The sequence below is a fragment of the Desulfosediminicola ganghwensis genome, from assembly GCF_005116675.2.
Taxonomy (GTDB): Bacteria; Desulfobacterota; Desulfobulbia; order Desulfobulbales; family Desulfocapsaceae; genus Desulfopila; species Desulfopila ganghwensis.
Map to the genome: position 1 here is coordinate 1591717 of NZ_CP050699.1, position 57671 is coordinate 1649387.

The following is a 57671-nucleotide window of genomic DNA, read 5'->3' on the forward strand; positions in this document are numbered from 1 at the left end:
ACTATTTTTCGTCCAGGGCATGAGCATAGGACGAAACGGTTCAGGTGACATTTCACGTTCGACAACGAATTCATCCCGACGCTGTTCTTCAAGCAACCGCAGTTCTTCTACTTCATCAAACAGGCAGTAAAGGGTATTCTGCTTTTCGGCAATATGTTCCTGGAGGGAGTCACGTTTTTCCAGAGTCTCACGGGTTCGGTCCTTGAATGCGGCGATACGGGATCGGAGTCGCTCACCATGTTCGTTGGCATCCGCCGCCTTCGCCAACCCATTCCAGAATATGTCCCCGGCGCCCAACTCTTCAAGTCTGTCGAGTGCATTACAGGCATCCTGTAATGTGTTGTAGCGCTCTTGATCTGTTGCGAAGGTTTCGATCTCTGCTTCTACAACCCTTAGGTAATCTTCCAGTTTGGCAATGGCTTGCTGAACCTGCGTGATCTGCGCGTTCAGTTGGTCCATTTCCTGTGATGTTATAGGGGTTTCCACGTGATTCATACTCAGCTTTGTTTCGCCTTCTGAATTACAGCAAGAGATATCTTCCCGTATCCAGAGGCAGTGCAGGTTGCCATAATCTTTTTCAAGACTCGAAAGGGTATTGTTTTATCGGCAAGAATTGTTATTTCCTGGCTTTTAGCGACAGTTTTAGTGCTTGTCCCGATAATGTTGCCTTTGAGATGATCCAACCTTTCAGTGATACCGGGAATAATTTCACCTTTTGAGTCCAGCAGGTCGATAGTTGCAACCGCTGCCTCACCCTGCACCAATACCGCCTCGGGGCTGACCATGATGACCACAGTTTCTCTCGGTTTGGTCTCAACCACCGAGTCTGGCAGTACGATCTGTTTCGGAGTGGATAAAACTTCGCTTGAAGATGAATTGGCCAGCAAAAAAAACACCAGGATTGTGAAAACATCCATGAGTGATGTAAGGTTCAATGCTGCCGGTTTTTTCCTGTTACGCGCCATGCGTTTGATGCGTCTATTGTTTTTCATGGCGCGTCTCCTATCGATATCAGTGGAAAGAGATCGACCTTCAGGAGTTCTCCACTCTCCTCATCCTCCACTTCAGTTTCACGTAGTCTGTCCATAACCTGAATTAACGTGTCATATTCGATATCCGGTTCCATCAAAACAGTGGCATCATCCTTTTTGGGATAATCTTTTTTCAGTCGAATAAGGATGTCGGTCAATTTTTCGAAATCATACACACCGTCTTTTAGCGGGAGTGCTGCGACCACTTGGGCTCCATTGGAGAGTTCGAGCCCGGCCTTTCTTACAACAACCTCAATGGTGAAGTTCGGTTTTGTTGCTGCAGCTCCCCCGGCGGCAGAAGTCGGCACACTCAACTCAAGAATTGTAATGCGCGAAAACACGGCACTGATCAGAAGAAACGGTACCAGGATCACCATCAGGTTGAGAAAGGTGGTGATATCCAGCTCAGGGTTTGCCTTTAAGCCTTGTCGCCGTAATTTATGATTTCGTCTGCTCATGATGCATCGTCCGTTTGATTCTGGCGTCTGGCAAAGCCGGAAATACAGTTCAGAACCTTGACCGATGCCATCTCTAAGCTATCCACAATCTGGCCTGTGGTCGAAGTCAACTTGGCATGGATGAGTAGCAGTGGAATAGCGGTCATCAAACCAAATGCTGTAGTGTTCATGGCAACGGAAATACTGGCTGAGAGAAGATCGGCCTTCTCTGCCGGGTTCGCATTCGCTACTGCGGTAAATGCTTCGATCAGACCCATAATTGTACCGAGTAGTCCGAGAAGGGTTGCAATGTTGGCAAGCAAACCAATATACGGTGTTCGTTTTTCCAATTGCGGAATAATCTCCATCATGCCTTCTTCCATTGCTATCTCGATATCATCCCGACGTCTGACTGCTCCCTGCCGCGCCAGACCCAGAGACAACATTTGCGCTATGGTGGATGTGTCTTTGCTGACTATTTTCCGTGCTTGGTCAAACTCACCTTTCACTACTATCGGTTGCAGCCTGTCCCACATTTTGCGATTGGCGTTTCGAATACGGCTAAGCTGTATCCCGCGCTCAAAAGCGATGGCCATCCCAATTCCGAAAACAATCAGAATCGGATACATGAAGGTTCCGCCGTTTTGAAAAAAATGAATGATTGAATAAAAGAATCCCATTACTGTTTCCTCCTGGATATGTTTGCTGTACTGACTTCATAGAAGTCGAGTTGTCTCTTCAATACTTCGCGTTCCACGGGAACGGCGTCTTTGTTCAACATCATGTTCAGGTTGGTCTCCATGCCGATCTCAGAGCTTTTCCAGGGAACGATATAGAGAGACTTTGGAGCTTCGTCATTGCCGACGATGGACATTCCAGAGAGCTCCTTGGCCTGGCTATTCTTCTGCTCCTGGCCTTCAGTCCCGGGCTTGTCAGCTGCCGCTAGAGTGGCGGGAATCAGGATGATGCAGAAAATATGCAATAATATAGATTTCATAGTTAGCTCCCAAGTCGAAGACGAATCTCTGATATCCACAACTTGACCTGTTTATCATCCGGCTTGATCTGATGATACTTCTCGTATTGGGCGAGGGCGGAGGCTGGGTCGTTCAGATAGAGATCACAGAGAATTCCGAGGTTTTTACGGGCAGGAAGATATTCCGGATATTTTTGAAGTGTTGTCTCATATACGTCTCGTGCTTCTGCAAAACGACCGCCAGCACGCAGCAACAGGCCATACTCGTTGCTTGCCACCGGATGTTTCGGGAACAGCTTTAGGGCAATTTTGAGCAGATCTTCCGCTTTTTCAGGCTTGTCGAGTTTACGGTAGGCCATTGCCAGGTTGATGTAAGGTGCTGTGACCTTGGGTGAATCTTCAATTACATTTTCCAGTAATGTTGCAGCGCTGTCATATTCCTCATTGTGCAAGAAATCGACAGCCCGGTTGAAATCGCGGCGTGCATTTATGCCCAGGTCCACTTTTTCTTTCAGTACAAACCCTTTTTGCAGGGGCTCCGGTGGTGCAGTATCCGAGGCACCCGATGCGTTTTGTGCATCTGCTGCACTTTCAACTTGCAGGCCATCTGCACTTTTATGAAGGGCGCCATCTTTACCGGCTGTACATCCATTAAACAACAGCACCATCACCAGAAGTACAAATCCAGCGTTGCCATTGTTTTTGATGGAGCAGAAAAGTTCTGAAATCTTATTCATTATCAGCTTCTTGACCGTTCTTAGACGGCACCTCCTCGACGTGTGGTTCAGCTGCTGATGTCTCTTGGGAGACATCACGTACCTCGTCTGCAGCAGGTGCATTCTGGCTTGTACCTGCTGCCTTGGCAGCCTTGGTCTTCTTTGCAGGTAGCTGTACGGTGAATTCGAATGTGTAGGAGCTGAGCGAAGTCATTACATCGCTTTGCTCTTCCGGTTTGTCATAACGGGCAGGCAGAAAGCCGGCCAATCTCTCCAAACTTTTATCGATCCATCTGTTATAGACGCCCCGTGACATTAGCTGCAGATTGCTTTCATGCACAGAGATAGCCTTTTCTTCAAAAGGGTAGGCCTGGTCTTCGATCGCAATTTCGTACTCCTCCTCTTCCATCGCGGTCAATCCTTCAGGACGCTCGGATTCCATCAGGGCTTTGCTGAAATCAGCATAAATCTCGCCAAGGTAGAAAGTCGAAGCAGCGGTCACTTCTCCTACTTCATAATCAAGAAGCGTTGAGAACTTTTTCATGGCGGTTTTCATGGCCTGCCGTTTTTTGCGGAGATTCTTCTCGAAAGGCTTGACCAATTGAATAGCCTCGAAAGCCTGATAGCTCGGTTCGGTCAGGGTCAGAGCGGCAGTTCCTGCCAGGTAACGGGTTCGATCGGTTCGATCACCTCCCGCTGCAGCGTCGATTGCGACAATTGATTTAAGTTCTGCGAAGTATTTCTTCTGTTCTGCCTGTTTCTTGAAAATCTCAGCAATTTTGGTACGCGTTTCCAGGTTGGTTTCGATCGGTTGTGGAAAGTATTGTACGTAGCGCCGGTAAACCTCCAATGTCTTGGCACTGTTGTTCACCTCTTCATACAGCTCTGCTGCAATCATCAGAACCTCACGCCTGATCAGATCGTCATCGGATTCCCTCTCTATCTGTTCGTATTCTGCTGCCGCCTGGGAAAGCTTTCCGTCCTCCCGATAGACAAAGGCGATCTTCTTCGTTATCTCAGGCTGTAGTTCATGCCCCGGGAAATTAGCACGAAAACCGGTGAGCACCGTTGCCGCCCGGTCCCAGTCCTTGAGTTTTATTAACATGGCAGCACCATCGAACTCGGCGGTTGGTCTGATTTTGGAGTTCGGAGCCATGGAACTGATCCGCAGGTAATGATCAGCAGCCGCAAGGTAATCTTCGCTGGCTTGTGCCTGCTCACCCTGCTGATAGATTGAGGCAGCGAGATTGTCCACCAACCCTGCTCGCGACTTGTCGTTTGGTTCAAGCAAGGCCAGGGTGTTGACATAGGCCGTTTCAGCCTCTTTATAGAGTTCGAGTTTGTATGAGGAATGGCCGATAACCAGCCAGGCCGAACGTTTGACCTTGACATCAGCCGCAGGAAATTCCCCGATAAGCTTTTGGGCGGCAGCCGATGCCTGCTCGTACTCGTGCATGGAATACAGATCGTCTGCTGCAGCACCAAGCACGACAGATGCCTTCTCATGCTCGGGGAAGGTGTCGACAAATTTAAGCGAGCTGCGAACAACCTCTTTTTTTACAGGAGTCGTATTTCCTTCCGGGGTGGTTTCAAGCTGCTGGCGATACGAATAGACAGCAGTGTAACCAGCTTTCGAAGATCGTTCATGGGGCTCGTAATTATATGCGGTTTTTTCATACTCTGCGGCAGCCAGGGCGTAGGATTTGTTTTCCAGCAGCAGGTCAGCCAACTGGTAGTTCATGAAAGGCGTGTTGTTTTCTTTAGGGAACGAGGCGATGAATTCGCGATACCAATGAAGCGCTTCGCTGAAATTGGATGGCTTTTCTTTTACATATTTCGGATTCTGGTACATCGCGTGATAATGATTCGCCAGATCCGTCAGGTTTGTTTTCAGAGAATCAATGACCTCTGGTCGATCATCGGGTTGAAAGTGCTGCCAGTAGTCAGCCTGCAATCCGTAATTTGTGGCATAAGATTTTTTCGATTCGATAACTAGAGTAGGGAAGCCGCCAGCGATATTGATCTCGATGACGCGGATGTGAAATATGGGTGCTTTCCTGTGAAACGGATTTCGGCTCATAAATGCGTCGTATGTAGCCACTGCATCGTTGTAGCGACGCTTGCCGAAATAATATTCGCCAAGATTGCTGTAGATACTGTCCTCATAGGGCCGCTTGCCATAGGTGGAAAAATACTCGACAACAGATTCGGCACCGCCAAGATAGGAGAAACTCAAGCTGATGACCCGGAACGTGTCATCTATTCGAGTACGTTCTGTCTCATCTTCGATGTGCTCGAAATCGTATCCCATGGACACCATGTGATCGAGCAAGGCTATGAACCTATGCAGGCCGTCTTCGTAAAGCTCTTGCTTATAGAAGGTCCAGCCGAGTTTATAGAGTGCAAGTTCGAAAAAATACGAGCCTTCACCCATATCGACAATGCTTGCGTAGGCATCTTCCGCATCGAGATATTTTTTGTGAATGAAAAAATGTTCAGCCCGGCGGAACTGGACTTCGTCGAAATGTTGGGATTCCGGGAATTCGCGGACCAGCCGTCCCATTACGGCCATTGCTTCCTCTATACGCCCAAGTTCCTCGTACGCCCTGGACATCTGGTACAGAACCTGGTCGTTACGCTGGTATAGCGGATAATTTTGGAGTAATTCCTTATATAGAGCGATCGCTTCAAGTGAACCGGCCTTTTCAAGATCATCAATAGCATGATCTTCGGCTGAACCAGCCTTTTCCTGAGTCACCACAGGCTGGGCGAGAGTTGCCCTCTGCTCGAAATCGCTTTCGGATTCTCCCTCAGCAGGAGTCATATCAGGAACCGTCGCCTGATTCGTCTGAACTGCCGCGATAGCAGGAGGCGAGGCGGTTTCCGGAGCACTCAATTGCTCCGGTGTACTCAATTTTTGTGAATCACTGAATTGCTCTGGAGCATTGAATCTCTGTTTAGTCTCAGTTTCAGTCGCTGCCGTAGTCGATACGGTATTGTCGCCTATGTCTTCGCCTTTATTTTCACCGATAAGCCCGTACTCCTTTTCCACTTTCAGATCAGCAATACGGCGAATGGCCTCGGCCGCCAGTTGGGAGGTGGGTGCTTCTGCCAGAAAGCGCTGATAACTCACTATGGCTTTATCAATCCCTCCTTCGATCTGTTCTTCACGTATTTCAACTCGCTGATGATTGAGCTGAGCAATTGTTCCCCGTTTATCCAGGGAGGTGCAGGAGACGAGTACCACCGGCAGTGCGAAAATGAAGAGTCGCAACGTTCTCATTTTTCCACCCCTATTGGTTCCTCTCTATTGGGTTCCTCTGCTCTTGCGGCACGATCGTAACTGTCGGCCATGGCAAAAAGCACCTTGACCTGGAACTGCTCCAGCCGTTTCCGATTCTCGGACAATTCATGTATCGCCATATTTTCGAGCATATGCCCCTGCCGGGCCATGAGGGTTTCAACTTTTTCAAGGCTTGCGGCTATCCGGATGCGCTGAATGCGAATCGATTCTCCGTACCCCTCGTAGCTTTGCGTGGCGGCCTGACGCTTCCTGACGAACGAGTCATATTGTTTTTGCAGTATCTCTACGTCCTGATTGAGTGCATGCAGGTTATGATACGCTTTGGTCAGGCGCCGGTCATAATCCGTATAAATGTTCCAGAGCAGTATCCCTCTCAGCCTCTGGATTCTGTGCTTGCCCTCATCCGACGGGGCAGCACTGCTGGTAGGTAATGCTTTTGACAGCTGGTCAAGTTGTTCATTCAAAATCCTCTCTTTTGCCGTTGCAAGGTAATCCGGCCGTGGAGCAACCAGCATTGCTTCAAGGCGCTTTTGGATACGATCACGTTGCTCTACGCGCAAACGCATTCGTGAATCAAGGAGTCGAAATTCTCTGTCTATCTCCGGTAAAAGCGGCTCATAGTAGGCGCGACGCTTGGCAATGATCTCTTCAAAGGCATCCAGGTCTGTTGTCCAGCTTTCGAGTTTCTTTCGTAACTGTTCCAGGTCGAGATAATTTTTCAGCGATTCCTGAAAATCATGGGAGGCCATCAAGTCGAGCAGGTAATAGGTTTCCGGTGTCTCAGGAAGATTGCGGAGTTTGACGACCCAATTACTATCCTGTTTCAGTTCTTCCCTCACCAGGGCGCGAAGGAATGCACCTTCCCGAATGCTTTTGATCGAATCGCTGAGCTTGTCGATTTCTGCTGTGAATGCGGCCAGAGCGCTGTTGTACAACAGTGCAGCCTTGCCGTGTATTCCAAGCTTTCCGTAGGCATACGGGAGAGCGAGCATAGCTTCCTGTACAGCGCGAGCGGTCACCTCGCGTTTCACCAGGATGCTCCATGGAACCAGAGCCTGTTCAAAACGTTCTGCCGAGGCATCGGCCCACCCGGAGCCGAGCAGCGCCTGATTGGAGAATGGACCTTCCAGACGAACCCTGTCCAAAACTTCCTTGGCTGTACCAAATTGTTCTGCCCCCAATAACTTGTCGCCGAGGACAAGGTTCGATTTGTCCTTGATAGCAAGCGTTAAAGGATCATCGCTCTTGATCCTGCCGCTCATATCAAGATGGGCCAACCCCTCCTTGGTATTGCCAAGCATGAGCAGGGAAATTCCCAGGTTGTAGCTGGCAAAGCCTTTGAGACTTTTCACATTCTCAAGCCTTTTAAGGATTTCTGCGGCATCTTCAAAACGCCCATTCACCATGAGAATCTGTGAACGCAGGAATGCAAGATCGTCACGGATTTTTTTGGGAACGGCTCCGTCGACACGCTCGATGGCATGCAGGGCATTTACGGGTTGATCCTTTTGAAAATAGATTTTTGCCAGGCGAAATATCGCCTCATTGCGTAACTCTTGGGAAACGTTACCGTTAATCAGGGCAGAAATGGCTCGCCCTGCACGTCGGTGCATCCTGTAGGCCAGCTCAAAATCACCTACCGCAAAATGGGCTAAGCCAATGTGGGCAAAAAGAGAGTCAAGCTCAGGCTGATCCAGGCCGTGGTGCTGGTCCAGTTCGGTATCGAGCCGTGCGATGGCCTCGAACCATTCTTCCTGGAAGGCGTAATAGAGGACTTCTCCGAAATAGAGATCCTGCAGCTTTTTCGGAGCAGTTGTAGTTGCAGCCATCGCAGCCATTGATGAAGAAGCGACCATCAACAGGCAGGTGAGTATAAGTGCCAGCCGGTACATACCTTACCTGTCTGAAAAAGTTATGCTCTGCTGAGCCAAGGTGATTGCAACGACTGCGGGGCCGACATCCTTTTGAACCTTGAAACTCTCCGCGCGATCAAGAGTGGATCCACCTTTGGATTTGCCCTTGATATTTACCTGAACCGTATGTGTTCCGGTGGTGACATTACCGGTATATATTCGCTGCACACCACCCATTCGCAGAGCTTCAAGTTCCTTGAATGTATAGATATGGTGGGCGACAGGTTGCCCATCTAAAGAGATCTCCACGGAGTCGAGCCTGAACTGCGCACCTTCCTTGAGGTTGATGAACATCGAAATCTCGGTGTTGGAAGGGTAGAGCAGTACTTCTTCGAGCTTATTCAACTCGGTGGCGATGGAGAGCACATCGCTCTTTATCTCCTGGACCTGTTCATCCAGGCCTTTGATCTGTTCCCTGGTTACTTCCTTTCCCTGGGCGACGCAGCTCAAGCCACAGAGCAAAACCGCCAAAATAAAAGTGATTATAGTTTTGATCATTTTTCCAACGTTCCCCTCGATATTTGAAACTTTGAATAAGGCATTCACAGTAGTCAACAATTCAGTGTGCTGTTTCCCGTTACATCTTCCCGATCAGATTGATGAAAAAACCTTGATGCCGGTAATCCAGCTGGGTCAGGTCGTCAGAGAAATCAGAGAAGTTATAGCCAACTCCAACCTTGATGTGGTTGCCAAAATGGCGATAGAGTGCGAGCAGAGCCCCGCTGCGGCTGTCCTGTGCATCCGGCAGATCCAGCATGCGCATTTCGACAAGCGCATCCCAGCGATGGGTGAAATGGTAGTCGGCACGCACCACATACAGATGAGCTGTACTTGGGAAAAACTCCGGATCTTCGAGATCCAGGGCGACCTGACTCTGACGATACGCGTACTTACCTCCCACCGTCCAACGGGGGGTAAGATCGTACATCACATCTAAAGCTCCGATATGGCTGCGCTGTATGTAGTCAGAGTCGCTGCCGGACTCCGTGTCAGCTGATGGCAGGTTGTTAAAATAGGTGTATTTTAACAGTACATTCAGGCGGTCGTGGTAGACCGGACGATACGCGTAACCAAGGACGGCTTCGGTATAATCGCTGTTAAACGATTCCCCCTGAGAACTCTCACTCATCGCGTAGTTGAATTTGCCGAGAAGTCTCCAGTCGGGAGTCAGTTGATATTTGAAACTGTTTTTGAATAACCAGCTGGTACGTTCAATGTAACTGAGATCCAATTGCTCGGTGTTATCGAGCCGATATTCGACACCACTGGCGAGTGACAGCTTGTCAAAACCATATCCAGCGCTGAGACCAACGGCTCTTCTTTCAGTTTTGGCAGCTGTCTCAGGATCTTTGAGGGTTCCTACATCGAGGTTGGCTCTCAGGTTGAGACGGTCGCTTGGCGTCAGCTCCACACCGGTGGAATGTGTCAGCCCTGTGGGGACATCGCCATGGCTGTACTGCTCCTCCAGGTAGACGCTGACACTGTCTGAATAACGGCTGCGAAAGCCCGAGGTCATATTACCTTTTCGTGACTGCACACCGTTATCGGTTCGTTCGTTCTCGAACGTATAGTTGACATAGGTCGTGGTCTTGTCACTGTAGAGGAACTCGGTCCCCAGGCTGGCGCCCGGTCCGAGATCACCTTCAGAAAGTTCGCCGAAAAGCTTGAAACGATCGGTGATTCGCCAACTGCCGCCGGCACCGACCCGACCGTTATCATCACGATTACCGGTCGCTTCCAGTGTTGCCTGTATGAAACCGTATGCTGTCCAGCTTGTCTGGGAGTCGTAGGCTATTCGTACCACGCCGTCGGTCCGTTCCCCTTCCTCCTGGGTCTCAACGACATCCTCCCTGTTGTCCTCCCGGCTGTCCCTTCTGATGCCGGAGCTCAGGGTCCATTGATTGCTCAGGAGGTAATCGACATTCACTTCACCGGAATCTGTTTCAAGTCCCTCGGATTGTACTTTCCGATCAAACTTTAAACGTCCGTTTATCCGTTTGGTGACAGGGAGCTCAAAAGTCCCGCCATACTGGGTCAGATCAGTGATTGTCTCTTGCCCAGGCGCAGAATATCCCCCGTCAACCTCCTGCAGGTAGAAGGTAGAACGTCCATTTAAGCTCCCGAAAAAGTCGCTGATATCTATGCTGCCTTCGATACGATAGGCAGTTGCCCCGACATTCTGGTCATCAACAGTATCTGGATCAGTGAACCCGTAGCCACCGTCGATGGAGGTCGATGGGGGTGTCCCCGGGCCTTGTGTTTGACCCACCTGCAGTTTGAGCCACGAAGCGGAAGACTTTCTCAGGGTCAGATCAGCTCCTGTCAGGGTACTGGTTTCCTCTTCGTCTTCCTCGGAACCGGCAGTTACTCCAAATTTTACGTAATCATTGAACCAGTAATGAACTTTACCGCCTGTTGCCAAGGTGTTCGGATCATCGAATCCCGGGCTATATTCGTAGCGGGCGACAAGAAAGACAGGATTGCCGCTGAGAGAACTTGAACTGACCAGTAAGTCATCACTTGCGGTTGATGGCAGGATATCAGTCAGCATTACCCGTCCCTGGATATAGTCGATATCGTAATCGAGCCCAGGTATTAAGTTCTTGACTGATTGAACTATTCCGGAATCCTTGTCCCGTACTTCAATGCGAAGGCTTTCCGATCCCTGAAGAATATCATGCCTGCGCAGGAAATAGAGAGACCCGCCCGTTCCGCGAAATTCATCGCGCCCCGCCACGGTTCCCGGATCTGCTACAAACCCGTCAAGCTGTAAACGTGACTCTCCGAAGCTGGTGGTCTTAAGCGGCTGGTAATGGATGTTTGCCCCATAGAGATCTCGATCAATTCGCGCCAGCTCATTCTCTGTATAATTAATCTTGAAATCACCCCACATTCCGTGGGACTCGTCCTTTTTCATCTTGACGTAGAAGTTCCCCCGGGTCGGTGCGTCTTCGACCACGGTGCTGTCGTCGCCAAGGGTGGGGTAGTGGCGATCCGGATCCATTCTCCGGAACTGGGCGTCAGAAGACTTGTCGAGGAAATTGGTGAAAATTTCGTCGAATGGTCCTTCCCGGGTATCGGCACTTGCTGTCAGTGACCAGCCGTTCTTGAATTTGCCGCTGGTATAAAAGGCAAAACGTCCCTGGATACTTATATCTTCGCTATAACGGGGATTGTCTGGTGAAAGAAGCTTTGCAGGCCCGTTGGTCATGTTTGCCGATATTGTCGTGTCGGCAATACCCACGGCGAACCAGTCGCTCTTGTCCAGTGCGAGATCACGCAGGTACAAATCGCCGTTGCCCGACTGATCGAGAACGGCAACTTCGACTGTATGCAGACCCTCCGGCAGGATTTCCTCGGCTACGAACGTGCCACTGCCATCCACCGGCACTGTGTAGCCGGCCAGCCACACGTCGTGACCTTGGGGAATGGCTTTACCATGTGCCTGGACTGTTCCACCGTGAATGGGGATGTTTCGAGAAGCGATGCGACTTGCGCCATAACCGGCCAATAGCTCTGTCTGGGGATTGGCAAAGGCGACAGCCGGGTTAATCCGGTCGATCAACCACAGTGGCTGGGGGATGGTTTCATCAAAGCGTCCTTCTGTATCATAAACGCGAACCAGGTATTTCAAGCTCCGTCCCGGAGCCGTATAGTCGGGAAAATCAGGCCGCCATTGTGCCTGACCTTCACCGGTCATCCTGATGATCGCAAGTGGTGTGTCACGAACCGATTGATCCTCATCGAAGATCCTGACTTCAGCCCGGTCGATAAAAGCCCGGTAATTTGTATAAAGTTTGAATTCAACCAGGTTTTCTTCAAAATCCGTCTCTTCAACATCACGGTAACGGATAGACCGGGGCCAGGCGGTAACATTGAGTCGCGGCTCAAGCTTTAAGGTGTTGTACTTGAACCTGACCTGTGTTTTGTCGAGTTCGACATCGGTACAGCGCTGGACATCAGGTATGCTCTTGCCCGGATCATCCATCGGGCTGCCGTCAACCGTTATGCGCATGAGATTGAGAGCGAAAGGGTTATGGGTTTCAACCTCACGTGTAAGTCGTGTGACTTCAACACCTTGGTAGTCGTCCATGACGACCAGTTCATCATAAACAACCTGTACTTCGACCCGGGAGGTGTCCATTTCGATGAAACCGGTGTTGATGACATCGTCTGTCTGAACGTATCCGTGGCCCTCGAACTCGGTTTGTTCCTCAGCCAGGCCCATCTTCCCGGACATGAACTCCATGGTTCGACGGGCGCGGGCCGTTGACCATCCGATGTCGTCACCATAGACTGCAGCGGTACGGCGATCCAAACGCTTGTTGCCGGTATACCCGATGAACCGAAGCCGTACATTCGCCTTGTCTGAGATCTCAGCCATTGCCTGCTGCAAGCGATATACCGTCTCGTCAGGTATGACCGGTTTACCGTTTTCGAACATGATTGGCTCGATGCTGCCATAAGGGGAGTCGTAGACCCGTGTGGCAAGTTCTGCCCCTGCGGCATCCGGACAAATCTGCGGCTCGTCGGGAAGGTTTTGTAAGGAATCATCGTGCCAGAATTCCACCTCTATACGCCGGTTGAGCGCTCGCCCTTTAGGCGTGGCGTTGGATGCCATCGGTTGCGTCGCTCCCATACCCTCGATAGCTACTGCCTCGTTGGGCAGACCCATGGAATCCTGAACGGCGAGTGCGACACGTCGGGCAATGGCTTTCGAAAGACCGAGATGGTTGCCGTAGATCCGTTCCTGCCGTCCCGCCAGGGGGGTGTTGTCTGTATAGGCGACCAGTTTGATGACAACATTGTTTTTTCCCCGCAGATTGTTCCACGCCTGCCTGACCTGCTCCAGAAAAATGGGGGAAACACTCACCATACCTTCATCGTAGTGAAGGGGGGAAATCAGGTTTTTGATCTGGGCACGGTGTGAAAGCCCTTCTTTGTAGCGCAACTTACAGACCGTTTCAGTTCGACACACCTTGATGCGATTGATTTCGCGGGGGACGATCACCTCTTTTTCAACGATTTTTTCGCTCATCTCGTCGTACCAGACTTCAACTTCCACTCGTCTGTTGCGTGCCCGTCCTTCTTCGGTACCATTGCTGGCCACCGGCTTTGTCTCCCCGGCACCTTCATAGGAGATCGAATCGGCGGGGAGATTCAGCGCGCGTTGGAAATATTCAGCGGTCGTGCCCGCCCGCTCGTGGGATAGTCCGGTGTTGTCGTTATAAAGAGCCTGTAAAGCATTGCTGAGTGGTGTGGAATCGGTGTGGCCAACAAAGTGAAGGCGGACATTGACCCGATCCTCCATGTTGGCGAGAATTTCGCGAAGGCGATTCAGATAATCCTCGGGGATTTCTGCTTGCCCCTCATGGAAAGGGATTGGTGGAACCAGATCGGTCAGCTTAATGGTTTTTACATCTGTTTCGACGACTTGACGAAGTTCCACCAGGTCTCCCTGATCTTCTTCGAAAATAGCAGGATCAAGGATCCAAGGTTGTAAAGATTGGTCTGGGGGCAGATGCATCTCGGTTGATTGGCCGTTGGATGAAGCCTCACGAACATGGATTTCGGAACCTGCACTGAAGAATGGCTTTGCGACTGCCAAAACCCTGCTTCCCATCGCAAACAACAAACTCAACAACAATATGGTGATACTCCGCCTTACCATCTAATCACTTTTAAAACTTAAAATTACCGGCTTATAGCCACTTGCCAGACTGCCTCAAACTGTTTTATACGGACGGATCTGGCGCGCCATTACTGGCGTGGACTGCCACTCCGCCAGAACACTTCTGTTTCTATGGTCAGGTTGTAATTGTCTTCATCGCCTCTCCAGCGGTTCTTGATTTCCGCTTTCAGCATCTTGATCCGGCTGCGCACCAGCGCTTCCGGCTCGATATCCGCCAGGTATGATAAACGCAGCACCGAAGGTGATTTCCTAAGCTCATTCAACAACTGGTCTATTTTGGGCTGCCACTGGAGCCGCAGCTGTGTGGTGCCAGGTTCAAATACGCCGTCAGCGACATCGATTGCCACCACCCGGTGCATGGCCGCACTGAAGTTGAAACGCATCATGTGGCCGCCGGTGGCTCTCTGCACCCGCGGGTTTTCGGAAATCACCCGGTAACCGGTGGGCAGACTGCGGTCATCCAGTTTCATGATGAAGTTGCTGCCGCGATCCTGGTCGGGTACTACCGCACAGGTGATATGGTATCGGCCGTACTGGTCGGTTGTGGCGATCAGCCCCCGTGCAGTCACCACACGAACTCCCGCCAGGCCGGTTTCGCCATCGTCCTGCCAGCCATTCATGTTGCGGTCGTCAAAGACCTTGCCGATTACATCAGTACAATCAAAGTCCGGGTCGGGGATGACACGCACCGTTGCGGCTGCTTCACCTGACACTGCTGTGCCGAGAGCGGAATTGAAAACCAGCGCGCGGTTCACATAGTCACCCTCAGAAACGCCGGACCCGACTACCAACAGCAGTTTAAGAGTAACTACCTGGTTCACCGTCAGTTCAAGCTGATCCCAGACTAATTCCAGGCCATTGATTTTCGGTTCCACTGCTTTGCCGTCCAGTCGTGCACTGCCGGCTACATATTTAAAACCGGCAGGAAAACGGTCGACGATGCTGAGTTCATTGAGCGGAAAACCAAATATATTGGTTAATTTGATGGTGTAGGGGACCAGTGCGCCTTTCGTTACATTGGTCTGTGACGCAGTCTTGGTGATGGCGACTGCCCCATTCAATGTCGGATCAACAGGGATGGAATTATTAAAGATCTGACTTTGACCGGGCACTGTTCCATTGCTGAAGGTAAGGTGCATGTAGTACATGGAATCCGGTGATCCGGCCCCAACGGATGACGGAGGTGCGCCTGGCAGAGCTGTGGCTTCGCAGTAATCAATGGTTGTCGGCACCGCATCGTCCACACTCCCCGGACAGGCGGGTACGGGAAAAGGAGCGGTGGATATATCACTGGTCGGCGGAATGATCACGGACGGGGGGGCCAGATAGTCGCTTGACGGGGCGTCGATCTGGATCAGGTATGATCCACCCGGCGGGCAGTCCACCTGGCTAAAATTCAGATCGAATTTATAGTAGCCGTTTTCAGCAGTTATCTGGTTTTGCTGAAGCGGATCATCAAAGCATTGAGTCGGCAACTCCACACCGCTCACACTGTTCAACATTGTGAGCGTGGCTCCGGTAACAGGCGTCCTGGACACCGAGTTGTATACGGTTCCGTTAGGCCAGAGCGGCAGGTTGAGATCTTGCAAATTAGCCCCCTCGGTCACGCTGATATCGGTAATCCACTGCATCCCATCGGTGAAAGGGGAATCGGTGGAGCCTAGCGATGGGGTAAGGAGGGTAGCACCAGGAGCAAAAAAGCGTATTTCATAGAGCCCGTTGACGTTTGCACTGGGCGCAAGACCTGTGAATTGGTACAGGCCATATTCATCCGTTGTCTGGGTGGCGACGAGCTGGCTGTCCAGGTAGAGTTCAACGGTCCAATCTTCCTGTGGGAGCTCAGTTAATGAATCGTATATTTTGTCGAGACTTGCGTCATGCCACACCCGGCCATTAAGAGCACCACTGCCGGGAGTACCACCCACATCGAGCGATACGGAGGCAGAAGCTGATTCTTGTGGACTGTTCCAGTGAACGGTACCAATGTTGGTGATGGTGGTCCCATATGGGAGGCCGGAATTAATCTGCACACGAAACCTGACGATGCAGCTTGCACCGGGTGCCAGATCGCCAGAAACGGAGGTATAGTCGGCGAGGAGCACATTACTCGAATAGCTCACTCCACTCGATATGCCGTTCATGGTAACGGATCCGGTTACATAGGTGACCTGCCCGCCCAGCGGCAGGGTGCCGAGATCATCTGTCACTACCACCTGGGTGGCGGGCAGGCTGCCGATATTGGTGACTCGTATCTCGTACTGCAACTCGCTCCCCGGTTCCGCACTGCCACCTGCCACGACCGAGACATCTTTGGTCACAGCGAGGAACTGGACATCGCCCACCACAATGACTGTGGGCTGGTAGCCATTGGAGGGTAAACCGTCGGCATCGGTGAGTCCGGGCGGCAATTCAGTAGAGGTGACGGTGCCCTGATTACTGATAAGTGTGCCGGTTATCACCCCGGCGTTGACCTGTACCTCGAAGGTGATGTGGGCGCTTTGACCGGGTGAATTTATCCCGGCCCCGGGATTGTCCGAGGACTGTACCAACAGGCCGGCGATAAGGGGCGATATCCCTGCGTCCGGTCCTGGTGATGTTCCGTTAAGGCGAAGGGAATTGGCTACATAAGTAGTATTGTTTGGAACATCGTCGATGAGCGTCACCGCCGTGGCTGGGACCGCCCCGGAGTTATTGATTACAATCGTATACCGAAGGGTGTCGCCGGGATCGACGATGCCGGGTGAGCCGGAATCTATCGAGATTTCGACAGTCTTCTGCGCATACAGCAGAGGCAGGTTGCCGACGATGTTACGGGTAGGATCGTTTACCGCCGGGGTAGCCGGATCATCTGAAGGTTGTTCCGGGAAATCGCCACTGCCGGCGCCTGCGCCGCTTACAAAACCCTGGTTTTCAATAATCAGACCGTTCATGGCATCCGGATCGACCAACACGTCAAAGGTCACTACGGCCACATTGTTTGCCCCCGCAGCGCTATCGGTGCGCAAATACCCCGGGGTCGTCTCTTCCGGTGCATTGATCATGATGCCGGTTTGCAGCGGACTGACGCCGGAACCGGCGTCTGGTAGGGAAACACCGTTCAAGGTGGTGCTGTTCGCCACATAGGTGGTGTTGGCCGGGGTGGAATCCTGCAAAATAACGCCTACGGCGTCCTCGTTGCCGATGTTTGTAACGGTTATGGTGTAGCGCAACCTCTCACCGGCCATCAGGACAGCGGGATCACCATCCAGGATTGTCGAAATCTTGTGCACCTCGAATGCCGGTGCCGAATTGATTACTGTTACCGTGGGGTCTTCGTCTCCCGTCAAAGAGGGATCATCGTCATCGCTCTTCGTAAACATCTGGTCTCCCGCGTGCAACTCGGCCTGGTTCAGTACCTGTGTGGTGCTGGTGATTGCAGCGGCGAGTTGCACGGTGAACTCAACACTCAAGGTGTAACCGGCAGCCACGCTCAGGTTGCTGATATCGACAATGCCGACTCCCATGGTGCCACCCGTCGGGTCGGTGCCCGTAGTATCCGCACCTGCCGGGACAGTTGCACGATCCAAGGTCAGGCTGCCGGGAACAAAAAACATCGGAGATTTCGGCTGAAGGCTCTGGATTTCATCGACTATTGCGAGATCGTCAATATCTTCGGTGCCACTGTTGACTATCTGCAACCGGTATCTCAGAAAATCTCCGGGAGAAGCGGTGGCGCCATCCCCTCCGGTGGTCTCATTGAAGACGGATTTGATATATTCAAGACTGCTGACGACCTTTACGGTCGGGTCATCAACTGCCGGGGTTGTTGGGTCATCGGACGGTTTTTCCGGGAATGGACCACTGCCGTTGCCGGAGCCGTTGACAAATCCCTGGTTTGAAATGATGGTCCCAGCCGGGGCAGTAGCATCCACCTGGACTTCGAAGGTGACGGTCGCCACATTGTCAGTGGTATTGGAGGCATCGGCACGCATCGCACCGGGGTTTAAGTCCTCGGGAGCATTGATGGACATACCGCTTTCCAGGGGGGAAATTCCCGGAGTCGGATCGGTGACGGGATTTCCGTTTAAGGTCATACTGCCCGCGATGTAGGTAGTGTTGGCCGGGATAGCATCGCGCAGGATGACATCTGTACCATTTTCAGTGCCGATGTTCTTGATCGTCAGGGTATAACGCAGCGTGTCACCAGCAAAGAGGATCGTCGACGTACCAGTCAGGTCCTCGGCCGTTTTCTCGAAAAGCCAGTCCGGGGCTGATGTAATCAGGGTCCGGGTCGCATCCTCGGTTCCACCCTGGACAGGATCGTCACTGTTGATCACGTGCAGACCGGACAACAGTAACTGTGCCTGATTCAGCACTACAGAACCGTTCGGGATAACAGGTTGCAGTTGTACGCTAAATTCTATGGTCAGCGACGCCCCGCCGTCGAGCTGGAGGTTGTCTATAGCGACCAGACCCGTTCCGGCGACGCCACCGTTTGCATCACTGGCGTCTGTGCCGGAACCGTTAGAGATAATAACCAGTGAGCCAGGAACGAAATACGCCGGATTGTTTAATCGATCCAGTTCATCGGTTATGGAAAAATATGCCGGCGCGATGCTGATATTGGTGGCCACCAGCCGGTAGCGCAAAGTGTCGCCGGGGCTGGCGGTTACGCCTGGGATTGCTCCGGTGGTTTCGTTAATGACAGATTTCTGGAATACGATTTCGGGAGAGACACCTGTAACGGTTGCGAATACCGGTCCAACGCAATAATCATTTGGTGCAGTAATCGTCGGACATCCCTCTCCGGTACGCTCATAGGGGTTTGCGTCAGCAAGGGAAGTCCAGTCACCCCAGACACCGTTTTTAATCAGACCCGAAGGATCAAGGATATTTTCAACAATGGTCCGATAGGTCAAAATCAGGGTCTCACCGGCAGGGATATCCAGGCTCCCGTCTCCATTCTCCCGTCCCCAAACCAGTGGCCCTGCCGGAGCTCCTGCAGGCATCGGTACAAAGCCGGACACCGGTATCGAATCGATTGTCGCAGTCGGGGTAAAGCCGGTATCCAGTACCAATCCTGGGGGCAGGGTGTCTACCAGATTGACATCAAAGCCGGTGGAATTGGAGCTGCCGGTATTGATCGCCGTCAGTCGGTATTCGAGAATATCCCCGGCAAACGGCGGATCGGATGCTCCTTTGCCCGGAGTCACATTGGCCAGGGTTTTGGTCAGGGTCAGATCCGGTTCGGAGACGATGACCGCAACAGTCGATGCGGTGAGCGTCTCACGCCCTCCCGTCTCGCCGTTGGTATACTGTACCTCCACCCCGTTTTGCAGCATATCGCCGGCATCGGTATCGAGGTCATTATTGACCCGGGCGTAGTAGTTAATTCGTATCAACGGATCAATGGCAGAGTTGCTCAAATCATCTTCTGTCTCAGTAACCACGGTTCCGATGTCCCAGGTCGCGCTGCCACTGGTACCGTCCGCCGGAACTGCATTGAATCCATTCTCGCTGGGCGACTGGCCATTGATTTCGGCGATTCCCTCAAAGCTGTAACTGATATCGAAGTCTGTATTGTCGGCGAGGACGTAGCTGATGCCTGCCGCGTTCAGGCTGTCGGTGACGCTCACTCCTGTCGTTACCCCTTCCGGAAGGTGTATATCTATTCTGAACAGCTTGTGCGCACCGATGGTTGGAACTGTAGCCGGTGCCGCATCGGTTTTGCTTATGGCAACGGTCCCTATGCTCAACTGGCTGTCGGCACTGGTCTCGTAGTCGTTGATCGAATCGCCGCTGATCGGCAGCGTTCCGTTACGCATGCCGGTGAGACTTCCGTCAACGCCGATGCTCCCGGAACTGTTCAGCGCCGTACTCTGCCCCGGCAGCGATGTCCAGTCCGCATAGATGGTATGGCTCAGGACCTGATGCGGCTGTACATCGTCTGCTACACGGACGTCATAGGTGAAACTGACGCTTGTTGCGCCCACATCGATGCCGTTGGGAACGTTCCAGCTGAAAACCGGCTGTGTATTGCCGAGGGTACTGGTGTCCACATTGTCCGGCGGCGCAGTGCCGCCTAGGTTACCTGCATAACTCAGGCTGGTATCGACCAGATCGTCAAGAACACGCAGGTTGTAGGCAGGTGCAGTACCGGTATTGGTGGCTGTCACGGTTACCGTTACGATATCCCCACCGTCGGCTTGAGCTACGTTAAAGGTGTTGGTGAGTGCGATGAGCGGCTCACGGACCTCTATACTCACCTGGCCGAAGTTGTTGGATATCAATGTACCTTTTTCATCGATATACTCCGCCGTCGCCGTGGTTGCCGGACTGCCGTTGGTGATAATATCGCCGTCGTTTGTTGCCGCACTGTTTTCAACACGCGCAATGAAATTGATTGCAAAATCGTAGAGGCCGGAGACAGTTCTTTTGGTCAGACGCTGGTTGCCGAAATTCCATTCAACAAAGTCGTCCGTACAGGTAGGGGTAATTCTTCCTCCCGGCTCAAAACCCGCATCGTTGTAGGGTGGTGCATCAAGGTTTACCGGTGCCGCCTCAGAACAACTCAAGCCCGTCGGCAGCTCATCGTGAATCACAAAGTTTCTCAGCAGTGCAACCGGAAGCAGGGTATTCAACTGGTATTCGACTTCCTCACCGATCGACACCTCCTGGGTATCGGGAGTAGTTACAAGAGGCGTATTGGCAAGACCTACAATACTTTTGGGTCGCGTCTCCACCTGGACGATACGCACGCTTGCCGAGGCGCTGTCGGAAGTGTAAACACGGGCACCGCCCAGATCGCTATTGGGACGCTGCGGAGTACTCTGGTTGCCGAAATTGCCTGCGAGGCTGTCATAACCGGCCTGGGCCGTGTTGGTGAAAACCTGCTGCGGTGCCGCATCGTCATCGTAGTCGATGCGGTAGTAAAGCTCGACGTACTGCCCCGGATCGATCCGCTGCAACGCTGTGCTATGGGTGTAGGAGAAGGTTATTTGCCCCGGTGTGCTGTTCTTGACGACGTTATCGTTGATCGAGCCCTCTCCATTACTATCGGCCGCGCCAGTCAGGCCGTCACCATCGTTGTCGAGGCCGTCGCTGGCAAACGGAAGCAGGTACGCGTAGTCACTGTCGTCCAGTTGATCCGTAACTATGACGTCGTAAGCCGGAGCTCTTTGCACCCCATCCGAGGCAGCCTCGTTGGTGATCCTGATGCGATAAATATACGAGTTATAGGCATCTCCCTCATCGGTCAACTGAACAAAGTTGCTGCACGAGGATCCGCTGCCGTTCAGGGTTTCGTTGCACACTTCCTTCACGACCGTGAGGTACGGTTCGGTAACGGTGAGATCGACGCGGCGGATTGCCTCATTCGGGTAGCCCACCGTTGCCGGTCCAAGGGTATAATTTTCGATGAAGCCTGTATTGTCGTTTTGGAAAATTGCATCAAACGTCGATGTCATAACATTGTGGCTGTTGGCCGCATGGACATTGGGCGCGAGCCTCTCATCGACAGATTTGTTCAGCAGTCGGGTCTTCGTATCGACGACAAACCACTCATCGGCCACCTCGATCCGTTCTTTTTCTGGTACGTTGAAGCGCCAGTTAAACCAGCCTTCGTCCAAAGCCGACAGACCGGCCGGATTGAGCGTTATATTCTGTATTCTGCTGGTAGATTGTGCATACGGGTCGGTGCTGGAAAGGTACGCCTGGCCGTCAGGAACTTCATCAACCACATCGATATTTTGTACGGCAATATAGGCAAATCCCGGAGTTTCGAAACCAAACCAGCCTCCTGTCTCGATGTGGTAGGAGCATTCCTCACCTATCTGCACCTCTTCATAGCCGTTCGTATCGTAGCTTGGCGGATTGTTCTCATTACAGGTGCCGATTAGACTCTTTTTCAGGTTGAAACCAATGACCCTGGCCCAGGTTGCATCCAATGAGTAGTTATTGGCGCGATCAAGTTCACCATCCTCCCGACGTATCGGGGCCGGAAACCAGAGCGGGGTGCCGTCGCTCAGGGTGATTTCACCTACAACATCGGCGCGAAGGCTGAGGTCATCGATTGCGATCCTCGCAGGATCGCTGCTCTTTCTGACATCGAAATTTAATGTGACAGTTCGTCCCGGCCTGATGACCGAGGGCGAATCGCACTGGTAGACCGTGGCTGTTACAGGTATAGGCGTAGGGTCGACCCACACCTTCCACGGATCTGGCTGTCTGGTGGTTGCGGACAATGAAATCGGACTGCAGCCGGAAGGAGCACTCACAACCTCCATGGTGGCTCCGAAACTGACGAAGGCGTGGTAGTCGGCAGCGTCATGGCCGCCGTTATTGGTCAACTCGATCGGCAGGGTCAGGAGTTGATTTGGATCGTTGGTCAGGATGAAAACTTCGCCGCCGATGGCAATATCTAAATCTTCCGGAAAAGCGGGAATATTGGAACCGTCAGGATTGCCGGTACCGTTTCCCGTCAGGACCAGCTGCTGATGTCCCTGGGTCGAACAGAATAGGTCAAAATCGACGGTCAGGGTATTGCTCAGCGGTGTCTGGTAGGTCGGATCGGTGCCGGTCGTCTCGTAGGTCTCGGGATTGATATCGAGATTTGCTTTCCGATCATAGAAATCGGACTCGATCAGGACAACGCGAAAACTGACCACCGCAACATCACCGTGGCGCAACATGTCGATTTGATCTGAGTAATCGGGATGTGAAACACCGTTGCTGGTTATATCGAACTCCGGAGCAGTATTGGCTAAAGGATCAGTGTCTTCATTGGTCCAGACGATGGTATCGACAAGTCCCGGATACGTCCCGTAGGCGGGTGTCACATCTATCTCTGGGGTGAAGGTCGGGTCCATGACATACTCAGGTGGCAGCACATTTTTCAGTTGGATGTTTTTCACACTGCCGCCGCTTTGGTTGCGGATGGTGATGGTCATCGTCCCTTTACTGCCCACCGGTTGAGAGGTGTTGGTTCCGGTCAATTGGCGTTCAACGGTCAGATCAGAACTATAGAGGGTCTGGAGGGTGGCTGTGGCGGGAGCCGGGGTGCGACCCGTGGATGTCTCGCTGATACCACCGGCCGGTTCCTGCTCCTCGCAGCCCCACTGTACGTCATCGACGGTATTGGTTTTGCTGGTTTCACAGGAGCCGCTACTGCCAATCTTGCCGAGCAGATAGATATAGGCAGCACCGCGGGCAGTTACATCGACTTCATGGCCGTAATACGATGTGCCAGTATTCCCGAAGGGACTGGTGACAATGAAATCTTCGATTCTGTTGCCTGCCGCCACGCAGCCAGAGGCGGTTCCAACGCCGTTATTGCCCGCAATGTCGTTGGCCGCTTCCGCGGTAGGACAAATGTTACTGATAACTAGACTGCCCGACTCCATCAGGTCATCCAGGCGCAGGTCCTGCAAATCGGCCTGGCCGTTATTGTCGATAGCGATGCGCCAGACGATATCGTCGTTATTATTGCCGTAAACGGTGTTGCTCAGGGAACTCTCCCTTTGGCCGGCATCGTAGTTCCAACCTTCTTTCGATACCGCAGGGTTCGGTTCGCGCAAGGGTAGGGTGACCGTCTCACTTACCGGAGAATCACTGCATCCTGAATCCGTGTCAAAGGTAAGATTCGCCTGAACGGTTCGGTCGGCAGTAACAAGATCTTCCGGATCAGTCGTTCTCCGTACAGCGAACTTTATGGTAATGGAGTTGACCTGATTCTTATTGCTAGCTGGCTCCAGGCTTGCCAGTGCGGGAATTTCTTTTGAGGTGAAAGTTAGGGTAGTAGAACCGCCGCCACTGATCTCCGGCGCAGCTCCGGTCTGGACAGGGCCGTTGTTAACCCAATAGGTGACCGAATCCGGCGCACTCGGCTCGTAGCGAAGGCCCGAACTCCCCAGATCCTCAATGACCGTTATATCGGTCATTATCGTCCCTTGAGAGTCCGGACCGGTCGTTTTCCTGTAAGGATTGGAGACAACTATCGTAATATAACCGTAGCTACACAGCTCACAGTAACTTTCGCGGAGATCGTGCTGGACAAAGGGAACACCACTCTGGACGTCACAGGGGGCAGCCTGAGCCGTTTGTAAAAAAAGCAACAAACCAGCAACACTCATGGCCGCGATTACCAGCATGAGGCATATTTTCGATTTGGTTTTATTCAACAACATATTCAATCACGAATCCCTGATAATAAAACGGCTATCAAATTTCCCTGCATCGAGCGTTGCGATTGAGCTGCCGCTTGCATTCAGGACAAAAAAAACGCTCAATCTTCTGCCGAAGATGAGCGCTTCTGAAACCTTTGTTCCAGTAAACCAAGACGCATCATATCTCTTCGGCAACCCGGCTACCCTGATTTCAGAGCCCGTGGTTTTGCGCCACCAGATTTCTCTGGTTTTGCCTTTTCGGAGATTTTTATAGCAAATGACTCAAGCCTGTCGTCATTCACGATGTCATGTCAACTTTCGAGGATCGAATATGAAAGAAATAGTAGTCTTATTGCGCTCCTCGTCATGTCAGATTGCAAGTTGGCACTCTGTCTTTGTGGCCTTTGCACGATGCATGCCAGGAGTTGGGGAACTCGGTGGTCAACAATTCAATCGCACACCTCATGCCCAGGTATCATGCTGCATGGGTGATAGAGTTTCGCTTTGAAAAATACCCTTTCGAATGTCTGTGTCGCCGATATCGAATAAAGAATGTTTTGACGGGTAGAGGTAAAATGCGGGAGAGCGGAAACGAAGTTGTCACCTTCGACAGTTATCATATGTGTTCCGGCAAAATGGACCGGGTTGGCTTCTTAGGTAAAATATTGCTAATATATTAATAGTTTAGCAGGTGTTTTTTTGCTTCCTCGTGAGCCTGTCTTTCTTTCTTTTGATAACGACGCTGATCGCCTGCATTGCATGTAAACTAAGTATGCACAATCCTTGGCTGACTTGCTATGTGTCTGAAAATACTGGTATATATATGTAAATTTCATTTACGACTATGACTGCCGTTCTGGATAACGGCCTGGAGGCAAGTCGGCAGGTTTGAACGAGGAGCAATTATGCTGACGGAAGAATGATTTCGAAGTAATCGGATTGTCAGGCAAAGGGTTTGTCGTGATATGTCAAATAATCTCAGATATGGGATTACAGCTATAGTTGGATAAATAATTTTTGGAAGAATTGCATAAAAGTCAAAAGATGATTTGCCCCCATTCTGCCCTGAGCACCACCCAGATGGCATTTGGTTCACAGGCCGAAACACATAAGCCGAATCACTCAAGCATTTAAAAAGATTAGCTGTACTGCAACCGTATGAAAATATTGGGGAAAATAGCCACTTTATGCGGAAATAAAGGGAAAAACTATATCACCTGTAGAAAACTTGTTCGCGAACTATGAGAACGGGTGGCGATGTTGAAAACGAGGCCTTTAAAGCAGATGCGATCTTCTGGTAGAAGCATTACGAGTTGGCTGGAGCCAATTGCAAGAATGTTCCGATATTATAGAAGCAATGGTATTCTCGAAGGTTTTCATCGAAAGATGAAACTTGTTCAGGAAAGGACATAAGAGCTTAGAAAGCAGAGCAATTATTGGTTAAGAGTACGACTTGTGTGCGGTTAATCTACTCTTGAGATTTGATCAATCTGGACTGAGAATAAAGGCGCATCCCCTTTCTTTGGTGTAGGCCAGGTAAGAGGTGGAGGAGAGCCGGGCAGGTGAGACGACTGGGGCGTCAAAGCCATGCAATATGATTTTACCAAATCATATTGCATGGCCGGGCAGCTGATTGACTCAGCGGAAGATGTGCCAGGTTGAAGGGGCCTGCCGGTTGTAAAGAAGTCGCTGCCAGACCCCATATCTTATCTGTATCCGACTATTCCAGCGACTTGAGCAGGCTGACGTTTTTTCTGTCGGCATCACTGAGGGCGCTGGCAGTAAATGCAGCCTTCTGGCGGAAATAAAAGCCACAGGGCAACGCTCCGTCATCATAGAAGAAGCTCTGCAGATCCTGGGCCTTGAAGCTGCGGCCCTGTTTGGCGAAAACCGCGTTGCGCAACAGCCGGAGTTCACCTGTCGGTAACTGTTCGATATCTTCCGGCTCCATGGATGAACCTTCCATAATGTATGCCAGGGCTCCGCAAAACTGGTTTTCATCCCCATGCCCCGTCACCTGCCCGACAGCCTGTTCCGCCCATATACTGTTCGCAAGTTCAGTTGTGCAGCTCGTATAAAGTGGGTCAAGAACATTCTGCCGCAGCATTGATTCTTCCATAAACCAATCGTCAACAAAAGCCTCGTATCTCATGGAAGCTTCAAACAATTCATTGTTATCTTCTTCCGAACAGTTTCGGACAACTTCATTCCAGCCCTGATAGAGTTCTTCAGCCCCATTGAGGTAACGGTTGAGGTCATGATCCACTGCCGCCAGTTCCTTCAGGCAGGCGCGGCCAAAGCCCGCCTCACCCCAGAGGTTGGGACGGGATAACCGGACTCTGTTGTAATGAGCCCGCCCCCTGAGTTGCGCCTCCCGCCGTGTTTCTCCCGGCTTCGGCTCTGTCGTATATATAGCTTGCCGGGCTTCCTCGATCTGCTGATCGTAGGCTTCTTCTTTTTCAACGTTCCTCTTCAGGCTCTCCACCCGTTCAGATATCTCTCTAAAAATCTCCTGCCATTCTTGAGTCTTCTGCTGATAGAGCCGAACGCTTTCCTCGCTGCAGACAACGGCTTTCTGGGTGATCAGATAATCCAGCTCGTGATCAAGTTGGGTTTGAAAATCTTTCAGATCCGCAAGCAGCGTACGGTCTTCTCCCTCCAGCCTCTCCGCCAGTGGTATTGCCCGTACAAGGGTCTGCCGGGCATCTGCATATTTTCCCTGTTTTGCGTAGATAAATGCCAGATAGCCAAGATATCTGATAGAGACGGGAGACTCCTCTCCAAGCTTGTCATGAATATACTTGTTGAGTATCTGGATATGTGGTTCTGCCGCGGCCCACTCATTTCTGGAGATGTGGATTTTTGCCAGTCGATCACGAAGGTCGGCAGATTTATCACTCTTTTCTGATAATTCTTCAAGAAGAAGCGGGGCGTTCTGCAGATAGAGTTCCTCAGCTTCCGGCATGCGCTCATGCTCGAAAAGAAAATCGGCGAGGTGAACTTTTCGTTGTGCCACATCCAGCCTGGAAGCGCGATTAGAGTCAATAACGATTGCTAGTCCGCGACGCAGAACTTCTTCCTGTTTGCCAATGTCGCCTGCAGCCCCGTATAAACCGGAGCATGTATCGAGTAAGGGCAAAAGATTTTCTTCCCTATTCCCGGCTTGCTGTTCTCCCATGAGCATGAGCTCTTCCAGAAACGGGTTCACCTTGTGCGGCTGGGCCTGCGCCCCATAAAAGCGGACAATGGCCTCGGCAACCTGAAGAGTATCCGGATGAAGGTAGCTACTCTGCTGTGCGCACTCCTGCAACAGATCAAACCAGAGCGCTTCAGCCTCCTTGCCCCTCTCGTATGACAGGTATTTCTGAACCAACATCTCCCAGTGATATACCTCCTGGGAACTGCACAGCTTGCCTGCTGACATCCGGGCTTGTTGTATCTGCCGGGATGCTAAAACCGCCTCCGTCTCCAGGGCGAAATCGATTCCCGCCTTATCCTCCGCCTGCGCTGCTGCAGGCTGCGATATCCCTATAAACAGCAACACGAGGACCAGCATCCTGACTGTCATGATTCACCCATATCTGAAAATTTGCAATGCACATGTTTTTTGTAGAATTTCAGAAAGATATAAGAGTGTGAACCCGTTGACAAGCAGAATGTTGCCTATTCGCAGACGGGTTGAAAGGGGGGAGGGCAAGACCCCAAAGAGTGTTTGATGGAGGGGCTGGCTGGGCAGTCAGCGTAATTTATTTTAAAGCACATTGTGCGGATAGCGATCGATATATTGATGAGATTACTCGCTGTTATTTTGAAAACCGTGGTGTTTCCCTTGGTTTCGTTTGTTCCCATTGATGACCGATGTTTGGTCGATAGGATTTTCCTTTCCGGGATTGGGTGGCGTAGAGGCCTTGGTTCCACAATATTTACCTGTCTTGTAGTTGGTGTATTGCGTTGTTCAATCTATCCGGGATTTGATATAATCACGAAGTAGTGTTTTCCATGCTGTTATCTTCAACAATCCTGGAGTAGGCATGAAGGATGCGGCAATACAGTTTGTCAGCCTGGCAAGCGACGCCCTGGTGGTGACATTCCTGGGGAACTGGCCTAAAGAGGGCGACGTCCCGGCCACCGGTGAGAGAGTGCTGCAGGTGCGGGAAACAACTCCCTCCGGTATTTCTTATAATTCAGAGTTGCTTGAGAAATGGGACGCTTCATTGCTCGCTTTCGTTTCAGATGCTGACGCCATTCCTGGCGTTAGACGGCGGAAGCTGCGGCATATCGGCCGGGAACTGCCTCGCAGTACCCGACCGTCGCGACGCAGCAACCGGTCTCCTCCCCCCTGGGCCACGGCAGCCGCAGCAAACCTAATCGGCACGGTTGCCGAGACCCTGCCGGCACATTGTGCTCCGGCGACAGTGGCCAACGTCAAAGACCAGGCTACCGAACCGCATTCCAGAGTAACAACCTGGTTTATGTGGTTGCAGACAAACCTCTCTGATACCACCCACCACCTTGCGAGGAGAAGAACATGCGACGCTTATTTCTGATTTTCCCTCTTTTTTTGTTCGTGCTCAGTGTTACCTCGCCGGCCAGTTCCACTGAGAATACGGAAGAGCAGGCGCTCTCCATCCTGAAGGCGATGACAGAGTATGTCAGCGGTCAACGGGTCATTGCGCTCACCTTCGACAGTGGTATCGAGGTCATTACTCCCCAACTGGAAAAATTACAATTCAGCAACTCCGGTTCATTGGACGGGATTGAACCCTGATTAAGATGGATTTCTTTTATGCAACTTGGCGCATCACTTCAATCTCCGGATTCAGATTCTCCGGCAAGCGCCATTCTGGTCAATTCATCTGAAAGGATAGGCCAAAACAACCCACAAGGAGGCCTCCATGGGAATGAAAGTAGCACATCCAGAAATGCTGAAAGCGATCACTGCTGCCAAAAAGAAGAATGATCGCGACGACGCCGAAAAAATAACTGATCTCCTGAGGGTAAAGCTCCTTTCTGAATGTTATATGTTGCCTACTGAAATCCGCGAACTACGGCGCGTTCTTCGATATTGCACTCATGTCGTTCAAACTGCGGTAAGGATGCAGAACAAAATGTCTGGATTGCTCATGGAGGTTGGGGCTGGATACAATAAAAAGCGACTGCATGGGAAAAAATATTTCCATAACCTCCTTGAGACATTTGATGATATCCCGGAATCAGTGAAAGAACTTCTGAAGTTGAGCCGCGCCGGTTACGAGATGTTTCATACGGCTCAGAAACATCTCACAAAGGCCTTACGCACCAACCCCCTGATACAGGAGCGGGTACGGCGTCTAATGACAATCCAGGGAGTCGGTGAGGTGACCGCTCTGACCTGGGTACTTGAGATTGGTGACCCCATGAGATTTCCTTCCGTTCGCAAGGCAGTCAGCTACTGCGGACTCTGCAGCGCCCAGTGCGAATCAGCAGGTAAAGAGAAACGAGGACCAATTTCTAAGAAGCGCAACAAGCATTTGCAGACCACACTTGTTGAGGCGGCCAAAATTGCTCCGCGGTGGAACACGCAACTAGCTGCCATCCATGAACGGGAATTAAAAAAGGGAAACAGGAACAGGGCAACGCTTGCCGTTGCCAGAAAAATAGTAGCCTACATGATGGCTGTAGATAAAACTAAAGCCGACTTCTTGGTACCGGAGGAACATGCACTAGCCTAAGAGAAAAACTTCAATTCCCTTGTTAGTTTAAAAAGATCTTCCCGCCAGTCCTTGCCGAATCGGGGACTATGCATGCTGTAGACTGGTAAGGCAACATTTGGTCTGTTTCGAGGCTGGCGGGTTGACCCTAACTCAATCTTCTGCGGAAGTCATCACAGGTACGAGAAAAGCAGATTCGTATGGACTTCAAAATGCAGCAAATGGATGTCTGGTCGCATGATCAATGTTGACCATTTGAAGAGGAAAAAAGATCGAATTACAGCAGGAAGAACGAAGAAGCCACGATGGGTATCTGAGATATCGCAAGGAACCCGCTCCAGTGAAAGAGTAAACGGTCTTTCGACGAGCTTAATTGAGGGGCCCATTCTCAGGCCGTGTACTCTTTCACTTCCGCTCCTTCCGGGAGGGGCGAGCGCAAGAAAGAAAGATTTGGACGCTCTTGGTGGTTAGAGGAAACCTCCGCTTTCCTCTTGACAATACTTATCATGGATGTCCCCGATTTGTTATTTGGGAGGCTAATCCTGTTGCCGCCAGCCCCGGGCCAATGATAAAGTGAGTAAAAGGAGGGCCTAATGCACAGAGCAGATATCCAGGAGATGTTGCGCATCATTGAGGTTGAGACCCGGATGACCCGGATGCTCACTGGCCGGTCAGCCCTGCGCTCCGAGGTCATGGATGCCATGGCCAGTGTGCCTCGTCATCAATTCGTGGCCAGCGACCTGAGGCCTTATGCCTATAGCAACGGTCCCCTGCCCATCGGCAACGGCCAGACCATCTCCCAGCCCTTTATCGTCGCCTTGATGACCGATCTGCTGTGTCCCGAGCCAGATGACGTTATGCTGGAAGTTGGTGCCGGTTGCGGTTATCAGGCCGCGGTGCTCTCCCTGCTGATCCACCAACTCTACACCATCGAGATCATCCCCAGCCTGGCCAGCGATGCCGCGCAACGCCTTAAGAAACTGGGGTATCACAACGTGGAGGTATGTCAGGGGGACGGTTATCACGGCTGGCCCGAGCATGCCCCATTTGACGGTATTATTGTCACCGCCGCCGCCAGCCATATCCCCAATCCTCTGCAGGAGCAACTTCGTCCCGGCGGCAAGCTCGTTATCCCGGTGGGGCTTCCCTACCATACCCAGCAACTGATGGTTCTCAAGAAGGAAAGTGACCGGAGTTTCATCCAGAACGACATCCTGTCGGTGGCCTTTGTGCCCCTTACCGGGCTTGGTCATGACCGCGAAAACGACTCTTCTCGTAAAAAACGATAGGAGAAGAAGAGACCAGGTTTCCAGACCTCATGCACATCCATAACCAACAGTTGTGCCACCTTTTGAGCAATAACATCCACATCAACTCCCTTAGCCCGTAACCGAGTGCGACGTTCTACAACCTCAGCGCGGTTTGAAAGAATTTGAGTTACAAAATCATTGTCACCTAAGATGCGTTCATCGCTTTGAGCATGCTACTCTGCTTTGCGCATACTCTTTACTGTGGCCAACCTACGGAGCTGCGAATCAGCCAACCACCGATAAGTTTATCTCACCGCCCTTGATCAGCTACTTTGGCTGCAAAGGTTCGGTGGGCTATTCTGGTCTTTTTGAGATGTTTGCCGAAATAGGCCAATACTGTTTGGTTATCCTGCCAGGGCTGCTCGTAACTTCCCATTATAATCGCATGTCCGGAAAAGGATATTGGGCTAACTGATCCATATCCTTAACAAGCTTTGATCGTAAAGGATTCAAATGGATATAACGGACAAGTTCCAGCAAATAGGTGTCTTCCTGGCAAAGGATGGATTTGTATCGATTCTGAAACAAATGACCGTGGCGACGATGCCGGCGGTTGAAATAAATGGCATGCCCGGTAAGCAACCGACTCATTATTGAGGAAATCGAAGAACTCCCTGTACAGAGGAGTAGGTGGAAGTGGTTGGGGATTAACGCCCAGGTAAAGCATCTTGTATTACTCTCAAGCAAGATTTTACCCAAGCGATCGATAAAATTATAGCGATCTTTGTTGTCTCAAAAGATCGGTCGACGCTCGATTCCTCGAACAATGATATGATGCAACGCATCAGGAAAGTCTATACGAGATTGTCTAGGCATAACGACATGCTATCCGTCATAACAAAGTTCGTCAAGTTAAGAAGTTAAGAGCGTCCCCAATCACCAAGAGAAACCACCCATAACGGTTTCACCAGAGACAAGCTTCGTCAACCACCCCGGATAAAATGTAGATCTCAATTCGCCAATTCGGGGTCGGACCACGCCAATAAATTACAAATTCAGGCTTTATTTCGAGAAAATAGGCTTCTTTTGAAGCTTAGAGTGTCCTTTTCATAGGCAAAAAGGGACTTTTGAGGAAAATACCAACTTTCCATGATAGGTTTTATCTCACTTTTTTTTATAGCTATTGCCGGTGTTTCAGAACTAACTAAATTACTGTGGTGGGTTCAGTTTAATTGACCGAAGATCAAGTTCTCGAAGCATAAATATAAGGGGCAGGCCAGAATAGTTGTGTTTTTATCGACATGGCGACAATTCGAAACTCCCGCAGGGACGATGGCAAAAAAATTAGAACCTATTTCGCTCTTTTTAAATAATCTGTTTTGTTTCAATCGAATATGTATTGATTTTAAAAAAATTTAACCTATTGCTTTCGAAGTACAAGGAATTGTAAATATTTAATATTTTGACTTAATTCGAGAGAGTGTATTCATATTTTTTACCTCGTGTAATAATGGCATCAATACGTTGCCGTATTGACTTTCGTTTAGGTTTTGTGATTATTTTAGATAATAATTTTTATTATCTTTGACACGCGATAAAGCCAAACCTGCGGGAAGAAAGGGGCCGAAAAATTCGAGGCTATATAATTGGCCGAACTGCTTTAGTAAAAGTGGTAGGTTTTTTTCGTTAAATATAGGTGGACAGGAGGGTGACAGGTTAAATGAAAAGAAGTTTTCTTGTTGGTACATAAGGAAGTTTGGAACGAATTGTTTGGCGGCTTTATGACAGGCTAACTGGCAGTTTATGCCGAAATTATTTATGCTTTTGACAATCAAGTAACAGATATGCTTGTACGGTACCTTCGGCGTGTGTCTGTGGCTCATGACTTTTGAAAGGCGATTTTAATACCTGTTTTGTATCTTTTTGCCTTTTTTATTCAAAATCGATTGCTTATCACCACCAATGGAGAAAAATACAATGAAATTTCTAATAATAAAACGCTCCATATACCTAGTGGCACTGGCTCTTGCTTTCTTGATGACTGTAAGTACTGCTATGGCCAACGGAAATCAAAGATTTGCAACTATTCTCGATAAACTAGTTCAAACCGACGGAGCTCAAGCCGTGGTGGCCGCCGTACTTGTTGTTGACGAAGCGGAAGTCCTGGAGTTCAGCCTGGCCGAGATTCTCGGAAATAAACGTGAAGATGTGGTTCTTTTCGCGCCTGGTAACGCAGCCTTCGAGAAGCTGCTTGGCCTGGAACCGGGAACCCTGAATGGCCTGACCATAGAAGAAATCGTAGCGGCATTGCCCGGCTTGCTGCCTCCAGGTGTGGATGCAGGTACAGTAGCTGCAATCCTGCTCAAGCATGTCTCGCTGCCCAGAAGAGCGAATCTACGGACTGCATCTGAAAATGCTCTACTGGAAAATGGGAGCGTTGTGGTTGCAGATGAGTCTGTATTTGCAGTGGGTATTGGCGCTACTGGTGTACAGATAAATTACGAAACGACGATCATTAAGGCAAATATTAAAGCTCGAAACGGTGTAATCCATTACATCGACACAGTTATTGTCGATGATTTACTCTAAATTCAAAATCGCCGGTCAGAGGCAACAGATTCGATCATCTTAGAGAGATCTTTCGTGGATAATTATGTTGATACCCGGCTACGAGTCGTGGTGGCGATATAGAAGGTTAGCAATCTGTTATCTTTCGATTAAATAGGGTCGTTCTGACCCTATTTAATCGCTCGCATTGTGAGGAGGCGGGGACGCCCTTAACTTATTAACTTAAAGTCAATAAGTACCCATTAATTTTTGCTATTCCTTCACCTCTGGCAACAGACTTACTTACTGCAACAGTAGAAATTCCCAGTCGTCGCCCAATTGAAGCCATGCTCTCTCCCAATTCTCGTACCGCCCAAAAACAGAGCAAGCTGCGGGCTGTTACCAACCTTTTATACTTCCCAGGTTGCCAGACCTCATGCACATCCATAGCCAACAGTTGTGCCACCTTTTGTGCAATAACATCCACATCAACCCCCTGGGCCTGTATATTTATTGGGGGCAGACCAGAATGGCGCTAGTTTAAGCGTGTTTTATAGGTGAAAAGCAACTGAATATATTGGCAAAAATTGGTATAATTTGCTATGCGAAACCAACACCAAATCATGCCAATGTTGCCCGGTTTTCACCTTCCCAAACGAGGTAGAAAACCTCATAGCCAACAACAAAAATTTGCTCGAAAAATCACTTCCCTCAGACAGAACTCTTTTAAACAGATAGGAGAGATTTTTGGGCAATTCATTCCCACGAAATTGCTCAAACAGGATCCTTCGGGAAAGATGAGCAGACGACGTTTGTTTACCAAGGAAAACACTTTTTGGTCCTTCTTAGGCCAAGTCCTTGATGCAGACGGTGGATGTAGAGAAGCTGTAAAAAAGTTGCAATCATATGCATCTAACCACGGCCTTCGGCTTCCATCATCATCTACCGCTTCATATTGCTGTGCACGTAAGAAATTAGATGAAAATCTGCTTGTTGAGGTGTTTCAACATACTGCTAAATGGTCCGGAGCACGACGTGCATCTCATTCATTAAATGATCGCCAGGTAATTGTTGTTGATGGGACAGGTGTTACAATGGCGGATACAGCAGAAAATCAAGAGCTTTGGCCACAGTCATCGAACCAGAAACCAGGATGCGGCTTCCCCTCAGCACGAATATGCGCATACTTTTCATTGCAAACCGGAACAATGCTCAGCTATGCCATCGGTAATAAAAAGAGTAACGAACTTCCATTGTTCCGTAAGCAGTGGTCCACCTTTGAGGCTGGTGATATCTTTCTTGGTGATAAAGGTTTTTGTAGTTACTTCGATTTAGCCGAGCTGAAAAAACGCTGTGTTGATAGTGTGATAACACTTGCTCGTAGAAAACCAGTCGGTAGGAAAAACTGCATTAAAGAATTCGCTCCTGATGATCTACTGATTGAATGGAAAAAACCAGTATACAGGGAAATGGTGTCGTATTCGCGGAAAACCTGGGAGGACCTTCCCGACAAACTCGTTATGAGACAAATCAAAGTAAAGGTGACTCAATCAGGGTTTAGAACAAAAGAATTTCATATTGTTACCACGCTAATCGATCAAGATCAGTACCTGAAAGACGAAATTGCAGCGTTATACCTTAAGCGTTGGGATGTCGAACTTTTCTTTCGTGATATCAAGACAACGATGGGATTTGATATCCTCCGGTGCCAATCGCCTGAAATGATAAAGAAAGAAATTTTAATGTACTTCATAGCGTACAACTGCATCCGGCGCATAATGTTACAAGCGACACAGCTGGTAGACATTGATATCCGGTCTATCAGTTTCAAAGGAAGTCTACAGGCTATTAGAAGTTGGGAACCACGGTTGGGGTCCTCTAGGTTGAGCACAAATGAAAGACAAAACATGCTCTCAGATTTATCCTTTGTCGTGGCTCGTTGCAAAGTTTTCGACAGGCCTGGACGAAGCGATCCGCGGTGTCTTAAGCGAAGACCAAAACCTTATCAGTTACTCAACAAACCTAGAAGTGAAATGGTCGAAATACAGCATCGGAGCAGATATGAAAAAAAGGCTTAAACTAGCGCCATTCGGGGCAGACCACGTTTTCATCACAATGAAACCTGTTTATTTCTATTGGTGTAAAATGGAATGATAATAATCCTGATCATCAATTCTCTCCTAAAGTGCACGTTGCAACTATGATTGACCAATAGAGAGGAAAAATGGTTGCAATATATTTCCAAGAACCAGCAGTATTTCGGTGCCGGCCCACGTTCTCTCGATGAGGTGTTCCCGATTTCATAAAGCTTTCCATGTATGCCTATCGATTACTTAAGATGCGAACCTTCAGTCCCATCTTTCTCTTTAACCAAGCAAATGCATTCCGTTAATTTAGGCTTACATGTTAGCTGATTATGTTCATATAGGACGGAAAGTATATCCTGCAACATACTACAGCTACAGGAGGCGCTGTTTTGATTTTTGCCGTATTTTTAGTGCATTCAGGATGATAAAATTTAGAACTAGCTTTATCTTTGCATAATATGCTGAAATAGCATGAATAATTATTTCTAACACGAATTCATTTGTGGTCGCTGGGTAAACAAAAGGCAAAACTCATAGTTGGATATTGCTCATTCATTGATTCCGTTGGGATTGCCGGTTTTTGGTTTATTACAGTTACTAAAATTGGAGTTCCCTGAATGGGCTGAAATTAGATTTTTGAAGTGGGTGGTCAATTTTGTTCAAGACAAGGTTTATCTGTATTTTGTAAACTCTTGGTTAATGAAAATAATATTGGAGCATAAGTCGTTAATGTGAATATTCATTCTTTAGCTTGTTGCCTGGGGTAGCCACTAACTGAAATTCATTAGGGTTGTGTTAGGAAATTGGAACGACACCGACCGAGGGTTAGGTTGGCGTCGATATTATGACCTGGTTAATGATCAGAATCTGGAAGGTATTAAAGTTCATATTTCATTCTTGAACATCTGAACAATAGAATTGGAGAAACGGAAAGGATACTCATTATGGAACAGATCAGCTGGAGCGATTTTGAAAAAGTGGAGTTGAGGGTTGGCAGGATTATCGAGGCGGAGGTGTTTGCCGAGGCGAGAAAACCAGCCTATAAACTGCAGATAGATTTTGGCGAGGAGATCGGCATCAGGAAATCGAGCGCCCAGATTACCGAACATTACGCCGCCGACGAACTGGTTGGCAGGCTGGTGGTGGGGGTGGTGAATTTCCCGAAAAAGCAGATCGGTCCGTTCATGTCCGAGTGTTTGACCACCGGCTTTTATGATGCAAACGGCAACGTGCTGCTCTGTACTCCGGATGGGGAGGTGCCACTGGGGGCGAAGTTGCTGTAACTTCTTTTCTGCGGTTTCTGAAGGGTTTCAGGGGAGTAAGGAGCTAGAAAGAAAACCTGTCGATTTACTCTGTGTTCATCTTCCTGCGCGGCATAGGCAGCTCAGGATGATGAACACGGATATCATCCAATCTCAAGCAGGAATGTCGAGCCTCGTTTTACCCGCTCTTTCCTGTTTTGCCCCTCCTTCTTCATTGCTGAAGATAAGGTAATTATTTACCAGATAATTTATGGCAAAAGCGGAGAGTATTCCGCTGCTCTGGGCAAGCAGATAATGGGTGCCGGCATCCGCGAAAAAAAGTGAGACGTAGACGTTCACCACCAGCGTTCCCAGCGAGAGGGTATTGAAATGGACGAATCTCCTGAGCAATGATCCGTTGTGGTTTCGTGCGCCGAAGGTCCAGTAATTGTTCAGTAAGAAATTGTGAATAATGCTGATTTCAGTGGCGATTGCCGAAGCATACAGGTGGCTCACGGTGAAAACTTCGACCATTGCAGCCATAATGACCAGATTGAGAAGTGTGCCGATCACGCCGACTGCAGCAAACTTTATGAAATCACTTTTCAGGTAACTGCTGAATGAGAGACGGAGCTTTTGGGTTGAGAGGTAAATGGGCTGGTGTTGACGGTGTACTTTCATAGTAAAATTCCGAACATTTCCTTATCGTTTATTCATTAACTGGTGGCTGTTCAAAGTTGTGTCAGTAGGTCAGGCCTGGTGCTCAACCGCCATCCGGAAATGTTATGGTAAAGGTTGTCTGCTTCTGGTCGCTTGTAACCGTAATGGTACCGCTGTGCATTTCCATGATTCGCTGGGCGATGGTCAGGCCGAGACCACTGCCTCCATAGGCCTGGGAACGGGATTTTTCCACACGGTAAAACTGTTTGAATATATTCGGGATGTCGGCTGGTGGTATGACAGGACCACTGTTGCTTAAGGATATGACCAAAGAGCCCTTACTTTTCTTGCCGAGGATCTGTAAGGTGCCATTCCTGTCATGATTGTACTTTATTGCATTGTCGATCAGGTTGATGAAAAGACGTAAGAATTTCTCCTGATCAACCTTGACTGTAAGCTGAGGGAGCGAGGTGGTTACGGTTATATTTTTTTCACGTATCACCTCTCGGTAATCTTCGAGAATTGCTGTGATCAGTTGCGGTATATCAACATGTTCCCGATGCACTGTATCCCGTTGTTCCAGCCTGGCAATATTGAGCAGATCACGAATCAGTTTGTTGAGTCGCTGCATGCAATAGAGCTGTTTTTCAAGGTTGGCCCTGGCGTCTTTTTCGAGGTCTCCCGCCAGCATTTCTTCGTGGCCAAGCATGAGAATGGTCAGCGGGCTTTTCATTTCGTGGGCTGCATTTCCCACAAAGTCTTTTTGCCGGTTGAAGGAATGTTCCAGCCGATCAAACATTGAATTGAGTGAGGCTGAAAGTTCATAGAGCTCGTCTCTGCTTTTGCCCAGCGGGATGCGCTCATCGAGTGAGCTTTCCCTGATCCGCGTAATCCTGCGATTGATGATCGAGATCGGGTGCAGCAGTCTGCCAGCCACAAAATACGCTGTGGCAATAATAAGCAATACTGTCAGCAGCAATGAACCGATCAGGCCGTACAGTATCTCACCTAACTCGGCATCCCAGAGCAGTACCGGTTTGGCGATATGAACGGTGATTGTTTCCTTGCCGATTTCATGACGGAACATCCGGACACGAAAATTTATTTGATCTCCGGAAATATCATCTGCCTCATCAAGGGGAATTTGAAAATGTTCAATGGGGACTGTTCGGGTAACAAAATATGCCTTATCAGTATCGGCAGGAGGAAGCTCGGTAAGTTTGGCGAATTTACTGCGAAAAAGTGTGCCACTGATATCACTGTCTATTTTCAGCCAGTAGCCATGATTAAGAAGTTCCAGATCCCCCTCCGATTGCAGAAAGAGTGTGCCATTCTCATCGTAGTGCAATTTTGAAAAAAGAAGTTCTGCAATGTCTGCCAGCTCGTAATCGAGCATTTCATAAATTTCTTCTCGTATTTCGCGATAAAAGTGGCTTGAGAAAAACATCACACAAATAAACGACGCCAGCGATATAAGCGCTGTAAACTTAGTCCTGACCTTCATGTACGCTACCCTTCCAGTCGATAACCGAAACCGCGCACTGTGACAATGAGCTGCGGCATATTGTCTGCTGTAAGCTTCTTTCTGAGATTTTTTATGTGTACATCAATGAAGTTGGACATGCTGAAAGAGTCGAAATCGTCGCCCCAGACATGTTCTGCAAGTGTAAAACGTGAGACGGCTCTGTTTTTGTTGTGGAGCAGGAATTCGAGTATGGCAAATTCCTTGGAAGTGAGACTGACCGGACTACCGTTTATCTGCACTTCCCGGCTGACTGTATTCAACTGCACATGGCCGGCCTCGATGGTTGAGCTCGAGGCACTGCCGCGCCTGAGCAACGCCCTGACCCGTGCAAGCAGTTCAGCGAGTGAAAAGGGTTTGGCCAGATAATCATCGGCGCCAAGATTCAGGCCGTGAACTTTATCATCGATGTCACCCTTGGCTGTCAGCATCAGGATGGGGGTGGCAATGCCGGCAGCCCGAACCTCCCTGAGGATTTGCAGACCATCGATATGTGGCAGCATGATATCAAGGAGGATCAGGTCATAGTTGTCATCCCAAACCTTATCCAGTCCTTTAGCCCCGTCTGAAGCGGTCGTCACCTTGTAATGTTCTTTGTTCAGGACGCTGGCCAGCCGTTCGAGGAGATCCGGTTCGTCGTCTATAATCAGGATGTTCATAACAGGTTGTTTCCTATCTCATTTACCATGGTCAGATCTTTCTGAATGGCCAATGAGTTTGTTTCCACACGGGTGAGTTGCGAATGGCTTTCTGTTGAATCCCAGTTGTACCCGGATAGCAGGCGATAATAATAATGCCCCGCGGGTTTACCCTGTTTTTCCACGACCAGTTCCTGGATAGCGCCTACTTTTTCACATTTGTTGGTGAACCTGTTTTCCGCCAGCATATCCTTTTTATGGGCAACTGCCAGGATGTCCTTGTTGTCGGCCATGGTCGGCGGATGCCAATAGTTATACATCAATGCGCCACTGCCAAATATCTGGCGTCCTGTTGTTTCAGCGACAGATTCAGCGACATCGGCCTCCGGAAGGGGCTTGCTTCGATAGAAGGCCAGCCCGCTGGCAATCTGGTAGTGATCCATGCCGACCACCAACGGTTTGTGTCCCTGTTGTTCAGATACTTTCAGTACCTGTTCATCGACCTGCCGGGCAAGGTCATCCCAGCCAAAGAGAAAGGCCACATTGCGGAAGGGAACACCAGGAATGCCGATTGCGCTGTAATGGAGCAGTCCACCATAGCACAGCACCATTATGATAAGAGTTTTTGGCCACATTCCAGCAACAGCTCTGTTGAACTTGGTGTTGCGACTGAACATGGCCGAGGCCATAAAAGGGATTACCGACAGCCACAGGGGGCCGGTCCAGTTCACTTTTACTTCCTTGGTAATGCTTACCAGAATGAAGATTGATAATGGAACCAGAAGCATTGTCAATCCAAAAAGACGTTGTCTGTTGAATTTGTTGTTAAGGTGGATGCTCGTTTGACCTTTGGAAAACCAATCACCCCAGGCGGAGAGCACCGCCAGAAATCCTGTGGGGGTGATCAGTAACAAAATACTCGCCAGCAGTTCATGAGTGGAAAATTCTGACGATGCCTGAAGACGTTCCTGGCTTTGGAAAAGAAAAGAAGCCCATTCGTGCTGGGAATTCCACCAGATGACCGGTGAAAAAATGCTGAGGGCGAGAAGGGCGGCGAGGTATGGTTGAGGGCGGAGAAAATACCTTCTGGCCGAGGAGTCAGCCAGCATGAAGAGAATGATGGCCGGAGCAAGAAGGGCGATGGTGTATTTGGAGGCCAGGCCGAGGCCAAGAAAGATTCCAGCGCCATACCAGGCTTTTTCGCGGTTCTGGACAAGGGCGAGATAGAGATAATACAAGGCGCCGGCCCAGCAGGCGATCAAGGGTGCGTCCGGAGTGCTGAGCAGGCCGGTGCAAAAGAAAATCGGCAACACGGCGACCAGCAGCACAGCTCTGAACGCAGTCTCTTCTTCAAACATTCTGGTGCTGAGCCGAAAGGTGAAAAAGGCGGTGACGAACCAGCACAGGAAGGTGAGGAACCTCACTCCCAGTTCGCTGTTGCCGAACAGCAATGTCCCTCCCCGGATCAACAGGGCGACCATTGGTGGATGATCGAGGTAGCCCGGTGCCATATGTTGCGCATAATTCCAGTAGTAGGCCTCTTCCTGCAGGAGTTCGATGTCACCGAGATATACCAGACGAATTATCACAGTGTAGAGGATCAGGCTGCCGCCAAACCAGCGCCAGTAGGCAGGGCGGTTCCGGAGTGGTTGCAAGCTGGTTCTGCTCAGGATAACCGCTGCTGTGAGGCAGCATAGTGTGCAGAGATATTGTGTTACCATGGCCGTGGTCTCAGCCTGGAACAGCGGTAGGGCCAGGACTCCGTCGCGAAGAAACAATCCCAGCAACAGTACCGACAAAAAGGTCAGGTAGTTGGGACCGTTGGTGTTTTGGGCTTTGTAAACTCCGGAATCGGCCGTAACGGGAAGAATGAAATAGCAGCAATGGGCGGTGATGAACAGGCTGATAAAGCTGGCGGTCGTCTGCTGATACCCGTGTCGGGACATAAAACCGGACAGAAAGAGATCACAGAGTCCCAAAGAGAGCACCAGGAGCAGGAGCGGCAAAGTTTTCCGGGGCTCTATTCTGCCTGCAGTAAGGCGTGACAGTTGCGACAGGTATTGACCGAGTATTGAATAGTTCATCTTGGAGCTGCCACTGAAGCGGTCTTGAAATACTATGGGAACTTCCTGAACCCTGGGAGGCTGTTTGCTGCCGGCTAGTATTTCCAGGCCGATCTTGAACCCGGAAAGATCATTGGTAACCGCGGTGATATACCTTTTGTGAACTGCGAAAAAACCGGCTAACGGGTCCCTGACCCCTGTTAAAATCCTGGCCGGTAGGGATGCCAGTTGTGAGGCGGCTTGCCGGTACTGCGGCCATCCTGGCGTTGCGCCACCGGCGGTATAGCGGCTGCCGATACACATCTCACACTCATCAGCCATGATGGGTGCGATCAGCTCCGGGATAACTTCCGGGGGGTGACTGAGGTCTGCGTCCATCACCACGATCAGGTCGTTGCTGGCGGCTTCGGCGCCTCGTACCACTGCCCCGGTCAGGCCCCGCTCCGTATCACGGCAGATGAGACGAACATCAAGAATTCCTCTGTACCCCTCAATTATTTGCCGGGTATGGTCTTTGGAGCCGTCATCGACGAAAAGTATTTCCGGTGTCATGCCCTGTTGTTGCATCAGCTTTTCAAGGCGATGCAACAGCGGCTCAATATTTCCGGCTTCGTTCAGTGTTGGGATAATAATGGAAAAAGTGTGCATACAATCTTCACTCTTTAAATTTGATTTTGGTATTTACCACTAAGTGGGCAACTGGTTTCCGGCTTAGGGTAGTTGATGTAAATGAAGGGAAGATGAAGAGAACGTGCAGGGGGGGAGAACAAAAAATGAGGATATTCCTTGAATGTCCAGGGAGAGGGGGTGAATCAGAACAAGGGCGAACCGGGGTATGAAAAGAGGTCAGTGATTACATAGGCAGCTTTCACCTTACAACAGGCTTCCTTTAAACAGCCTTTTAAAGCTTTAAAACCTCCAACGTCCCATCTCCTACGTCCAACGAGTTTGTCGAACGTGAAGTTCGTCCAACGCGCAGTTCGTCCGACCTATCCCCTGTCAAATTCGGACTAATAGTATGCTCTCGGTATAAAAAAATCCAGCCACGCAGATTTTACTTTACCTAATTCTGGTTTTGCATGTATGGAGATGCAAGAGCAGCAGTGAAAATGGAATGAATCGCGAAGATTTCGGAGTTTAGAGAATACGCACATATGTTTCAATGTTCCCCGGATTGGATGGGAGGAGGCTGTAACGATGTCACATGATATTGAGCACAAATTGAAACTCAGGCATCTGCAATTGGATGACTATGAGGCAGTTCGGGATATAAGCGGGCGTGTATACAAGGGTGTTTCACCGCCATGGTCGCTAAAAACATTTACCAGGTTGATCGAAACGTTCCCGGAGGGGCAGGTGTGTATCGAAGATCATGGTACGCCTGTGGCCGTAGCTTTTTCCCTGATCATCGACTTCAGTGTTTTCGGCGACAATCATTCCTACGAACAGATTACAGCCGATGGAACCTATACCACCCATGATGTGGAAGGAGACTACCTGTACGGTATTGAAGTTATCGTTGACCCAGAGTTTCAGGGGTTGCGACTCGGTCGTCGGCTCTATGATGCCCGCAAGGAGCTGGCGGAGAACCTGAACCTCAAGGGAATCCTCATCGGTGGCCGCATCCCGGGCTATCATAAATACTCCGAGCAGATGACACCCCAGCAGTACATTATCAAGGTCAAAAATCAGGAGATCTACGATCCTGTACTTACCTTCCAGCTGTCCAACGGCTTTCATGTCAGAAACCTGCTTGACGATTATTGGCCGGAAGATCATCACTCAAAGGGTAATGCGGTGTTGCTCGAATGGATCAATATCTACTACCAAAAGAAGACCAAACTGATAGGCAGGACCCAATCCATTGCCCGAATCGGCGTGGTGCAGTGGCAGATGCGGCGCTTCGATTCCTTCGACGACTTCATGCAGCAGGTTGAGTTTTTTGTTGATACGGTCAGCGACTATAAGTCGGACATCGTCCTCTTTCCAGAACTCTTTAACGCCCCGCTCATTCATACCTATGAAGGTAACAATTCCATGGAGGCCATGCGGATGCTGGCCGGATACACGGAGGACTTCCGGCAGGCCATGACCGAGATGGCGCTGAGCTACAATATTAATATCATCACCGGCAGCGTGCCGCAGATTCGTGACGACGGCAAGCTCTACAACGTCAGTTATCTCTGCCGACGCGATGGTACCTGGGATTACCAGTCGAAACTGCATATCACCCCGGATGAAGACCGCAGCTGGGGATTCACCGGCGGGCATGATCTCAAAGTATTTGATACCGATGTCGGCAAGATAGGTATATTAATTTGCTACGATGTGGAATTTCCTGAACTGGCGCGGCTGCAGGCAGCCAATGGCATGAAAATGCTGTTTGTGCCTTTCTGGACCGATACCAAGACCGGTTATCTCCGAGTGCGGTGCTGTGCCCAGGCCCGGGCTATTGAAAATGAATGTTTTGTTGCCATCTCCGGCAGTGTCGGCAACATCCCGAAAGTTGAGACCATGGGCATACAATATTCACAGTCGGCCATCTTCACGCCGTCGGATTTCTCCTTTCCCCACGATGCCATTGCCTCGGAAGCCACCCCGGGTATCGAGACCACCCTCATTACCGATCTCGATCTGGATCTTATTAAAGAACTGCGATTCAAGGGCAGTGTCCGCAATGCCTTGAGCAGGCGAACAGACCTGTATCAGTTGCGCTGGATAGGAGACGAATGACATCAGCCTGTGGCAGGTTACATACAGGGTGACCTGCCAGAGTATTCAAGGGCTCTCAGGACCGGCCTGAAAGCTTGGAATAATGCCGTGATGGTAAGGGCGGGCATGAGTGGTTAGGCCCATGAGGTTCCTTGATTGAAGCTCAAGGTATACTGATGCCAAAGAGACTGTGCAGCCTGTTAAAAAGGTTGAGAGCATAAAAGTCATACGCCTCAATCCTTACACCTGCCCCTTCACGTTTTCAATGCAGTGCTTTCCCCGTGCTGCTCATCGCCAGATTACCGTCACGTACGCCGCGCAGGGAGATCAGTCTGTCGGCCAGATCCTGTACCTCTTTGGCCTTGCCCTTGACGATAATAACTTCCAGGCAGTTGTGGTGATCCATGTGCACGTGGGTGGTGGAGACGATATGATGGTGGTAGTCGTGTTGGACCTCTGTCACCTTTTCCTGCAGTTTATGCTGGTGGTGGTCGTAGACCAGACTGATGACGCCCATTATCTGTCTGTCTTCCTCCCACTCGGTTTTCACGAAGGCTTTGCGAATGAGATCCCTGATCGCCTCCGAGCGGTTGCTGTAACTCCGTGCCTTGATATGCTCATCAAAGATTTCGAGAAGATTGTCTTCAAGGGAGATTGAAAAACGTTTGAGCATTGAGGCGACCCCTCCTTAGGGCAACGAATTAACAGTTGGACCTTCTTTCTTGTGAGAACTTCAGGCCAGGGATTTTCTCAGGGGCAGACCACCTGGAGAGTATGGCTCTGAACAATTACTACAACTCGACACTGTAGCATATCTTGTTGCAGAGTCCTAGCGTGATCGGTTGAGATTTCTTCTGATTTTCAGCCGCGACGTTTATGGTTGGAGACGTTTTTCAGGCTATGCCTCAAAAAGAATATCAGCAGGACAAAGAGCGCGAGAGTGTACCACGGTGTCCAGCCCACGGCGGAGATAAAGCTCTGGGCCTCAACCATCTCCTCAGACCATTCCGGGTGATGAGCGCCGGTGCGCGCCCGTGTCTGCTGCATCAACACGGCAAAGAAAACACCAATCAGGCCATAACCCAGATTAAACACCAACCCCTTGAAGCTGAGTACCGTGGCTCTTTGGTCAGAGCTGGTGACGCGGTTCAGGTAGTGGCTGGTAAAGAAACTGACCATCATCAGTCCGATCGAGACAAAAGCCACCGGCAATACACCGAAATAAGGCACGAAAAGCGACAACAGAAAGAGCCCGACGATGGAGAAGCCAAAAAGGAAGAATACGTTTTGCGTGGGGGTGAAACGTTCGACCATTTTCTCGCAGATTTTCGGGACTACCAGGCCAAGTAAAGACATGGTCGCCAGGATCAGACCGAAGCTTGCCTCGGGCAACTGGATGAGCCGGAAGTATTGACTGGTCATGGTTATCAGCAGTCTCAGCACATGATCGTAGAACATACCGCAGAGAATAACCGCGGTAGCGAAAGGAGTCTTTAATATCCAGACGCATGCCTTTCCCGTAATCTTCAGGGCTTCGGTCATGTTTTTTGAGAAACTGCCATGGCTGTTATGTTTCTGGTAGTTTTCGGCTGGGTCGTGGAACATCAGGGAAACAGCAGTCGCCATAAAAGCCAGCACCAGGGTCAGAAAGACCGGGTAGCGCATGGAATCCTGCTGGGTGACGGTGGCGGTGGAACCGACCAAGCTGAGCAATCTGTTGATTACAGCCGGGTCATAAACCAGGGCGCCCGTGGTGGCAGTAAGCAGCCCGACCAGCGCTTTTAAGCGCATCTGAAGACTCAGCACTTTGGGCCAGCAATCGCGCATATTGTTGTTGGCGAGAGTGTCATAGGCCAGGGCCTCATCGGCACCGCTGGCCATGGCTTCGGCTAAGCCGCTGATTACGCGATTGAACATGAAGGCGTAAAAAACCAAAGTGATATTGTGCAGCGGCACGAAAGCGATCACACCAAGTTCGAAGATCATCAGGAACGAGGTCGTCACAATGAGCTTTTTCCTGCCGAGAATATCAGCCAGTGCGCCGGAAGGGACTTCTGCGGCGACGATGGTTATGGCCCAGACCGTGTTTAACAGAGCGAATTGCTCAATTGTCAGACCGTAGTCAAGAAAAAGAATTGTGAAAACAGGGTAATAGAACCGTGCATTGAAAAGAATCCGAAAAGCCAGGAACAGCTTGATATTTTTGAGCGCAAAAGGAGAACCTGTTGTACAGCCATTGGCCATGATCGATCCGTGCAAACTGTGATTTGTTGATATTATTGCGACTTCGGTCCAGCAATTACAATAATCTTTCAGCCGGGAGATTTCATGAAAAAATCAGCAATGTTAGAGGAGAAGGGAGGATGTTGTTGGAATGATGGTTGTAACTGACGAAATTTTTAATTGAAAAGGTGGGTAGTGTGAGGTGAGTGGAGGGAGATGAGAGTTGGGAGGTGGGAGGTGGGAAGGCTGGTCTTTGTAGATAGCCAGATCGACGCCGGCTTTCACCTCCCGCCTCACTGTTGAGGTAGAAACGTACCATATTGAAAGATGATACAGAATTCTGAACACTACCCTCGTTCCTCTTGCCTGTCTCCTGGTCTAGCCGAAACATATAGGACGGGATGATTAATAATATCCTGTTATCGTTGATCTTTGTTGTTGTTCGCAGCGCAGGGCAGCCAGTTATCTTTTAAGTCTGTTAATAACTTCCTTATGTTCTTTTGAGACCCGAAAACTCTCGCGGGATTTTTGTATAGCCTTGTTGTGGGTTGTATTATCAAGGCGGTTGTCTTTAAAGAATCGTATCGTATCTTCCGGGAATTTTGCCATGCATACCGAAATAAGCCACGCATTGGCCATATGTACATAATATCCCTGATGAGTCACGGCCTGGGAGAGGGTGAAGATTGTTTCGAGATTCTCCTTTTGCATATAATGGGCTAGAAGAATCACAAGTGCCGCGCGAACAAAAAACTCTTTCTCTGATTGCAGCCAGAGCCTGACAATATCAAGAACCACCTCTTTTTCATGAGCGATATTTTTATAGTCGCAGATGGTTGAGTCGACCTGTGCCCAGTTGTCAACTTTATCGAGGAATCTCTCAGTTAAGGGCAAAAGCTCTGAGAACGTTTTATCGAGATAGGAGAGTGTCATGCCTTCGAGCAATATCAGTTCATAGACATTATTCTTATCAGATTCGATAAACGTCAGTGCCTCTCCTTTGGCGATCTTTTTGGCAAGTTTTCGTAACGCGGGAACACGTACCCCGATGGTTGTTTGTCGGGTGGGAATAATTTTGGTATTGAACTTCTTGTATTGAGTGTCGGAGAGTTTCTCCAATTCTTGCATTACGTTCATCTGATTTCCTCTATACTGCCCGGTTGCGACAATTCGAGCCATGAGGTTTCCCTCCTGGCTGTTTCCATACGTGTACTGTCAGGCTGCGCGGCTTCGATAGCTGGCGGCCCACGCCAGTATTTGCCAAGCAACGGCACTATTGATATTAAATCGGTTTCCGACACATCGTCATCGTATGGTCAGTAGGTGGAGATACGGTACTATAATGATCGATTCGAACAGATTGACGAGATATATCTATCAGGTAACTGTATCGCTGCCAGCCAATTATCCGTCGGAGATTCGTTTACCGGGCAACGCTACAATGGAGTAAATGGAAGGTGTACTCCCAGATATTATGACGTGCGGAAATTGGCAAAATCTTCATGCTCTATAGAAATCCGGTAGGGGAACTATTCAATTTTTCAGGTGTATCATCCACCATAATTGTCTGGTCCAATCTTATTCCTTTTGTCTCTGTACCTTGTCCGGATTTTTAACCGGGACAGCCTCTAAGGTCGCTTGGTAAAGGCTCGGTGTATATCGTGCGCTGCGCACTATTTATAGGCTGTTTCCATTTTCTTCTCCAGCCTGCCCACCAAAAGAGATAAGCTCAGGCATACCAGCAGATACATGGCTGTGATGGTCAGCCACACCTCGATGGTAGCCTGGGTGGAGGCCATTACCTGCATGCCCTGAAAGGTGAGTTCCTGTATCGAGATGATGGAGACGATGGACGAGTACTTGATGGTGTTGATAAATTCATTTGCCAGTGGTGGCAGCATAATGCGGGTTGCCTGGGGCATGATGATATGGCGCATCTGCTGATATTTTGAGAGTCCCTGTGAGCTGGATGCCTCCCATTGGCCGGTATCGATGGATTGGATTCCTGCCCGCACGATTTCGGTGATATAGGCTCCCTGGAAGAGCCCGATGGTAAGTACTCCGGAGAGAAACGGGGTGATCAGTTGTGGAGTAGCAGTAAAAAAGGCGAGTTTATCCTGTAGCTCCGGGCCTGCGGTACGGTAAAAATCCTCGATGCCGAAGAGTGGTAAAAGCTGATCGCTGACGAAATAATAGAAGATAAAGACCAGGACCAGAGGCGGGGTATTCCTTATCAGCTCAACATAGCTTGTACCGATAAGGCGAAACACCAACCTTTTCGCAATACGCATCAGCCCCATGGCCACACCCATCACGGTTGCCAGCAGCATTCCCCAGATGCTGAGCCTGATGGTGGTAAAAAGCCCTTCCAGCAGGACATTGGCTCCCCAGCGGCCTGTCTCCTGATCTAGTCGGAACATATAGGTCGGGATGATCGACCAGTTCCAGTTATAGTTGAGCCCGTAAAACAACCGGTAGCCGAGAAAGCCGGCGAAACCAACAACCATGAGTATGGCTATCCAGTCGAGCAGGGTAAGTTTTCGTGTTTCGTGCTGCATGGGGAATGTCTTTCCAGCTGAACCGTTGGTGGTGTCGGTTGTTGATTGGTATTGGTGGCTTATGTTGCTTGTGAAAATGATCTGCGGAATTGGGCAGAAGGTGCGAATTTCTTTTCAGTTCAGGCAGCGTCAGGTTCGAAGTTTTGACTGTAAACTAGAGTTTGCCATGTGAGCAGTCAAAACACTGAAGAAGATGGCGCTGCATGGACTGTACCCCAAGACCATTTCTTTCAGGGCACCTTCGGTGAACATTATGGAGATCCGCTGCATGTACATTGAGGCCTTATGCATTCTTAACCCTGTATCAAATAGTGATCGCCATAATGTTCATAAGAAATTGGCAACTATTCTACCTGGCTTAACCAATCTTTGGTCCCAAACCAATACTGATGCTTCTCCTCAAGCCAACCTTCCATTTTCACACCGGTGATCCAGCTATTGAAATAGTTGAGGGTGTCCGGGTCGCCTTTTCGCATGGCAAAACCGATGGGCTCTTTGGTGAAGTTTTCGGCAAGAGGCAGAAACAGGCTGTCCGCATAGTCAACCGCTTCATAGGCTGGTTTAGGTGCAGAGCCAACAACCGCATGAACTTTACCGTTTCTCAGCTCCTGGTATGCCTGGGGCTCGTTATCAAACATTCTGAGCTGGGCGTTGGGCAGGTATTTCTTGGCGGCAGCGGCAGCGGTGGTGCCAAGTTTTACAGCAATCTGTACATCCTTTCTGTTGAACTGCTCAAGTGAGTTGAAACCTGCTGCCAGCTCCTTGTGGGCAACAATGGACATGCCGGAATAATCGTATGGTATGGAGAAGTTCACCTTCAGGGCACGCTTCGGGGTGATGCCCATGCCGCCGATGATAACATCAAACTTGCCGGTCAAAAGCGCAGGGATGATTCCGGACCAGGCGGTGGGAACGAACTCCACTTTCACGCCCATATCCTCAGCTAAACGCTTGGCTACATCGATTTCAAAACCGATCAACTCGCCATTTTTATCTTTCATTGCCCAGGGCTGAAAGATGTCCATGCCAACACGCAGAGTGCCGCGTTTCATGACCTGCTCAATTGTGCTGTCTTGAGCTAACTGCTGCTGGATGGACGCAGCAAAAGCTGTTCCACTTACGGACAGCAGCAATGCCAGGCTGAGTACCAGAGCGGATAATGTGGTTCTCTTCATCTGATTTCCTCCAGAATAAGGTTCTAGGATGTATTGGTTTAACATCAGTTTTTTTATGAAATAGCTCGTACACATCAAATCATGAGAGCTTCATTCGCAGCTCCATGACAGTGACCACCACTGAAAGAATCACGGTGATTACCAGATACATGGCGGCAACGGTGAACCAGATCTCAAAAGTCAGGTATGTTTCGGCGATAAGGGCCTGGGCCTGCATGGTCAGGTCGTAAATGGCAATGGTACTGACCAGGGCGGAATCTTTAATAAGCGAAATAGTCTGACTGGTGAGTGGCGGCAGCATGGTTCGCACAGCCTGGGGCAAAATGATATGACGATAGGTCTGGAAATTATTGTGACCAAGGCTGTAGGCTGCCTCATACTGGCCTTTTGAGACCGAAAGAATGCCTGAACGGAAAATCTCAGAGGCATACGCTCCCTCAAAAAGGCTCAAGGCAAGGATTGCCGCGGGAACTCTTTCAAGCCCAAGGACAGGGCCAAGTACGAAATATATAAAAAATATCTGGATCAGCAGCGGGGTATTGCGACTGGTTTCCAGGTATATTCGGGCAAGTGTGCTGGCAACAGGAGAGGAGGAAAGTCGAAAGATGGCCGTTACCAGACCTATGACAAGAGAGAAAATCAGACTAATAGCAGAAATTTTCAGGGTAATTTGCAACCCTTGGAGCAGTGGCCCTGCGGAGAAACCATTTTCGTCCCATGTGTAGATGAACTTGGGGATCTGGTACCACTGCCAGTTATAGCTGATATTGTCTATGCTTATGGCGGCAAGCCAATACAGTCCCCACACCAGCAGCAGAAACTGCATCACGTCAATGAGCGGTGAGCGCAATATGCTCCGCATCTGCTTAAAATAGAGCGACGATTTAGAAAGATTCTGCATGAACATTCAATGAATTCAGGAGCGGGAAGACTATGTAGGAATGAATTTTTTTCTCAATTATCAGAATCCTACATGAAATAGATACGAATTACCATCGTCAATTTCGCCAGCCATGTCTGGGGATTGGACTATTCCCCAGACCTTCGGTAGCTGTTTGCACGCTAATGAGTGGTACAGCATCTGATCACGACTAGCATGGTGACATAGTAGTCACTGAATTTGTTTAATAAAGGGTGTTTTTAGTCTTTATTAAAAACCTCAATGGCATTGGCCGGGCAGACTGTGTAACAATCTCCACACACATCACAGCGGGTCGGGTCGATGAGGTACTGTCCGGCAGATTCCGAAATGGCCTTAAACGAGCACCTCTCAAAACATTCCCCACAGTTGATGCATCCGTCGGAGATGCGTACTCCCCTGAATGGGTATTCCATAGCCCCGAAGGTAAAGCGGGTGCGTTTAAGTTTGTGATCCCGTTTTTCCATGGCAAAGTCAAAATCATAAATCTCACCAGCGGCACGGTAGAGGCAGAAGGTGGTCATTGCCGGATATTTCTCTATATCTTTGACCCCAAGCTCAAACATGCTGTTTGCAGCAGCTTTTTCTTTGAGCTGCTCCAGGCTGATTTCCTTGACACTACCTGAAACACTGATGGTGTAGCCCGGCTGAAAATAGGGCATACCATGTTCATCGTGACTAATAGCTGATACCGGGTAGATACCGCAGATCGCCACTTTACCCGATTCAACCAGCTGGGAGTAAAAGGGTTTGACCGTCATGGTCCTGAAATACAAGCCTTCACTGTCATGGGCGAAGAGATGGGCAATACGGGTACGAGGTTCACCATTTTCGACGGTCGCGAATGTAAGAGATCCGATTTGATCAAAGAGTTGGTAGATTCCCTGAATGTTCATAGTAACAACCTCAAGCTGGAATTATGGATTACTGTATCGTGTTTACTGCTCAGGTTTCATGAGATATTTCTTTATTTCGGCAAAATGCTCATGAGCTATCAGGGCTGGAGAATAATGGTAAAAGGTCAGTCGGCAAAGGTTGATGCGGGTAGGAAAATGGTAAATATGAGACAGATGTTTATTTTGTGAAATTTTTCCGGAATCGGGCCGGGGATTGCCCTGTGTGTTTTTTGAAGAACTTCACAAAATTTGTCGCTTCATCAAAACCGCATTGGTAGGTGAGTTCCTGTATTGGTTCAGAGGAGGTGGCCAGGTGCCTCTTAATTTCAAGGACCGTATAACTGTCGATAAATTCTTTTGCGGTACTGTTTGTCATGGCCTTGCATATTCTGCCAAGATGTTTTGTCGATTTGCCCAGCATTTCTGCATAGTCGACAACATTCCTGGTGCTGGAAAAGTGTTGCTCCAGAAGGGTTCTGAACAGTTCAAAGGTTGTAAACCACTCCAGGTTTTGGGGTGGGGTTGAAACACGGTGTTGAATGCGCTCGATCTTCAGCAGCAGCTGCTTCAGTTGGAGCCTGAGAATTTCTTCTTTGGCGAAATGGTCCGGGTTGCGGTATTCCCGTACCATCTGGTCAATGAGGCTGGCTATTTCTTCCCGTTCTGTGGCGGCAGGTTCTATAAGTGGGGAGCGGAGATGGTAGTTCATCAGCCGGTTCAGTGTCACGACATCATCATGGGTCATATTTTTTTCGAGGAAGGTATCGGTGAAGAGAAGTACCAGGCCGTCCACTTCAGGTTGAACTGTAAAAGCGTGAACCTGATTCTTGGAGACCATGAGCAGTGTACCCGGTTGATACGGGTATGGTTGAAAATCGATGTGGTGTTGGCCATGGCCCTTGGTTATCAGCAGGATCTGGTAAAAATTCACCCTGTGCGGTTTTTCCAATGGGTGCTCCAGCCTGTCTCTGCGGTTGAACAGGCCGGCAAGAGAAAAAATTTCAATCTGCAGTTCCTGTGCTCTTTTTTTGCAAAAATCGATGTGCGGTATATTCAGCTCAATGGACATGGTTCTGTGCCTGTTTCCATACTGGATTTGATTTCATCTCTTCCCGATTATAAAATTTAATCAGGAGTCCAACTGGATTTGCTGGGTCAAATTCATGGATAAATTACGCTGAATTTACCGAATAGGAAAGAGTTCAGGGAGTAACAATGAGAATAGTGATTGTTGGTGGTGGAGCAATTGGAAGACTTTTTGGTTCATATCTGGCGCGGGGGGAGAATGAAGTGACGCTCCTGGATACCGATGAACAGGTAATCGGCGCTATGCGGGATCAGGGCATAGGTGTGGTGGCGAGTGCCACGGACGATCCTGATGAGGTTACACCCGTGCCGGTAAGTGCTGTAACGGACGGTATGCTTATAAAGGAGTGCGATCTGGTCATGTTGATGGTGAAGTCGTTTGATACCAGATGTGCCACCAGGTCAGTGGCACATCTTATCGATGCGAACTGCCCTTTGCTCAGCATTCAGACCGGACTCGGCAATATCGAATTGATGGAAAAAGTTGTGCCCAAAGAGCATATTCTGGCTGGTTTCACCTTTAAATCCGGCACTGCTCTCGGGGGGGCCAAAGTGCGTTACGGCAGGGAGGGAAAAACGTATCTGGGTGAATTGAACGGCAAGGTCACCGAACGGGTTCAGAAAATCGCCAATGTTTTTGAACAGTGTGGTATCGAGACCAAAATCTCTCAGCGGATCGTTGGCAGATTGTGGTGTAAAGTCATCGTATTTTCGGCGATTAATCCTCTTTCTTCGTTGCTCAAGGTTCCAAACGGCTGCCTTACCAGCAAGATGGAGTCGATCACCCTGATGAAACGCCTTGTTGACGAAGGGAGGGCGGTTGCTGAGGCATACGATATTGATCTTGTGTACGACGATCTTAATGAACTGCTTTTTGAGGCGTGCCAGAAGAGTGCCAACAATCTCTCATCAATGCTCCAGGATATTTTAAATGACCGGCCAACGGAGATTGATGCCCAGAATGGTGCCATATGCCGCTTCGCAGCCAGGCGTGGCATAACGGTGCCTACCCATGAGACCATGGTGGAGCTGGTGAAATTGCTCGAAAAGTGGAGGCCTGGGATGGAGCAATTCTAGCAGAGAGCTATTTTTCTTCATCTCTTCGTTGTAGGGCAAAGAAATAATGCTCAACATATTACTCATATGCCTCCGCTTAATTTTCTACCTACGCCTCGACCTGAGAAAAAATAGCAATTCTTTACTGAATGCCGAAGGACAAGATGAGCTTGAAAATTATTTGTAAAGATCAAGGAGGGGATTGAATGGGAAACTGGAAGAAGTTCTTGCTGGCTGTGGATGGCAGTGAAAATTCCAGGCGAGCCGTAATCTACCTGAGCCACATAGCCCCTCTTGTTGAAGGTGTGGAAATCTGCGTGCTCAATGTCTACCCCCAACCACCACCGGATTATTATACGGAGGGCGGTCGTCTTGATCGATATCTGGAGATGCGTACCAACCGGGCCCGTGAGATGTTTGCGGAGGCCGAGGAGATACTCGTCGCTGCCGGTGTGGATAAATCGTCTTTGGATTTCGAAGTGCACATGGCTGAGGAATGCACCATCAGTGAAGTTGTCCTCAAGATACAGGATGAAGGCGACTATGGCACAGTGGTTGCCGGCAAGCGCGGGGTTTCAAAGGCCGAGGAGTTCCTGTTTGGCTCCATCTCCAATGCCCTGGCAAGGCACAGCAAAAAATTCACCTCCTGGATAGTTGGGTGAAGCCATGGCCGACTGGAGCGGTTTCCCCCACCATATTCTCGAGCGCCTGCAAAATCATGTAGCGGTTCGTTCCCAGCGCAGAAAACCAAGGCTTTTTGCTGATACCAGTGATTTTGTCAATATCGACTATGGCGACGTCATCCATGTCGATGACCGGTATTTTCTGATCGTCGGCTATACCAGGGAAGGGCGTTTCGGAGTGGATGAACAGCCTAAACAGTGGGTACCGAAGGTATATGATCTTGAGAGTGGCGAGCGGCACATTGTCAAGCTGGTATTCCATGAGAGGTATACCATCAGGCTGGGCGGCCTGGAGGTCACCTGCTATCGCAGCCCGGAAAAGGAGGCCCAGGTTATTGAACTGACCAGGCGCAATCCCTCGTTTATGCAGGGCTACGCGGCCCTGGACGAGGTGGGCAACCTGGTGCGAATTCTGGAGATCGTCAATGGCAGGCGGCTGGACAAGGTGGTCTACCAGTTGGGCAGCGATCACCGCGATTACTTTGAAAATCATCTGTCCGGTGTGCTCGAGCGGTTCCTGGTCTCGGTTGAAGGTATCGTCCTGCTGCATAGGCATGGCCTCAAGCACGGGGATATCCGCCGCGACCATATCTTCGTGGACCGTCAGGACGGGCACTTCATCTGGATCGATTTTGACTACGATTTTTACCTGCCCGAACGCCCGTATGCCATGGATCTGTTTGGCCTGGGCAATGTGTTACTTTTTCTGCTTGGCCAACAGAATTTCAGGCCTTCTGCGGTGTTGGAGAACCCACAATTTGGGCAGAGGATATTCGATACCCTTGAACAGGGAGACCTGGCCCTGATCGCCCAGGACCGGATCTTCAACCTCAAGAAAATCTATTCCTATATCCCTGAACCACTCAACGATATCCTGCTCTTTTTCGCCACCGGTACGGATGTAATGTATGACACCGTAGAAGAGTTCCGTGATGATCTTGCCCGGGCGGTGGACACGGTCTGGAAATCGGCCTGAACTATTGGAAAAAGGAACTGAAGAAACAAAACGACTATGTTGCTGCCGGTAATGCATTTCCTCGCCTATCCATGCTTCCATACTACCGATGGGGCCTGGCCAGTTGTTGACCCCGTTGTTCCATTTCGGTATCCTTTTAGATAGCAGTGACGTTGCACGACTAAGAGCCTGTCAGGCTCCTGGCAGGTCGTTTCTCCCTTGCCGAAATCGGTCGGCGCATGCTGTTTGTAACTATCTGCTATGGTTTTAAATATTCGCTTTCCGGGCCGGGTGTATGCTGTCTGACAAATACTGCATTTCCTCAGGGAGGGTAGTGAAATGAAAGGGGTGTCGGCTAACTGGTATTGTATTGTGCTCTCCGCCATATTGATAGGTGGCGTAACATCTGCATACGCCACCACCTCGGCGATGTTCGATAAAGAGAACACCAGGCTCGAGAAAAAGGAATTTTCCCCGTATGTTAATCGAGCCTACCCGACCCAGGTTTTCTTTGGTGATACCCATCTGCATACTTCGCTGTCGATGGATGCCGGCACCTTCGGCAACAGGTTGGGCTTGGACGAGGCCTACCGCTTTGTCCGCGGTGGCGAAGTGGTCGCTTCGGGAGGGTTCAAGGCCAGACTGGCAGAGCCGCTCGATTTTGTGGTCATCGCCGATCACTCCGATGGTATGGGCTTTTTTGATATGTTCGCCAAAGGTGATCCGGCAATGATGAACAAAGAGGAGGGCAAGCGCTGGCATAAGGCGATAAATGAGGGCGGCCAGGCGGCCGTGGATGCGGCCCTTGAGATCATAACCCTGTTCTCCCAGGGCAAGTTTCCCTGGAAAACCAATGATCCCAAAATAATGAAACCGGTCTGGCAAAATGTCATCGATGCTGCGGAACAATACAATGAGCCGGGCCGCTTCACTGCCTTTATCGGTTACGAGTGGACCTCGCTGGTGAAGGGCAACAACCTGCACCGGGTGGTAGTGTACCGGGATGGCTCCGCCCAGGCCAGGCAGACTCTGCCCTTTACCCTCGCCGACAGTGCAGATCCTGAAAAACTCTGGGATGCCATGCAGTCTTACGAAGACCGGACCGGCGGTGACCTGCTCGCCATTCCCCACAACGGCAACCTGTCCAACGGGCTGATGTTTGATGTAGAAACCTTATCCGGCAAGCCGCTTGACCGGGACTATGCTGAACTGAGACAGAAGTGGGAGCCGCTGTACGAGACCACCCAGATCAAGGGGGATGGTGAGGCACATCCGTTTCTCTCACCAGACGACGAATTTGCTGATTATGAGACCTGGGATCTGGGTAATCTCGATATGAGCCAGGCCAAAACCGAGGAAATGCTGGCGGGTGAATACATTCGTTCCGGTCTCAAACGCGGTCTTGAGTTTGACCAGCAGCTTGGGGTGAACCCCTATAAGTATGGCCAGATCGGTTCCACCGACTCGCACACCTCCCTGCCGGCAGTAGAGGAAAATAA

General features: G+C 49.9%; 39 protein-coding genes and 1 riboswitch (2 of these 40 only partly in view). Of the genes, 13 read left to right on the forward strand and 26 right to left on the reverse strand.

Features of this window, described 5'->3' with window-relative positions; translation table 11 throughout:
* The 11 genes from FCL45_RS06785 to FCL45_RS06835 all read right to left on the reverse strand — a co-directional run.
* Positions 1–495, reverse strand: the 5' portion of a protein-coding gene (locus FCL45_RS06785) for an AgmX/PglI C-terminal domain-containing protein (RefSeq protein WP_136798917.1). Its footprint begins 951 nt before the window's first position; 495 of the gene's 1446 nt are visible here — the first part of the coding sequence; the start codon lies at positions 493–495; its stop codon lies beyond the left edge, outside the window.
* A 2-nt stretch (positions 496–497) separates the two neighbouring features.
* Positions 498–992 carry an ExbD/TolR family protein gene (locus FCL45_RS06790; protein ID WP_136798916.1) on the reverse strand — a complete coding sequence of 165 codons (495 nt, stop codon included), beginning with the start codon at positions 990–992 and terminating at the stop codon, positions 498–500.
* A complete protein-coding gene (locus tag FCL45_RS06795) occupies positions 989–1489 on the reverse strand; it encodes an ExbD/TolR family protein (RefSeq protein ID WP_136798915.1) in 501 nt (166 codons plus the stop codon). Before FCL45_RS06795 ends, FCL45_RS06790 begins: the two co-directional genes overlap by 4 nt.
* The gene (locus FCL45_RS06800; protein WP_136798914.1) at positions 1486–2148 is read right to left on the reverse strand and encodes a MotA/TolQ/ExbB proton channel family protein; all 663 of its coding nucleotides are present in this window, start codon (positions 2146–2148) and stop codon (positions 1486–1488) included. Before FCL45_RS06800 ends, FCL45_RS06795 begins: the two co-directional genes overlap by 4 nt.
* Positions 2148–2465 carry a hypothetical protein gene (locus FCL45_RS06805; RefSeq protein ID WP_136798913.1) on the reverse strand — a complete coding sequence of 106 codons (318 nt, stop codon included), beginning with the start codon at positions 2463–2465 and terminating at the stop codon, positions 2148–2150. The genes FCL45_RS06800 and FCL45_RS06805 overlap by 1 nt, the downstream gene beginning before the upstream one ends.
* 2 nt (positions 2466–2467) lie before the next feature.
* On the reverse strand, positions 2468–3181 hold the full coding sequence (locus FCL45_RS06810) for a tetratricopeptide repeat protein (protein WP_136798912.1): 714 nt from the start codon (positions 3179–3181) through the stop codon (positions 2468–2470).
* On the reverse strand, positions 3174–6443 hold the full coding sequence (locus FCL45_RS06815; RefSeq protein WP_136798911.1) for a tetratricopeptide repeat protein: 3270 nt from the start codon (positions 6441–6443) through the stop codon (positions 3174–3176). The genes FCL45_RS06810 and FCL45_RS06815 overlap by 8 nt, the downstream gene beginning before the upstream one ends.
* On the reverse strand, positions 6440–8356 hold the full coding sequence (locus FCL45_RS06820; RefSeq protein WP_136798910.1) for a tetratricopeptide repeat protein: 1917 nt from the start codon (positions 8354–8356) through the stop codon (positions 6440–6442). The genes FCL45_RS06815 and FCL45_RS06820 overlap by 4 nt, the downstream gene beginning before the upstream one ends.
* A 3-nt stretch (positions 8357–8359) precedes the next feature.
* The gene (locus FCL45_RS06825; protein ID WP_136798909.1) at positions 8360–8875 is read right to left on the reverse strand and encodes a hypothetical protein; all 516 of its coding nucleotides are present in this window, start codon (positions 8873–8875) and stop codon (positions 8360–8362) included.
* A gap of 79 nt (positions 8876–8954) precedes the next feature.
* Positions 8955–13985, reverse strand: a complete 5031-nt coding sequence (locus tag FCL45_RS06830; protein WP_217907684.1) for an OmpA family protein — start codon at positions 13983–13985, stop codon at positions 8955–8957.
* Between the two features lie 152 nt (positions 13986–14137).
* Positions 14138–24232: a DUF11 domain-containing protein gene (locus FCL45_RS06835; protein ID WP_136798907.1), complete on the reverse strand. Its 10095-nt coding sequence runs from the start codon at positions 24230–24232 to the stop codon at positions 14138–14140.
* Positions 24233–24398: 166 nt separating this feature from the next.
* A riboswitch (cyclic di-GMP riboswitch) is annotated at positions 24399–24476 on the reverse strand.
* A gap of 992 nt (positions 24477–25468) precedes the next feature.
* Here FCL45_RS06835 and FCL45_RS25225 point away from each other — a divergent pair.
* Positions 25469–25624: a transposase gene (locus FCL45_RS25225; protein ID WP_420811231.1), complete on the forward strand. Its 156-nt coding sequence runs from the start codon at positions 25469–25471 to the stop codon at positions 25622–25624.
* A gap of 307 nt (positions 25625–25931) precedes the next feature.
* On the opposite strand, the gene FCL45_RS06845 is transcribed toward FCL45_RS25225, so the two are convergent.
* Positions 25932–27779 carry a tetratricopeptide repeat protein gene (locus FCL45_RS06845; RefSeq protein WP_136798905.1) on the reverse strand — a complete coding sequence of 616 codons (1848 nt, stop codon included), beginning with the start codon at positions 27777–27779 and terminating at the stop codon, positions 25932–25934.
* Positions 27780–28242: 463 nt separating this feature from the next.
* Here FCL45_RS06845 and FCL45_RS06850 point away from each other — a divergent pair, with 463 nt between their 5' ends.
* From FCL45_RS06850 to FCL45_RS06865, 4 genes are all read left to right on the forward strand, one after another.
* A complete protein-coding gene (locus FCL45_RS06850; protein WP_136798904.1) occupies positions 28243–28758 on the forward strand; it encodes a hypothetical protein in 516 nt (171 codons plus the stop codon).
* Positions 28740–28979, forward strand: coding sequence for a LolA-like protein (locus FCL45_RS06855; protein ID WP_136798903.1), 240 nt, complete (start codon positions 28740–28742; stop codon positions 28977–28979). The genes FCL45_RS06850 and FCL45_RS06855 overlap by 19 nt, the downstream gene beginning before the upstream one ends.
* 127 nt (positions 28980–29106) lie before the next feature.
* Positions 29107–29922 carry an IS110 family RNA-guided transposase gene (locus FCL45_RS06860; RefSeq protein ID WP_228721450.1) on the forward strand — a complete coding sequence of 272 codons (816 nt, stop codon included), beginning with the start codon at positions 29107–29109 and terminating at the stop codon, positions 29920–29922.
* A gap of 572 nt (positions 29923–30494) precedes the next feature.
* Complete coding sequence (locus tag FCL45_RS06865) at positions 30495–31190, forward strand: protein-L-isoaspartate(D-aspartate) O-methyltransferase (protein ID WP_136798902.1); 696 nt, start codon at positions 30495–30497, stop codon at positions 31188–31190.
* A 396-nt stretch (positions 31191–31586) separates the two neighbouring features.
* On the opposite strand, the gene FCL45_RS25230 is transcribed toward FCL45_RS06865, so the two are convergent.
* Positions 31587–31910 (reverse strand): transposase, encoded by a 324-nt coding sequence (locus tag FCL45_RS25230; RefSeq protein WP_228721451.1) that lies wholly within the window; start codon positions 31908–31910, stop codon positions 31587–31589.
* Between the two features lie 1218 nt (positions 31911–33128).
* Between FCL45_RS25230 and FCL45_RS06875 the strand changes: the two genes are divergently transcribed.
* Entirely contained in the window at positions 33129–33740 is a 612-nt protein-coding gene (locus FCL45_RS06875; protein WP_167495852.1) for a fasciclin domain-containing protein, read from the forward strand.
* A 196-nt stretch (positions 33741–33936) separates the two neighbouring features.
* On the opposite strand, the gene FCL45_RS06880 is transcribed toward FCL45_RS06875, so the two are convergent.
* Positions 33937–34185 (reverse strand): hypothetical protein, encoded by a 249-nt coding sequence (locus FCL45_RS06880; protein WP_167495851.1) that lies wholly within the window; start codon positions 34183–34185, stop codon positions 33937–33939.
* Between the two features lie 136 nt (positions 34186–34321).
* Between FCL45_RS06880 and FCL45_RS06885 the strand changes: the two genes are divergently transcribed.
* Together FCL45_RS06885 and FCL45_RS06890 are read left to right on the forward strand one after the other, a co-directional pair.
* Entirely contained in the window at positions 34322–35776 is a 1455-nt protein-coding gene (locus FCL45_RS06885; RefSeq protein ID WP_217907577.1) for an IS4 family transposase, read from the forward strand.
* Between the two features lie 953 nt (positions 35777–36729).
* Complete coding sequence (locus FCL45_RS06890) at positions 36730–37068, forward strand: tRNA-binding protein (RefSeq protein WP_136798952.1); 339 nt, start codon at positions 36730–36732, stop codon at positions 37066–37068.
* 132 nt (positions 37069–37200) lie between these two features.
* Here FCL45_RS06890 and FCL45_RS06895 read toward each other — a convergent pair whose 3' ends face one another.
* From FCL45_RS06895 to FCL45_RS06910, 4 genes are all read right to left on the reverse strand, one after another.
* Complete coding sequence (locus FCL45_RS06895) at positions 37201–37707, reverse strand: GtrA family protein (protein WP_136798953.1); 507 nt, start codon at positions 37705–37707, stop codon at positions 37201–37203.
* Positions 37708–37789: 82 nt separating this feature from the next.
* The gene (locus FCL45_RS06900; protein ID WP_136798954.1) at positions 37790–39190 is read right to left on the reverse strand and encodes a sensor histidine kinase; all 1401 of its coding nucleotides are present in this window, start codon (positions 39188–39190) and stop codon (positions 37790–37792) included.
* 5 nt (positions 39191–39195) lie between these two features.
* Positions 39196–39867, reverse strand: a complete 672-nt coding sequence (locus tag FCL45_RS06905) for a response regulator transcription factor (RefSeq protein ID WP_136798955.1) — start codon at positions 39865–39867, stop codon at positions 39196–39198.
* Positions 39864–42557, reverse strand: a complete 2694-nt coding sequence (locus FCL45_RS06910; RefSeq protein ID WP_136798956.1) for a glycosyltransferase family 39 protein — start codon at positions 42555–42557, stop codon at positions 39864–39866. Before FCL45_RS06910 ends, FCL45_RS06905 begins: the two co-directional genes overlap by 4 nt.
* Positions 42558–43106: 549 nt before the next feature.
* Here FCL45_RS06910 and FCL45_RS06915 point away from each other — a divergent pair.
* Positions 43107–44642 (forward strand): bifunctional GNAT family N-acetyltransferase/carbon-nitrogen hydrolase family protein, encoded by a 1536-nt coding sequence (locus FCL45_RS06915; RefSeq protein ID WP_136798957.1) that lies wholly within the window; start codon positions 43107–43109, stop codon positions 44640–44642.
* A 241-nt stretch (positions 44643–44883) separates the two neighbouring features.
* Here FCL45_RS06915 and nikR read toward each other — a convergent pair whose 3' ends face one another.
* The 8 genes from nikR to FCL45_RS06955 form a co-directional block, all read right to left on the reverse strand.
* Entirely contained in the window at positions 44884–45294 is a 411-nt protein-coding gene (gene nikR, locus FCL45_RS06920; RefSeq protein ID WP_136798958.1) for a nickel-responsive transcriptional regulator NikR, read from the reverse strand.
* 188 nt (positions 45295–45482) lie between these two features.
* Positions 45483–46865 carry an MFS transporter gene (locus tag FCL45_RS06925; protein WP_136798959.1) on the reverse strand — a complete coding sequence of 461 codons (1383 nt, stop codon included), beginning with the start codon at positions 46863–46865 and terminating at the stop codon, positions 45483–45485.
* A gap of 441 nt (positions 46866–47306) precedes the next feature.
* Positions 47307–47981, reverse strand: a complete 675-nt coding sequence (locus FCL45_RS06930) for a DNA alkylation repair protein (RefSeq protein ID WP_167495857.1) — start codon at positions 47979–47981, stop codon at positions 47307–47309.
* Positions 47982–48517: 536 nt separating this feature from the next.
* Positions 48518–49402, reverse strand: coding sequence for an amino acid ABC transporter permease (locus tag FCL45_RS06935; RefSeq protein ID WP_136798961.1), 885 nt, complete (start codon positions 49400–49402; stop codon positions 48518–48520).
* Between the two features lie 344 nt (positions 49403–49746).
* On the reverse strand, positions 49747–50577 hold the full coding sequence (locus FCL45_RS06940) for a transporter substrate-binding domain-containing protein (protein WP_136798962.1): 831 nt from the start codon (positions 50575–50577) through the stop codon (positions 49747–49749).
* A gap of 79 nt (positions 50578–50656) precedes the next feature.
* On the reverse strand, positions 50657–51478 hold the full coding sequence (locus tag FCL45_RS06945) for an amino acid ABC transporter permease (protein WP_228721452.1): 822 nt from the start codon (positions 51476–51478) through the stop codon (positions 50657–50659).
* Positions 51479–51717: 239 nt separating this feature from the next.
* Complete coding sequence (locus tag FCL45_RS06950; RefSeq protein ID WP_136798963.1) at positions 51718–52392, reverse strand: 4Fe-4S binding protein; 675 nt, start codon at positions 52390–52392, stop codon at positions 51718–51720.
* A 178-nt stretch (positions 52393–52570) separates the two neighbouring features.
* On the reverse strand, positions 52571–53461 hold the full coding sequence (locus FCL45_RS06955) for a helix-turn-helix domain-containing protein (protein ID WP_136798964.1): 891 nt from the start codon (positions 53459–53461) through the stop codon (positions 52571–52573).
* A gap of 146 nt (positions 53462–53607) precedes the next feature.
* On the opposite strand from FCL45_RS06955, the gene FCL45_RS06960 reads away from it, so the two are divergent.
* From FCL45_RS06960 to FCL45_RS06975, 4 genes are all read left to right on the forward strand, one after another.
* Positions 53608–54555 (forward strand): ketopantoate reductase family protein, encoded by a 948-nt coding sequence (locus FCL45_RS06960; RefSeq protein ID WP_136798965.1) that lies wholly within the window; start codon positions 53608–53610, stop codon positions 54553–54555.
* Between the two features lie 185 nt (positions 54556–54740).
* Entirely contained in the window at positions 54741–55196 is a 456-nt protein-coding gene (locus FCL45_RS06965) for a universal stress protein (protein WP_136798966.1), read from the forward strand.
* 4 nt (positions 55197–55200) lie between these two features.
* Positions 55201–56193, forward strand: a complete 993-nt coding sequence (locus FCL45_RS06970) for a protein kinase family protein (protein ID WP_136798967.1) — start codon at positions 55201–55203, stop codon at positions 56191–56193.
* 318 nt (positions 56194–56511) lie between these two features.
* Positions 56512–57671, forward strand: partial view of a DUF3604 domain-containing protein gene (locus tag FCL45_RS06975; RefSeq protein WP_136798968.1) — the 5' portion only. Its footprint extends 751 nt past the window's final position; 1160 of the gene's 1911 nt are visible here — the first part of the coding sequence; its start codon is at positions 56512–56514; its stop codon lies off the right edge, out of view.

Bases quoted from the DNA above. Each gene is read 5' to 3' on its own strand.
- FCL45_RS06790 (WP_136798916.1), bottom strand. From the start codon at position 992: ATGAAAAACAATAGACGCATCAAACGCATGGCGCGTAACAGGAAAAAA.
- FCL45_RS06795 (WP_136798915.1), bottom strand. From the start codon at position 1,489: ATGAGCAGACGAAATCATAAATTACGGCGACAAGGCTTAAAGGCAAAC.
- FCL45_RS06800 (WP_136798914.1), bottom strand. From the start codon at position 2,148: ATGGGATTCTTTTATTCAATCATTCATTTTTTTCAAAACGGCGGAACC.
- FCL45_RS06805 (WP_136798913.1), bottom strand. From the start codon at position 2,465: ATGAAATCTATATTATTGCATATTTTCTGCATCATCCTGATTCCCGCC.
- FCL45_RS06810 (WP_136798912.1), bottom strand. From the start codon at position 3,181: ATGAATAAGATTTCAGAACTTTTCTGCTCCATCAAAAACAATGGCAAC.
- FCL45_RS06815 (WP_136798911.1), bottom strand. From the start codon at position 6,443: ATGAGAACGTTGCGACTCTTCATTTTCGCACTGCCGGTGGTACTCGTC.
- FCL45_RS06820 (WP_136798910.1), bottom strand. From the start codon at position 8,356: ATGTACCGGCTGGCACTTATACTCACCTGCCTGTTGATGGTCGCTTCT.
- FCL45_RS06825 (WP_136798909.1), bottom strand. From the start codon at position 8,875: ATGATCAAAACTATAATCACTTTTATTTTGGCGGTTTTGCTCTGTGGC.
- FCL45_RS06835 (WP_136798907.1), bottom strand. From the start codon at position 24,232: ATGTTGTTGAATAAAACCAAATCGAAAATATGCCTCATGCTGGTAATC.
- FCL45_RS25225 (WP_420811231.1), top strand. From the start codon at position 25,469: ATGTTGAAAACGAGGCCTTTAAAGCAGATGCGATCTTCTGGTAGAAGC.
- FCL45_RS06845 (WP_136798905.1), bottom strand. From the start codon at position 27,779: ATGACAGTCAGGATGCTGGTCCTCGTGTTGCTGTTTATAGGGATATCG.
- FCL45_RS06850 (WP_136798904.1), top strand. From the start codon at position 28,243: ATGAAGGATGCGGCAATACAGTTTGTCAGCCTGGCAAGCGACGCCCTG.
- FCL45_RS06855 (WP_136798903.1), top strand. From the start codon at position 28,740: ATGCGACGCTTATTTCTGATTTTCCCTCTTTTTTTGTTCGTGCTCAGT.
- FCL45_RS06860 (WP_228721450.1), top strand. From the start codon at position 29,107: ATGGGAATGAAAGTAGCACATCCAGAAATGCTGAAAGCGATCACTGCT.
- FCL45_RS06865 (WP_136798902.1), top strand. From the start codon at position 30,495: ATGCACAGAGCAGATATCCAGGAGATGTTGCGCATCATTGAGGTTGAG.
- FCL45_RS06875 (WP_167495852.1), top strand. From the start codon at position 33,129: ATGAAATTTCTAATAATAAAACGCTCCATATACCTAGTGGCACTGGCT.
- FCL45_RS06885 (WP_217907577.1), top strand. From the start codon at position 34,322: ATGCCAATGTTGCCCGGTTTTCACCTTCCCAAACGAGGTAGAAAACCT.
- FCL45_RS06890 (WP_136798952.1), top strand. From the start codon at position 36,730: ATGGAACAGATCAGCTGGAGCGATTTTGAAAAAGTGGAGTTGAGGGTT.
- FCL45_RS06895 (WP_136798953.1), bottom strand. From the start codon at position 37,707: ATGAAAGTACACCGTCAACACCAGCCCATTTACCTCTCAACCCAAAAG.
- FCL45_RS06900 (WP_136798954.1), bottom strand. From the start codon at position 39,190: ATGAAGGTCAGGACTAAGTTTACAGCGCTTATATCGCTGGCGTCGTTT.
- FCL45_RS06905 (WP_136798955.1), bottom strand. From the start codon at position 39,867: ATGAACATCCTGATTATAGACGACGAACCGGATCTCCTCGAACGGCTG.
- FCL45_RS06910 (WP_136798956.1), bottom strand. From the start codon at position 42,557: ATGCACACTTTTTCCATTATTATCCCAACACTGAACGAAGCCGGAAAT.
- FCL45_RS06915 (WP_136798957.1), top strand. From the start codon at position 43,107: ATGTCACATGATATTGAGCACAAATTGAAACTCAGGCATCTGCAATTG.
- nikR (WP_136798958.1), bottom strand. From the start codon at position 45,294: ATGCTCAAACGTTTTTCAATCTCCCTTGAAGACAATCTTCTCGAAATC.
- FCL45_RS06925 (WP_136798959.1), bottom strand. From the start codon at position 46,865: ATGGCCAATGGCTGTACAACAGGTTCTCCTTTTGCGCTCAAAAATATC.
- FCL45_RS06930 (WP_167495857.1), bottom strand. From the start codon at position 47,981: ATGAACGTAATGCAAGAATTGGAGAAACTCTCCGACACTCAATACAAG.
- FCL45_RS06935 (WP_136798961.1), bottom strand. From the start codon at position 49,402: ATGCAGCACGAAACACGAAAACTTACCCTGCTCGACTGGATAGCCATA.
- FCL45_RS06940 (WP_136798962.1), bottom strand. From the start codon at position 50,577: ATGAAGAGAACCACATTATCCGCTCTGGTACTCAGCCTGGCATTGCTG.
- FCL45_RS06945 (WP_228721452.1), bottom strand. From the start codon at position 51,478: ATGCAGAATCTTTCTAAATCGTCGCTCTATTTTAAGCAGATGCGGAGC.
- FCL45_RS06950 (WP_136798963.1), bottom strand. From the start codon at position 52,392: ATGAACATTCAGGGAATCTACCAACTCTTTGATCAAATCGGATCTCTT.
- FCL45_RS06955 (WP_136798964.1), bottom strand. From the start codon at position 53,461: ATGTCCATTGAGCTGAATATACCGCACATCGATTTTTGCAAAAAAAGA.
- FCL45_RS06960 (WP_136798965.1), top strand. From the start codon at position 53,608: ATGAGAATAGTGATTGTTGGTGGTGGAGCAATTGGAAGACTTTTTGGT.
- FCL45_RS06965 (WP_136798966.1), top strand. From the start codon at position 54,741: ATGGGAAACTGGAAGAAGTTCTTGCTGGCTGTGGATGGCAGTGAAAAT.
- FCL45_RS06970 (WP_136798967.1), top strand. From the start codon at position 55,201: ATGGCCGACTGGAGCGGTTTCCCCCACCATATTCTCGAGCGCCTGCAA.